Genomic DNA, 57,671 nt, shown 5'->3' with positions numbered 1-57,671 from the left:
TTTCTCTTTGAAGGAAATTTCTCCCAAATTTGCATCCACAACTACTAAAAAATGGAGTTAATAGGAGTGATGTTGCAATGCATTTTGCACCAAAACGCACTGCAATATGCACCAAAACGCGTGGTAAGATAATTCTTAAAATACAACTTGTTGAAAATAAAGAAGTTACCTTGTTGATAAGACTAAACAGGTAACGATCTGGAAACGAGCGAGCTACTTGGCTTCGCTGTTTTCTACCTAGCAAAGAACGCTTGTTATTCTGTTTGCAAAGATAATACTTTGCTGGCGAATAACAAGCGTTCTTGATGAGATATTCTTCTTTCTGCATTTTTTTAGGCGTGAGTTATAATCCTCTTCCACGTTTTTTCTTTCTGTTGGCTTGGTTTCTGAGTTTGCGTTGCCATGCAGTTTCGGCATAGTCATCGCCCTGTACAGTTGGTGTAATCAAATCGCCCAAGCCTTCCATTAGTTCATCGGCTGCACTAACAATGGTGTCTGCCACTGCACCAATGGAGTTCTGCGCTCGTGGAGTGTCGTTGTCTCGTGAAATTGAGGAACGGCTTGGAGGTACGAGTTGATAACCAGTATCAGGTTGTTCTTTCCTTTCTGTCGGCTCTTGTACTGTTAGATGTGGTTTCCTTGATTCTTCCTTGTTGGTTACTTCAAAGTTCTTCTGCAAGGAATGGTAGCCGACCTCCCTGCCGATTTCGGAAGCTTTGAATGTCTGGCCACAGTAGGAGAACTTCAAACCATATACTTTGCCCTGCTTATTCTTCATGCGCTCTATGGTAATGTTGTTCTTATTCAATTCGTAGAGAAACATGGAGTGCCCTGATATGCCACCGCCTTTATTTTTGTCCAACAAGGCATAACAGATTTGCTGTAATTCTTTCTTTGTTTGCTCTCTCGTCAGATTGGATTTAGCTTTCTGATACATCCTTTCAGCCTTTACTTCCTTTGCAATGGTCAAGCCTTTCGAGCGGCTTATTTTCTCCGCCACTCTTGCTGCCCTGTTGCTCACAAAAGTGGTGTCATAGACTTCTCCGTAAAGGCTGATGCGGTTGGCAATGATATGAATGTGTCTGTTGTCGGTGTCCTTGTGCGTTACTGCCACCCATTGGTGGTTGTCAAGTCCCATTCGCTTGGCAAACAAATGGGCTATCCTCATAAGTTCGGACACAGGCAGCTTTTTCTCGTCCTGAGGTGCGATGCCTATTTCGATACGGAGAAACTTGTTCCTGCAACGGCTGTTGTAGTCGCTGACCACTTTCATTTCCTCATAGATTGCCTTTGGCTCCCTGCTGCAAAGATTGTGGAAGGCAAGCCGATAGCCGAGCTTGCCCTCTCTGAAAATATAGCCCAGAGCCGTGCTGCCGTGCGCTATCGCCTTACATTTTCCTATCATTTCTTGTTAGATTTAAGACCTTATATACCTCATCTTCCACACGAAAATGAGGGTCGTAAAACCGCTTAAATGCTTCTTTTGCACATAGTGATAGGTTCTTTGTGATGAGTACCCACCTTTCGTCCTTGACCTTGATGAGATTGGATACCTGTCCATAGAACTTTCCTGTATGATGGAGAATGGCAATGGCTTCCCTCTCATTGTCTGTCATCTTGGGAACGGCTGTTACTTCTCCGTTAAGGAGTATCTCACGGCAGTAATCTGAGAACTTCCGCCCTGCACTTTCCGCTTTTGACTTGATACGCTGCTTCTCTTCTAAGGTGCATCTTACCTTGATGAACTCCGTTTTGTTCATCCGCTGTTCTTCCTTATCCTGTTGCTGCCATCGGGCAGCTTTTCCATTGTATCTGCTCATATAAGTTTCCTTGAAAGTTTATCATTGTAGATGATTCATTGTTTCTTAATTCCTGAATACTGACCGATGAGAACGGAGTGATTACGGTCTTATCTCCCCGACAATCGAACGAGGGGAGCAAGAGCAGTTTGTGGGTACAAACTGACGTCTTGCAATGCTACCGAACAAATTATTTACGCTTAAAACGTTTTATAGCCTAAAAATGAATTCCGTGCATTCTATGACTAACTGCGTTCGTGGCATTCTCACAGAGAACTAAGCCGAAGAAGAAAAGGTAGACCCTTTTAGCAAAAAAGGTAGACCTATTTGCTTGAAAAGGTAGACCTATTTTGAAGAAAGGGGAGACCTTTTCCCAGAAAACCGTCTACCTTTTCCTTGTGGTTTACAATCTTCTCCATTCCTCTATGTCTTCACCATATTCCTCCAGATGCTGACGAACTATGTTCTCAACGAAGCTTGAAAGGTTGCTGCCTTTGTCGCCTAATCTACGCACAATGAAGTCGGCACGTTCCTGTGTTTCCCTACTCAGATAGACCGCCTTCCGGTTGTTCAACTTGGTCGGCACAAGATAGGCTTGCTTGTAGGCTTCGAGTGTTTTCTTTCTCATCTTGGCACTGATGCGTTTCTGAACGGTTACGTTCTCCGTGTTCCGTGTATGCTCGGATTGCTCAGAAGCGATGTCCGCTTCTCCTTGAGTAATACGGTCCTTCTTCATTTCTACGTCCGTTGTTGTTTCCTCCACAGGAACGGGTTGTACTTCCGTCTGTGAGATTACCTCATTGTCCATTTCATCATCTTGGCATTCCAAGAACCATGAAAGGTCTTTGTCGCTCATCATAGTTTTCTTTTCCATTTCTATTTCATTTTAAGTTTGACTTGTTTTGATTCTTTGTTTTGATTTTGATCTGTAATTGACATGTGTGCCTGTATCTGCCCTTTATGCTTCTGTCGCTCACGGACACGGCTGACATGATATTCGTTGAGATCTTTGAAGTCCTTGTAATATTGGGACATATCTTCCACCTTGAAACCAGCCCTTACAAATTCTTGCACGGTTCTCCGCCCAGCATCGTCATTGTCAAGGAAGGCACGGATATGGGTCAGGTGTCGATCGTTCAGATAGCGGACAGTCCTTGCCACATTGCTCACGGAGTTCATCACAAGACAGTGGTTGGTGATTTCTTCTTTCATTGAAAGAAAGGATAGGAAGTCCATAAATCCCTCAAATACACATACAGGCGGTGTCTTGTCTGCTGCGTGTTCTGCCTGTTTGTCCGTGAATATCGGAGTAATGTCTTTCGGGGCTACCGTTCCCTTGAACGAACCATTATCCCGAAGTTCATACCCTCCCGATGGATTGGCAAAGCCGATGGCTTGATATCGCCTATCCCTTACCTCATAGCTGATACATTTGAGAAACGGCATAGCCCTCTCCAAATCAATGCAGCGTACTTTTGTAAGGTACTCCTGTAAATGTGGCGGCAAGGTGTCTGATATACTTATCAGTTTCCTTGCCTCGCTTGCAGCCATTGCTGGTTGGGAATTGTTTGGTGTGAAGTCATTGTGAAGACTATATGCAGTATCATCGGGAGCAGTCTGTCCCAAACGGCGGATGGCTTCCGATAGCGTGCAGTTCTCCAAACGCATAAAGAGGTCGATGATACTTCCACCCCTGCCTTCGGCATAGTCTATCCAAAGATTCTTTTCTGTGTCCACCTTGAAACTCGGATGCGTTTCCTCTCTGAGTGGTGAGCGGTACAGCGCATAGGAAGGTGTCCTACGTACAGGCTTGATACCTTTCCTTTCAAGATACTCCACGATGGGGTATCGCTTGATACGTGATAAATCTTCTTCTTTCATTGTTTTGATACTTTAATAGATTGAATAATAATTATTTATGTTTGTCTGTTTTTATGGTTTTACCTTTTCCAAAGTTTTCCCCCTCCAAACTTTTTCATCTTTCTTCTTACTACATACTATTTTGTGATAAGTGATTGATAATCAGTATTACTTTGTAGTATAAGACAATACTACACATTCTACTACATTTGGCTACTACAAGTTTGAAGGAGCGGGCAGGGCAAGATTTTCCTAATCTTGTAGACATAGATGGGGCTACCACCGTTTCTTCGTTTGCTCACCTTTATATATTCTGCTTTCTTCAAGGCTTCGCCCATCCGCTTGGCAACAAGTGGTTGGTGAGTATAAATACCCAAATAGGTGAGTATCTCCGTAGTGGTCATTAACGAATAACTTTCATCCTCCGTTGGCTTTTCAAAACAACGCAACAAAAGCTCCATCTCTGCAGTCTGTACTTGAAAGTCTTCACTCTCCCTATATAGCTCGGCTATCTCATCATCATCAAACCAATAGCGGAAGCCTGACTTTAACAGGGCTTTGGCTTCCGCATAGACATTGTCCATCGAGATAGCTTTTGCTCTCTCAATATCTATGGAAAGCACTTCAAAGGGTAGGAAGCGTCTGCTGCCCGTGGGGTCTGTCAGAAAGTCGTTGCCGTTTACCGATGCCACGAAACTTGCCAAGTGGGGATGTTCCTCCACATACTTGTCGTAGGGCATACGGTATTTGACCATCGGGCAGGTAATGAGGTTCTTCAGCTCATTCTCATCACGTTTATTTAGAGCTTTGAGCTGGTCATCTATATTTACGATGAGGTTTTGCCCGATATAGGTGAGCGTGTCCTTCTCCTGCGGATATATCTTGCCCGTATAGCTATAACCGTGAAGAGCTGAAGGACAGAGCAAATCAAGGAATGTTGTCTTGAACTTGCCCTGCTCGCCTGTCAGCACGAGGCAGGTGTGGTTTCGGCATTCACGGTCATCCATTGCATTGGCGACCACTGCTACGAGCCACTTGGTAAGGTATTGTAACCACTTGTCAGAGTTGTGAACAACTACGCAACTTGCCAAGTCGGGAATGGCTTTCAGCGCAAAGGGAGAACTACTGCTTATATCCACCGATGGCAACCTTTTGAAATACTCCTGTATGGGATTGATACGTGGAGAGAAGCTACTCTCGATGATAGAGTATAGATTATCCGATGAGGTTATTATCCCGATGTCGTTGTCTATCTCCCTGCGGAGCGTATTGATTTCATAGCGACCCACCTTGGCAAAATCGCTATCAGATTTTCTGCGGTATTCGGTTCGTCCCAATACTGTATTGTATCTGAACTCATAATGCTTGGAGAGGTAGGTCTCTATCTCCGAGTTCTTGGAGGAAGTCTTTCTTGGTCTGGGTGTGCTGTTCCCTCTCTCTGGTTTTCCTTTATCTGCATTACTTTTCATTATATGCCTGTTTTTGTTTCCATGAGTGAAGTTAGGAAGAGAACGGGAAAATTCCAAGCATTCGGAGAGTGCTTGCATAATGTTGCGTACATTGGCTATGAAATTCTCATGGATTTTTATGGAGAGATAGGGGGAGAAAGACTGATTTAAGCCAAAACTAAGGCAAAGCTGAGGATAAAATAACAAGAAAAGGCAGAGGTAGAAGTATGCCTTTTGCATACGTTTGCGGGATCCTGCACTGATATTCCAAACAATAGAATCAGTACAGGAATATGGTAGCGTTTGTCCAAATCGAAAGTGCCACAAGCTGCCACTTGAACAAACACCGATTGAACAGGATATGCACCAACATCAAACAGGTGGTGAAAGGAGAAAACAGGGCAAAAAGGTGCAAATATCAGACGAAGAAAAGCGTGGCCTTTTCCTTCAAGTACCCGATACTTCCCCGCTGTTCCCTGTTGCTTTGAGATATGGAAAATGCGCCATACTTTTGCAGGCAGAAACGTGCGATGGAGCGCAGAACAGGAAACGGAATTACAAATAAAACAATAATAGAACTATGGGATACTTTATCATTACGGACTCAAACTGGACAAGGCTGAGGGATGAGATACTCAGCCTTGCCGAGACCTGCCACAAGGCATTCGGGGAACAGAGCAGGCATACGGACTGGCAGCACAACGGTGATGTGTGTAGGTTGCTTAATATCAGCAAGCGTACCTTGCAGCACTACCGTGATACGGGTGTGCTGCCATTCTCCCAAATCGGGTATAAGTGCTACTACAAGCGTGAGGACGTGGAACGATTATTGGAAACCAAATCGGAGAAATCAAAAACAGACAGAGCTAAGAACAACAAATAAGACGAGTGTATGATGGAATCAGTGAAAGACTTGAACATGGATGCGGACGACATGCAGGTGGTGCTGTCCGCCCTCAGTAGCGTGAACAAACGTATAAAGGAAGTGGCACAGACACATAAGCCGCTGTTTGGCGGTGAGCATTTCCTGACAGGCAAGGAGGTGTGCGAGCAGCTATACATCAGCCCTCGCACCTTGCTGGATTATAGGAACAGGAGGATTATCCCCTACACGCAGTTCGCGGGGAAAGATACTTTATAAGGCTTCGGACTTGGAAAAGATGTTGGAGGAAGATTACAAGAACTTTTGAACGAAATAAAGGCAGAAGCAGATTGAATAAATTGGCTTAGATAATATATTTCCAAGCCAAGTACACCCCTAATTACTGACCTTGCATTAACAAAATAAAAGCGATGTCTTGTGGAAATAAACATATATAGCAAACGCTGTATTATCGAAATAAAATGTTATCTTTGCACTGTAAATATATAGCGCATTCTAAAAGACATATTATGAGTAGAATAAAGATCAAGAATTTCGGTCCGCTTAACACTTCCACAGAAACCGATGATGGTTGGATACAAATTAGGAAGATTACCGTGTTTGTAGGTAATCAAGGAAGTGGAAAGAGTACAATAGCTAAACTCATATCCACATGTGTTTGGATAGAGAAAGTTTTGACAAGAGGTGATTTCAAGGAAAAGGAATTCACCGCTTCTAAATTCAGGAACAAGTATTGCGGTTATCATCGGATTTCAAACTATTTTAAAAAAGGGCTTACTGAAATATTTTACGAAGGAGACTCCTATAATTTTACTTATACAAAGGAGGGAGACTTTATCATCAAGAAAAATACGGACGCGCTCAGCATATACCCATTGCCACAGATAATGTATGTACCGGCTGAACGCAATTTCATCAGCATAGTAAACAATCCAAGTCTGATAAAAGAACTACCAGATTCTTTGCTTACTTTTCTGTCTGAATATGATAAAGCAAAAAGCATTATAAAGGGAGATTTTATTCTCCCTATCAATGAAGCGTCTTTGGAATACAGCAAATCAAACGACACTATTTCAGTCAAGGGCAATGATTACAAGGTAAAATTGCAAGAAGCATCAAGTGGCTTCCAATCTATTGTACCTCTGTATCTCGTTTCTCGTTATCTGTCAGATTCTGTAAGCGAACAAGCCAAACATTCGCACAAAATGAGTAATGATGAAGCGAAACGCTTTGAAGAAGAGGTTTCGAGGATATGGTCGGACAACAACTTTACGGACACACAGAGACGGATAGCACTTTCTGCTCTATCTGCAAAATTTAATAAATCAGCATTTATAAACATTGTAGAAGAACCTGAGCAAAATCTGTTTCCAAAGTCACAAAGTCTGTTGATGCAGAGTTTGTTGTTGTTTAATAACAAGTTGGATGCCAATAAACTTATCATTACAACACATAGCCCATATCTGATAAATGACTTGACAGTGGCGATTAAGGTTGGGCAATTGAAGGAGGATGAAAGAATCAATGATAAAATGAAGGACAATATTAACAGTATTTATCCCCTTGCTTCTTCTTTTTCCACAGAGGACATATTCATCTACGAGCATAATGAAAATAAGGCTTGTTTTTCTTTATTAGATACTTATAATGGACTTCCGTCAGATGAAAATTTCCTGAACAGTCAACTTGAAGACAGCAACAATCGTTTCGCCGACCTATTGGAAATAGAGCAACAGCTATGATAGATTTCTTTCCCAAAGAACATATCCATATCTCCAAAAAGAAAGTATTTGGATTATGTGACTCTTCCACCTCTTCAGAAAAACCTGCTTTTCTTTCCGAGAATAACGGAAAGGAGTGGATTGCTGTCGTACATAATTACAGGCAGGAATCTATTAGCTTTGTCCCCATCGACCATTGCGTTGAACTGCTGAAGGAAGATGGCAGTATGGATAATCGTTGTGATTGTTGCCTATTTCATCATACAACTATCATTTTTGTTGAACTTAAACAGAGAGGGATGAAAGGTAGCGAATGGATAAAGCAAGGGGAGAAGCAATTGCGCTCTACCATATCTCATTTTGAGCGAGAAGAGCAGGCTCAATTATTTGATCTTAAAAAAGCATACATAGCCAATAGTAGCAAGCCTTTATTTAGAAGTGGCCAAGCTGTTAGGATGCAAAGATTTTTTAATGAAACAGGATATTCTTTACGCATCGAAAATCACATTAAAGATTTATAAAGCAAAGACGCAAGCTCTGTTTCCCAACAAGACTTGCGCAAACTTATAGAGTTATAAGCCATTTCTTATGGGGTCAAGCCCGCATCTATGGGTGTTGCGCCTGATGTGTCAGAGGCGACTTCGCCTTTCCACTCCTCCCACTCGATGTCCACATCCGTCAGTCCACGCACGACACGGCGACCGCCGCCACTGGCTCTCGTGCCGCCTCCACGGAATCGGGTCTTGGGAATGAAGCGCACACGCACACCGTTGATGAGCGCTGCGGTTACTTCCTTTTCCGTATCGACGTTGTTATTTGTTCGTTGCTGCCGTGAAGTAGAACGAGCCGATGCCGTCGAGCTTCACCGAGCGGCCCTGCGCCATGTAGTCGCCCATCACGCCTCCCAATGCCGTCAGCACGGCACGCACATCGGCAGGGCTAACCGTCGATTCGGCTGCCACACGCTTTGCCACCTGCTCCGTGGTAATGGCGGAGCCTACGAGAACGGACTTGGGATACCACTTGCCGTTCACTTTCATCTGCATTTTCTTGTAGAATGCCATAGGTTTGATTGTTTTGCGCCGGAAGGCGGCGAAATGTTAACAACGACTAAAGTATAAGTAGTGCCCCACTGAAGTATATTTAGTCAGGGTCTATGCCTACGCCGCTTCCCGACTGGTTAATAACTGCTGCTTGGAAGACCTATCTTGCATGAAGCAGAAAAGCCATGCTCCACCGTCAGTGAGGCGGAGCGTATCCATCGTATTGCATCAGTCTTCCCAAGGATTGTAGCTTGGCCAATCCTCGTTGTCGTTGAATGCGCCTTGCTTGGCGCCGATGTCGTCGTCCTCGATCTCCTCGTTGGGATCGACATGTACGCTCCACCATTCGCCTTCCATCAGTGTGTCGCCATTCAAGAGTACCACTTCGGTTTGTGGCTGTATATATTCTTTTTTCATTGTCAGTGCCTCCATTATTTAATGATTACTTTCTTGCCGTTGTGGATATACACGCCCTTGGTAGGCTTGCTCACGCGCACGCCACTAAGATTATAGTAAGGCGCATTGTCATCGCTTTCGGTGTTCTCTACGCTCTCGATTCCCGTGGTCGTCAAGGCGAAGTTGTCCTCGGCGAAGACGAAATGGAATTCCTTGGCCTGGTTGGCACTATTGAGTTTCATGTAGGCACTGAAGTGAGGCATGGTGTTGCCCGTCTCCTTGATCTTGAGGAACTTGCCCTTGCTCTTGCTGAAGGCATAGAGGTTGTTCGACGCGTCGCTCTTTACCGGAGTGTCCTCGACAACGCCTACCATCTTGTAGTCGGCAGCGGAGTACATACCTGATGGGGCAGTTACGGCATGACCATCCTGCTCCTCGGTCGTCTCGCAATAAGAGTTGGCGCTTGCGGCGTTCAGACTGTGCAGCAATACTCCGAGGAATGCTCGCACATAGCCGTAATGAGTTCTTTTTCGTAATCTCGTAGGTAATGCCGTCAATGGTGAACTGTGTTCCCACCGTCTGGGCATACGCCCCTGTCGCCGACATAAATAATACCAACAACAGCAAAAATAAAAGTTTTGTTTGTCTCATAATAAAAAAATAAAATTTGTTCTTTCTTGATTTATAACTCTTTTTTGTGTTAAGCAGCCATAGAATTGCCCTTAAACCAGTGATAAAGACTTGGCCAACGGACACGACAATTCAGGAAGAGGAATTCCTTGGAATCCCTTTTCCTACCGGAGTTACGCGCGGTGTCGCGCGCGTACAATAAATATGTTTTTGTGAAGTATAAGCGGCGGTGCGCCTATGAGAGAGAGTAACAAATTATTTGGAACTACCAAATAATCCAACGGTAAATTCACGGCATTTTTCACGCCGTAATCCACAACGGATACCATACGGGAATCCGCAGAAAACCTCCGTTTCCCTGCGCCGTGCATACACCTTTATTGTATAAAGAAAGATGCCGCATTTCCTGCTGTCTCTCTAATCCGTTCACTGATTGAGTGTTATAATTTGGTATAAAGATAGTTAAAGCTTCCGAAACTTGCAAGGAAAAACAGAAATAGATGTGGAAACGGCGTGCAAACGAATGCACATTTGTCATTTTGTTGTAGGGTTTGCCATTATGTCATCTTTAATAAAAAAATACTGATTGTTGAAATTGGCATAACGTTTGCATAGTATTAATAACAAATAAAATGTATATGACTAAAAAACCTTTCAAGATCTTATGTATTGATGGAGGTGGTATAAAGGGAATCTATTCCGCTGAACTTTTAGCAAAATTCGAAGAGGTTTTCGATTGTATAGTTTCCGAATGCTTTGACATGCTATGTGGTACTTCTACTGGAGGCATCATTGCTCTTGCTGCATCGCTTAAGATTCCCATGAGCGATGTAGTAAAATTTTATCAAAAGAATGGCCCATCCATTTTCAATGAAAGTGTCAAACATAGACTAGGCGGTTGTGCATACCTGCGTTCGAAACAGATTGCATTTGGCGGAAAATACTCCGCAAAGCCTTTACGCTTAGCTCTTGAATGCGTATTTAAGGACAAAAAGATAGTGGAGAGTAATAATTTCCTGTGCATACCATCCTATAACACATTAACAGCCAATCCGAGAGTCTTCAAAAAGGACTTTGACAAATTCACAGAGGATGATCGTAAAAGTTATGTTGATGTTGCATTGGCTACTTCTGCAGCCCCTACATACTTGCCCGTTATGGAAATCGAAGATGATCAATTTGTTGACGGAGGTTTATGGGCAAATAATCCGATTCTTGTTGCTCTGACAGAATACTTGTATAAGTTCGCGCAAGATAAGCGATTTGATGGACTCGAAATCCTTTCAATAAGTAGTTGTCAGAAAACTAAAGGAGAGAAACATCATAAATTGGACAGGGCCTTTATTGATTGGTCTGATACGCTATTTGATGCATATTCTATTGGTCAGTCGAAATCAACAATGGTTTTGTTGTCCAAATTGAAAGGATATTTGTCATTTCCCTTCGACTTTCAGCGAATTGAGCATATACCTTTATCTCCAGAACAGGATAAAATAATTGACATGGACAATGCAAGTGAGGCATCCATGAAACTTCTGGTGAAGATTGCAGACAATACGGCTATGAACGAGAAAATGCGTCCAGAAATAGCCCATTACTTCCAAACGAAAAAAACATTAAATCCAAAAGATTATTAATATGGCAAACAATCATGAACAATTTATGGCGTTTCACGATGCAATAAAAGCAACTTCAACACGACGCAAGACCCTCAAAACAAACCGAGATGCACTGAGATCCAAAATAAAAAAGTATTTCAAAGATACTCATAGCGATTATATCCAGCCGACTTTCTATTGGCAGGGGTCATATGCTATGTGCACCCTACTTAATCCTATTAAGGATGAAAGTGGTTTAGGAGCATACGACCTCGATGATGGAATATATTTTGAAAGTGATGACATAAATGATCGCAAGTCTATCGACTGGTATCATCAGGAAGTATATAAAGCTGTAAAAGACCATACAGAGAATGGTGCTGATGATCTTGATCCTTGCGTAAGAGTACAATATGCTGATGGTCATCATATAGATCTCGCGATATACTTTTTGCATACTACAGAAGACAAAACGATGCTTGCGCATAGGGCAGAGCCGTGGCATGAATCCAATCCTGATGAAATGATAGATTGGTTCAAAGACGAGTGTAATAATAAGACAAAAATGCGGGAGCTTGTTCGTTTTATGAAGGCATGGTGCGAATACAAGCGTAATGAAGGCATTAAAATGCCGAGTGGTTGTATCATGTCGATGCTTACATCTAAGTATTATCAATGGAATGATGAAAATCGTTATGATATTGCTATGAGGGATATACTGAAGAATATGTATGATGACCTCAGTATAGAAGACTACTTCCATTGCTGGAGACCAGTCAGTCCTTACGAGGACTTGTTTGACAATTATACTAAAGGCAGGAAAGTCTCTTTCTTAAAAGAACTGAAATCATTTAAGGAGGATGCCGAGAGGGCAATAGCCAGCAAGAATCAACATGACGGATGTGTTAGATGGCAGAAACATTTTGGTGACAGATTCAGTTGTTCAACGGCGAAAGACATTGACGAGGATGCCTCACAACAGAGATTCTCAGGTACAATAAATAAAAATAGCCAGTATGCCTGATGTTGAAGCAGCATTGAAGACCTGTTTTCTCGTAATTTCAAAAGAATACGCCATAGAAGAGGTTAATAGCATTCCACAATTGGAACATTTGCCCCAAACACATATTTGGAAAATACAGATACCTGCGTTGGTATCGGGTAAGGCTGAAGACATAGAGACCTATATCCTGTTTCCAAAAACTTTCCCTTATTCAATGCCATATGTGATTATACCAGATGACAGGTTCAGATATCTGCCTCATATATCTGTAAAAACGCGCAAATTATGTTTATATGAGGATGATGAGGTTTATGATACAGAAAATATCGAAGGACTAATACGTGACAATATTGACAGAACGAGAAGGTGGATTGAGAACTATTACGGTCGAGATAATTCCGATGAATATTCCAAAGAAATCAGGAGTTATTGGAATGAACAATACGACGGAGAAAATAATGTAGATGACCATTGGATTTTGTTAGGCGATATACCGACAGAAACCTGTAAAATGGCAGGTGTGGCTTATACTAATAAATACCTACATAATAGTAGTCCATATGTGATGAGTGTTATTGCATCTGACGAGAACGATAAAACATTAGCAAGCATCAAACGCCAGCATAAGACAAGAGACATCCCTGTTCTCTATATTGCTTCTTTAAAAACACCTAATGTGCCACCATTTTGCATGACGGGCCAAGAAGTAATAGATAGGATAAGTGATAATGAAGACCGAAAGATTTTCAAAAAAAACCTCAACAACTTCAAGAATATTAATGTACTTTTTCCGATAGGATTAAAGTATGCCGTAGGTGGCATCTGTACACACGGTCTAAGAGTGAATAGGAACGGCTATCGGGAAGGAGCACTGACTTCATTCAAAGTGCTGACATCTTTTGAAAATAAGAACAAAAAACTTGAGAGGCTTCATCTTTCGGTTTATTCTAATCAGCGAATAGCCGAACGGACTGCTGGGGCAATGATGATGGAGAGACGTTTCTTGGTAGCTGGGCTTGGTAGCGTAGGTAGTAACCTGTGCTACTATCTTAATGGTTACAATAATGTAGTGTTTGATCTAATAGATAGGGATTCGTTAACCATTGATAACATAGGACGGCATCTGCTCGGTTTTGAGTATATCAATCAACAAAAGTCATATGCTGTTGCGCACTATCTACAGCAATATAGACCAGACAGGGAAGTATATGCATCACAAAAGCAGTTGCAGCAACAAAAGAAAGAGGAAATCGATAAAGCCAGTGCGATATTTGTTTGTACGGGCGATGTTATGTCAGAGAAATGGCTACTTAGCGAGATGATTGAAGGGTCTGTAAGAAAACCTGCTTTTATACTTTGGCTTGAACCTTACGGAATATCAGGCATTATGATATATGTCAACCCAAAAGATAAGGAGTCTATTAAGCGGTTGAGAGAAAAGGCAAATGGCTGCTTTATGGATTTTTGCTTGATAAAACGAGAAGAGTATAAAGATGGAGAGAAACTTACGAAGCATGATGCTGGGTGCAATGGTAGTTATTCGCTGTATTCAGCCAATGATGTAACTCTGTTTCTTTCATCAATGTTCCCCATGATTGACCAATTATTAGAAAAACCATCAGAATCAAGATGTTACCAATGGGTAGGAAACACAAATATAGCAGCAGAAAAAGGAATAAGCCTCGTGTCATCGTCGGGATTGTCAAAAAACACTTTGCAAGAACTGATAGTGTAAATATTGATGATTATCACTTCGAGATAAAACAAGAAGTAGTTGATGAATTGAAAAGCAATGCTCAGCGTGAGGGCAACGAGCTTTGCGGAGTACTGATGGGGGCACAGGTTGATGATAATCGTTACAGAATCAGTAAGATTTCGCCACCATGTGTTAAAAGCCATACCCGTTGTGGATGTGAACGAGATGCAGCAATGGCAAATCAATTTATTAAAGAAGACTACGAACAGTCTGAACATACTCGTTTTTATATTGGAGAGTGGCATACACATCCAGAGGACAACCCCACGCCATCGGCGGTCGATTATAGTTCTATTGAGGACAATTATCAAACGGCATCGCTTGTGGTGCCATTTATGATTATGATTGTAGTTGGAACTAAGGCGTTTCATATTAGTGTATTCAATGGGAAAAAATTTGTAGTAGCAGAACTGGAGATTGTATGATAAACCTTTATAAAGTATGAAGGCTATTGTTTCTATACTGCCCCTAATAAACAGACATTTTCAAAGGTTGAGTTTTTCATAGATAGACATTGAGTTATGCTAAAGTTATCGTGAGAGATGATAAGATCAATGAAAAGTGCCACAAATTATGATATTATAAGCATTTTATTTCTATTTCCACCAAGATTCTTGAAAAATCATATCTTTATACCCAAAATAAGTAAATATTCGATATGAATACGAAAGATTATAACCGTATTAAAGTTGTTTTAGTGGAAAAGAAACACACTAGTAAATGGCTGGAAGAGCAACTAGGAAAAGACCAGTCTACAGTGTCAAAGTGGTGTGCCAATACTGCCCAGCCTGGGTTTGAAATGTTCTTCCAGATTGCAAAGTGTTTTGGTGTGGAAGTTAAAGACTTAATCAGGGAAGACATAAATAACAATTAATCATAATGGCGATATGGGTATTATTCAACATACAGGCAATATGATTTCTGAGAACTACGGATGATGGGGAATCTGAATAGTATCTGACGAACCGTCTTGGACAAAAGATGCTATAACTTGTGACAAATGGGAATAATTTTACATCACAGATACCTATAAAGGAGTACAGGTATAAATAATAATGCGCGAAATGTCAGGTACTGATTCTTTGCCTACAAACAATGAAAACATTCTTCAAAGAAGTGTCTATCAAATAACTATAAATCAGTAAAAGAAGAATAGCAAATGTAGTTACTACATAATACCATTGTTTTGAGCACTTAACTATACGTTAATCCTTTCTCTTTCACCGTATTACCCCTTGTTGTAGTTATGTAGTAGGATAACATCGGTGAAAGAGAAGGGAAATCCAATAATCAGTTGTCCGCATTATCAAATAAGAGAATTGAAGTTATGACGGATGTTGGTTGCCTCAACTTCTGACAGATGTACTTTCTGAACAGATACGCTTCTGTACTGTCCAACAGAAAGGACAGGGCAATGATGATTGGAAGCGGAAAGAGCGGGGCATAGTCCTGCAACTATCCATTGGCAAGAACTTCTTCTTCACCCGCACCCCTTTCATCGGGATGCAGGTTGGAAGATTTCATAATCGTCTGAAGCCTATAATTGAGTTTTCTCCACGTCACACCGAAGAACCTCACAAGTTCGCTCTCCGTCATGGCAATCTCTCCGTTTCCTTTGCGAATAACTTGCATATTGCTGCCCCAATCAAAATAACTACGATGATTGGCTGCGCTGGCTTTTATTCTTGGTTTATAGTTCGTATTCATGCCGTTTCCTCCAATTTATAAGTTACAATATCTGAAAGTTCACAAGCCTCTCTCTCCACAGTTCCCTTTTCCTTTGCCACTTGCTTGGCTATGAGCCTGTCCATATCCTCCGAAATTTTCCTGTCCGTCACCTGCGCGTAAATCTGCGTGCTGGATATGGAAGCGTGCCCCATCATCTTCGCAATGCTCTCTATTGGTATTCCTGCGCTAAGGCACATCGTGCCGAAGGTATGGCGTGCCATGTGATAGGAAAGTCTTTGACTGATACCGCAAGCCTTGCCTACAATGCACAAGTTCTTGCCCATTACACTGCGGCTGCAACCACGGTGGAAGACAAGGCTGTCGCCTTTTTCTTTTACCGTCTGCCATTCTTCATTATTCTCTTGTTCCTTCCTGCAATGGTTGATGATGGCTTCCGCTATGGGATGCAGCGGTACGACAAACTCAACCTTTGTCTTTTGTCGCTCCTTGCGGATATATCTCTGTCCGTCCGCTGACGTTTGGATATGCTTATATTGCAGACGTTCCATGTCAGCGATTGCCATACCTGTAAAGCAGGCAAAGACGAACATCAGCCTTGCCTGTTCCGATTCCCTGTCGTTCATCTTCATTTCCACAAGTTTGGCGACCTCGCTCTTTTGCAGGAAGCGTATCTTCCTGTCCTCTTTCTCATACTTGGCGTTATCAAAGGGATTGCAGCGTATTATCCTTTGGCTGACCGCACGGTACATCAGCCGACTCAGCCAGCAGAGATAGTTGTTGATGGTCGTTCCTTTCAGTCCACGCTTTTTGAGGTAGAAACGGTATTCCTCAAACAAGTCCTCCGTGATTGCCCCAATAAGGATGTCCTGCACTCCTTTGTCTTTGACAAACTCATGGAGATTCCTGTCTGCATGAGATAGGTTCAGGTACGTTCCCTCTGTCCTTGACTTGCCTACGCTCTCTCTGACCATTTGCAGTTCCGCCCTGCTCATGGCAAGGAGGGTTGTCGGATGGGTGGCTATGCCTTGTAAATGGTTCTTGATGAGTTCCACGCTTACCACTCCGTCACTTACGAGAATATCCCGATAGGTCTTTTCCACAAGTTCCCTGAACTCATGGAGCCTTTGGCTGGTCTTCCTGTCGGTTGTCAAGCCCTGCTTAGAGTTCCACTCGGAGGGATTGCATTCCTCGCCTGTGGTAATGGCGGTACTCTTTCCGTCTATGGTGATACGGCAGAGGATGACTGTCCGCCCGTCTGCCTTTGTCTTCTGTCTGTTGATATAGAACAGTATCTTGAATGTACTTCTCATTGTCTTGATGTTTTGAAAGAAAGGATAATAAATAAAAATAATTGTGATAAGGATTAGATAGCCAGCTGCATGTCTTCGGTGAAAGAAAGGAAACAGTCAAATTCCTCAAAGAGTTTCTGGGGTGTTACCTTTGCGTAGCGTTCCGTCATGCTTATGTTGGAATGTCCAAGCATCTTGCTCACCGTCTCGATGGGTACTCCCTGTTCAAGCGTGATGAGCGTGGCAAAGGTGTGTCTTGCGGTATGCGTGGTAAAGGGAAAGGATATGCCTGCACGCAGCCTGAGGGCTTTCAGGCAACTCTGATAGTTCTTGTACTTGATGAAGGGAAGCAGCGTTTCCCTTTCATCGCTGTGAAACCTTTCTATCAGCCGTATGGCTTCGGGCAGTAGCTTGACGCGACAGAGAACTCCTGTCTTCTGACGGTTGAACTTCAGCCAGAGGCTGCCCTCGTCATCACGGACAAGATGGGACTTGCTCAGTTCCATCAGGTCGCAATAGGCTGCACCGACATAACAGGCAAAAAGGAAAATGTCCCTTGCCGTTTCCATTTCCTCCTCCAAGTCCTCGAAGCGGAGGACCTTCAACTTGTCCAATGCTTCCCTGTCAAGAGCCTTTGGCAGTTTGTTGTCTCCCTTTGATATTTTCGCCTTGTCAAAAAGGAGCGTGTCTGCCAACCCCTCACGGTATGCCAGCCTGCATACCGTTTTCAAGAAGGTGGCGGCATTATAGAACGTACATTCCTGAAAGCCACACTCACCCACAAAGTACTGTCTGAAATCGTAGATAAACTGCTCCGTGAGTTGTGAGAAAGCCAAGTCCGATACCTTGTACTTCCTTTGTATAAATCTCTGCAAATGGATTCGGGTGGAATGGTAGCCGTGTATGGCTCCTTCCTTGATGTCTATACCTATATGGCTTTCCTTCTCCTTGATGAGCATGTCCAGTCTTTCGGTGAGCATGCAGCGTGCCTGTACGCTGCCTTGAAACAGCCTCTTCACATTGGTTGCATCAAATGGGCAACCTTTGGATAGCAGGGACTGATAAGCAGCTTGAATGGAAAGAAGCAGGTTCTCCAGCCTGCCGTTCACCTCCACCGCCTCACGGCTCTTGCCGTCCATTCTACTTTCACGGGGATTCCACAAATCGGGGTTACAGGACAGCTTGCAGCTGAACTGCGCAATGGAACGACCGATAGTAATGCGCCCCATAATCGGAGCCTTACCCGACTTGTCCAGACCGCTCTTTTTGAGGTAGAGCAGCACCTTCATTTTCTCTGTTTTCATACGCCTTAATTTTTATGGGCAAAGTTACCCGAATTAAAGCGTTCTTCACTTATGCAGAAAACTGCCGACCGAAGCAACAGCCACACGGGGCGAAAATAATTCAGTTACCTGACATTGCTCCGTCGTTACCTATGGCAAAATAGGGTAACGGTTTAGTAACTGAACTTTTGCCTGAATCTGCATATTGCTGCCCTTTGCGAACAGGGCAATTTTATGCAAATCATTCTGTTTCCTGCTCATTATCAGTCAGTTTACACCAGCTTCGATTTCTCTTCATTTTCGTTGATTAGTTGCACTGCATTTTGCACCAAAACGCACTGCATTTTGCACCAAAACGCATTGCAATATGCACCAAAACGCATTGCATTTTGCACCAAAACGCGAGGCCAAATGCAGCAAAACCCACCCAAAATCCATGTAAAGTAGTATTTTAGGTGCTATTTATGGGTGTTTTGACCATTTTGGACGATAAAGGCTTGTTGGTTCTTGCCAGTGCATTTATTGACGTTCTATAGCCATAAAGTGTGCTAAACAACATGTTTTTGTGCATTATTTGTCGTAATTTACAATAAACCAAACAGTTACAAACTTGAAAAATACGCGCGAAAATCCAACCACTGCTCGGAAATTTTGCGGCGAAGCCACTCACAATGTTAAAAGTTGGTACAAATATTTTACAGCCTTACGGCTCTTGTTCAGTATCTCTGTGCGACTGTGTTCTGAGTTGTTATAGTCAAACAGAATTGCTTTTGGAAAATAGCTGATAGAAGAATGCAACGTGAATACAGCATGGCATTAACAAGGCTTTACGCGGTGTAAAAGTTGGTGTGTTGTTTGCCTACGCTTCATTTGTGTGGCTTTCTAAATCCAATTCTGTTTGACTATTGAAAGATTATCCCATAAAGATTTATACCGCCAACAATCGGCTGCTTAATGTTGATAGGGGGAGTTCGGGCTGTGTAGGGTGTGTAATTGCAGGTAAGAGCAAAGGCATTTGCGACAGTTGTTGGGGCGGATGGGGTGGAAACGTCCCTTATTTCACTTGTTTCGGGTTGATGTAGTCGAAACATTCGATATTAACAAGGCCTAGTTTTTTCAGTTCTTCAATGCTGTATTCGATGTTTGCGGGCGTGTTGTGGTTAGGTATGCTAGGAACGCGCACAAAGATATTCTCCTTCGCCACATGCGCTGCAAGCCATTGCAGGTTTTCTTTTAGTAAGCCGATGTCTTTGCGGGTATATTCTTGGTAGATGTCGGGGTTAAGGTCTTTAATGTCTACAATGTATGTGTTCACCACGTTTAGCAATCGGCGTAAGTGGCTTTGTGGAACGTATAGGCTTGTTTCCACAGTGATGTTCCATGTTGCTCCGCAGATGTTTCTAAATGCTCTGATGAAACGACTTTGCAAGCATGGTTCGCCACCGCCAAAGGTTACGCCGCCACCTGTGGCAAGAAAATACAATTCGTCTTGCTTTAACTCGTCGTATAACGCTTGTGGCGACATGCGTTGCCAACGTCTGCGCGAGTCGTGACATTGGTCGTTTAAGCAGAACTTGCAGTGTAACGGACAACCGAAGAAACCGACGAGCGTGGTAACTCCATGCCCGTCGGTTGCTATGCGATGCCTGTCAATCCCTATGAGGGGAACTTTGGCGTCGTTGGTTCTGTTTGCCATCCAGTGGTTTATTTTTGTGGAACTTCTTCCAAAATCTTCTTCAACAAGTTCCAGAAAGGCACAACGGTTTCGTGTAGGCAGCGTTCGCTGGTGCTGTGGGGCGAACGGATGGTTGGCCCAAAGGAAACAACATCCATGTGCGGATACTTATTAAGAATGATGGAACACTCCAAACCTGCATGGTCTACCTTAACGATGGCATCCTCGTTAAATAGTTGCTTGTGCAAGCGTTGCATCAGGTTAAGTATCTCGCTGTCGGTGTTCGGGTCCCAACCTGGATAGTCTGCGCTGAGTTTCACATCAAAGCCACCTAATGTGAGCGTGCCTTTCAATGTGTCGCAGATGTACGCCTTCATTGTTTCGCTTGAGCTCCTAGCTAACATTAGGAACCTGGCTTTCCCGTCTTCGATGTCGATGATGGCCAAGTTGGACGATGTTTCAACAACCGTCGGTATGGCAGGTATCATGCGCAAAACGCCGTTGTGACATCCGAAAATGGCTCTTATCACGATGTCTCTGTCGGTGGCATCCATTTGTTTCTCAGGTAGAGGAGCCTTTTCAGCAAATAGTTCTACTTGATTTTCAACGAAACGATATTCTGTTTCGAACATTGTCTTCATCTCGTTGAGAAGTGCGCAGGCCTTATCCTCATTGTTTGCGGGGAGCGTAACTAGGGTTTCAGCCTTATAGGGAATGGCGTTGCGCATGTTTCCGCCATGCCAAGTGGCAAGTTCGGCACCGCATTCGGCAACCAACTTGGCCACAACGCGTGCCATTAGCTTGTTGGCATTGGCTCTGCCTTCGTGTATTTCCAATCCTGAGTGTCCCCCTTTCAAACCCTTGATGGTAACTTTTAAGGCCACCCTGTCTTTGTTTACGGGCACTTCTTTGTAGTTGCGCGTAGCGGTAACATCCACACCGCCGGCACTGCCCACTACAAAACAACCCCATGTTTCGGAGTCGAGATTAAGTAGGATGTCGCCTTGCAGCTCGTTGGCGGGCAGGTCGTTGGCACCATACATGCCTGTTTCCTCATCGGCCGTGATAAGCCCTTCAATGGAGCCATGCTTCAAACTCTTGTCTTCCATAACGGCCATGATGGCAGCAACGCCAATTCCGTTATCGGCACCTAGTGTGGTGTTCTTCGCCCGAACCCATTCGTTGTCAATCCACGTTTCTATGGGATCGGTCTCGAAATTGTGCTTGCTGTCGGGCGATTTCTGCGGAACCATGTCCATGTGTGCTTGCAGAGTTATGGTTTTTCGATTTTCCATGCCAGGCGATGCCGGCTTTCTCATCACCACGTTGTTGGCAGCGTCGACGAATGCCTCTACGCCTACTTCCTTTGCGAAGTTCAATAGAAAGGCCTTAACTTTCTCTAAATGTCCCGAAGGACGTGGTACTTGCGTAAGATTGTGGAAGTTACGCCAAATGCTTTCAGGCTTTAAGTTTTTAATTTCACTCATAACACAGTTGTTTAAAAGTTAGTAAAATATATGTGTGATTTGGTTATTCAGTTGTCGTTGCACGTTTTGAGTGCGAGAATGCCAATGCCATCCAGCCGTAAACGCCAAGGAGTATAACCAAGAGCGTTTGAACCGAATGCACGATGAGCACAAAGTTGAGTGCGGCAGTGCTTTCTACGGCATATAATATGAGCATGGTTTTCACGGCGAAGTGCCAAGGGCCAGCCCCATTGGGCGTAGGCACCACCACTGCCATGCTGCCAACCACAAACGTAACCATTGCACAAGCCATGCCCAAGCCTGCTGTCGCCTCGAAACAGAAGAAGGTTAGGTAATAGTGCAGAAAGTAACTGCCCCATATAGCCAATGTGAAAAAGGCGAAGAGCCATTTGTTGCGCACCTTCCTTATCGAGTTAATGCCTTGCCAAATGCCTTTAACCGTTTCTTTCACCTTATTATATATGGCCATTCTTTTTAGTAAGAAGTGCAGCAATACGCCGACTGCGATGGCGCAAATGCCCGTAACGATGTAGCCTGTGGTTGAGAATTGGCCGACAATGGCATGGAGACTCGTCCCCGTTTTGGAGAAAAAGCTGTCGAAAATGCTCACTTGTGCCAGCAGGGTAATGGCTGCTATGGCCAAAACCAACAGCGAATCGATGGCACGTTCGGTAACAACGGTTCCCAGTGCCTTAGCAAAGTCTACCTTATCGTATCGCCTAAGCACTGCGCAACGCGCAAACTCGCCAATTCGAGGGATAACCAAACTTACGGCATACGAAACGAAAATGGCATGTATGGCAGTGGATGCTCTGGGCTTTTCGCCCATTGGCTCGAGTGTTTGTCGCCATCTCCAACCCCTAAACACTTGCGCCATGATGCCAAAGGGGAATGAAAGCAGCATCCAAGTCCAGTTCATTTCGTGGAGCATAACGCGCTCAACCTGCTTGAAATCAAAGCCACGATACATCCAATACAATATCGCTCCGCCGAGGAAGAGCGATAGGGCAACCTTGAATGTGTCGTTTATAATTCGTTTGATTTTCAATTTTTCTTGTATTTATACCCTGCAAAAATAATGCAAATCGTTGAAAGTGCAAAACGAAACAGGGCGTTTTTGTGGCCTTTATGCTGATAAAATGCTTTTATTGTGTTTCTGTGGCCATGAGATAAGCCGTGTTTGACTTACAATTAGTTGCGAGAACGCGCTTAAAAAAGGCAACAGAAGAAAGCGGTTTAGGGGGCGCCGAGGACGAAAAGTGGCGTTTTGCCATTGTCTATCCACTCTGCAAATTTAAACCCTTCGTATTCGAAAGCGAGCAAGTCGTCGGTGTTGGTTATCTTGTTTGTGATGATGTAGTTGGCCATTGCCCCGCGACACATCTTTGTGTACACCACAATTGTTTTCCTGCCACGGGCATTCTCGACCACAAATTGGGGCTCGAAGATTTTTACTTTCTTCTTTACCTCATTCCAATCGAAGAGCGATTTCATCTCTTCGCTTGCAAGATAGGCAAGCATGCCGTTGTCGTTGCTGATTGATTGGATGAAAAATTGGGTAAGGCGAGGTTTCCAATAGTCGAAAAGTCGTATGTCGTCGTGGTTTTGTAAGCGCACATAGCCTTCCAAGCGATGTGGCTTTATGGCATCGAGTGGCCGTAAAAGTCCGTATAGAAAGGAGGTTATCCAAAGGTGTTGATTGGCAAAACTAATGTCTTCTTGGTTGAAACTGCTCGCTTTCAGATGTTTGTAGGCCATACCTGTGAATGCCAATGCCGCGTGCGAAGTGTCGCCTGCTTGCAGAAAATGCTGATACCTGAGCCAATTTTGGTTGGCTAGCTTGCTGTTAATTTTGAGCATTTCTTCCAATTCTTCCGATGAGAAGTTCATCATTTCGGCCGCAATCTCCTGGGCAGCTGCGATGAAATGCGGTTCGTTTGCATGTTCGTTAGGGAATGTTATGGGCTTTGTGGCCATGTCTTTGGCGCACGATAGAAGTATTTGCATGCTTTAAAGTGGGTTGTGTATATTGCTTTTTTATGTGTTGAGAAAGCCTATGGCATAGTAATATTGCCGTGGCTTATCTTCGCTTACCTTTCGACTTATTTGGTTTTCCGCTGTGGGAATTTGGGTTGAACGATTTTCTTTCAGCCGTTTTAGGCGAAGGTTTGGGCTCGTAAGCCTTTTCCGTGCGGCTGTTTTTATGCTCACGATGGTTCTTATCATCTTTCTTGCCTTTGCCCGAACTTTGCTGTCTGCCCCAATCGTTTGACGAATAAAGTTCGTTAATCAGTTCAGGGCGACCTATTTTCCTAAGTTCGTGCTCAATGTTTTGCCTTTCTTCCTTCTTATACCAAAAGAAAAATAGCCTTTGGTTGTTTTTGTCTTTGGGCGTTTTAGCACTGAAAACGGGTTCTAGCGTATAAGGGTCGTAGCCCGTGTACCATGCCTCGGTGCTCACGGTCATGGGCGTTGGGGTGAAGTCTTGTATCTGTTCGAGATGGAAATCGAGTTTTTTGGTGCGCACAGCTAAGTCGGCCATGTCTGCCTCCTTACATGCAGGATGGCTGCTCATGAAGTAAGGAATGATTTGTTGCCTAAGGTTTTCCTCCTTATTTATCTTGTCGAAGATGCGCTTAAACTCTTCAAACTGCGAGAAACTAGGCTTTCTCATGCTACGCAACACCTCGTCGCTGGTGTGTTCGGGAGCCACTTTAAGACGCCCACTCACGTGATTTCGTATCAATTCCTTGGTATATTCCATCGCTGCATCATTCACTTTCTTGTCTTTGCTCTTATGGAGCAGCAAGTCGTAGCGTACACCACTGCCGATAAAACTTTTCTTTATCTCGGGCAAAGCGTCTACGGCACGATATATTTCGATGAGTTTCGAGTGGTCGGTATTGAGGTTTGGGCATATTTCGGGATTGATACACGACGGCCGCTTGCACACTTCGCACGCCTTTTTGTTGCGCCCAGCCATGCCATACATGTTGGCCGAGGGGCCGCCTAGGTCTGAAAGGTAGCCTTTGAAGTCGGGCATTTGCGCCACTTTCTTCACTTCGTTTAGTATGCTTTCTTTCGAACGGCACACCACGAACTTGCCTTGGTGGGCCGAAATGGTGCAGAACGAGCACCCGCCGAAACATCCTTGGTGCATGTTTACCGAGAATTTTATCATCTCGTAGGCTGGAATGCGCTTGTTTTTGTACTTGGGGTGGGGCAAGCGTGTATAAGGCAGGTCGAAAGTAGCGTCTAATTCTTGGGTCGTAAGTGTGGGGTAGGGTGGGTTAACCACGGCATACATGCCGTCTACTTCTTGCAAAAGTCGTTGTGCATGCACCTTGTTGGCCTCTTCTTCAATGTGCTTGAAGTTCTCGGCTTGCTTGCGTTTGTCTTTCAGGCAGGCCTCGTGGCTGTTCAAAATGATGTCTTTGTCGGTTATTCCGCCAGGAACGCTGTTCTTGTCGACCATGAAAACGGTTTGCGGAATATGGTGAATGGTGCTAATGTGCTGCCCGTTTTCGAGACTAGCACACAGCTCTAAAATCGACTTTTCGCCCATACCATAGAGTATGATGTCGGCTTTCGAGTCGCATAGAATGCACTTTCTCACCTTGTCTTGCCAATAGTCGTAGTGCGTAAGTCGGCGCATAGAGGCCTCAATGCCCCCTAAAACCACAGGCACGTCGGGGTAAAGCTCTTTGAGTATTTGCGTATATACCACCGTAGGATAGTCTGGTCGGCAGTCGTGTCGGCCGTCTGGACTATACGCATCTTCTGAACGGAGCCGCTTATTGGCCGTGTATTTATTTACCATCGAGTCCATGCAGCCTGGCGAAATGCCGAAGAACAGGCGCGGAACGCCTAGTTTCTTGAAGTCGCGATAGTCGCCGTGCCAGTCGGGTTGCGGCACAATGGCCACCTTATAGCCTGCCGCTTCAAGGCAACGGCCAATAACGGCCACGCCAAAAGAGGGGTGATCGACGTACGCGTCACCCGAAAAAAGGATGACGTCTAGCTGTTCCCATCCCCTTAGTTCGCATTCTTTCTTTGTGGTGGGTAAGAAGTCTGTTAACCTGTAATTGTTCAATGCAGTTCTTAATCTGTTGACAAGTTAGCGGGGTTACGAGTTAACGAGCCGTAATCCTTGCCTTTACATTAGAATTTGTTTTAACGAAAAACGTACTTTATTCTGTTACCGAAGACTTGTTTGCGTTGGTCTTCCACTCGATATAGAGCAACACTAGCTGGTGTAAGCCAAAGGCTTTCATGTTGTTGTTATAGATAACGTCGAGACAGAGGTCTAACAGCGACTTGTCCTTTCCTGTTTCCGACTCCAACAACGACCTAACGTTATACTTCAACTTGTCTAAAACCTCCTCGTCAATGATGCCATTGCTGTCTACAAGGTTTTTGAGTAAGGCGTACTTGTCTATCGTTTCCAAGTGCAGGTCGCTCACGTCGATGGTTCGCGTTCCCGAATTATTGGCTTGAATTTTATACATATCTGTTTAGTTTAATTATTACTTCATTATCGTGTCGATGGTTTCGGCCATTATCCGCCTGCGGTCCTCGCGGTCTTTGATGCACTCTAACGGAAAGCCGAAAAGATGACTTCGCCGACTGCCTGCCACATAAGCCACTGATGCAGGCCACCATCCAGCGTAGCGATAGCCCGTTGTAGCATCGTCTAATGGGGTTAACACGTCTACCATTTGGGACGCATAGTGCACGGCGTTGGGCGATTTGTAGAGCAAAGCCACAACGCTGTCGCGCGGAATAGAATCTGTATCGCTCGCCAAAGGCCTGATGGCAGCTAGCAGTGTGTCTGTTCGCACCGTGCCTTCGAACGATGCCTTGAATACATCGGCCAAGAAAACTTGCTCTAACGAGTCGCTCATGTCGGTGCCAACGTATGCTCCGCTCACAATCAACCGGCCGTTATTGCTGCTGTATTCGCGTATAATTTTTTGTATGGCGGGCGTGAATGTCTTGTATTTCACGAGCGAATGGCCGTCGTTGCGCTGTAAACCCAATGCGAAGTCTATGCACTGATAGCGCGAAAGGTTGCATAATCCTTTCTCAACGGCCTTCATAGATGCCGATACCACATTATATTTCTTTATTGCAGCAATGTCTTCAACGTGTGTTCGGGCGGTGTTTTGGTCATTGCCTGCAACCAATTGCCCTTGCAAACTTGTGTCGCTGTATCCTAATCCCTGCCATCCGTCAACGCCAGCAGCCCTTTTGTTGAAGTTCTGTTGGTAGCCAACCCATGCCGCTTGCGTGCCCAAGCTCACTCCGAAGTCTTCGTTTAGGTCGAAGCCTTGTTGTAGTGGCGTGCTGATTACAGCTGGGGAGGAAAGTCTATCGAACCCATCGACCACCAAAATGGTGCTGGTGGCCTCTGGTTGGTAATAGGCCGAGAGAGTTTCTGATGTGAAACTCTCGCCCCCTTGGTTAACTGCCGCCACCTTAAAGCTATATGTTGAGTGGGGCCGCAGGGCGAGTTCAATCTCATTTTGCTTAATCATTCGGCCGTTGTCAAAGCCAGCCGAGTCGATAGCCGTATATAAAATGTACCCCATTGGCTTGGCCGTGGGTTCCAATTCGTCTTCCGTTTCGCTCCATCCCAGCTTTATTCGGCCGTTGTAGAGGTAGTTGATGTGGAAGTTTGAGGGCGCAAGTGGACTGACAATGGCCGTTGTTGCATGTTGGTTGCACATAAAACGGAGGATGCTTTTGTACACGGCACGCGCCAAAGTGAACTTAAAGTTGGGGTCGTGACCTAGCCGCATGTCGGGGAAATTCTGGTGCGACAGTGTCTCCAAGATAGCCGAAGGGATGTCGGGCATTCGTGTTTCCGAGTAGTTCTTGTCGATAAGCTCGCGAATTTCCCATCGTCCAAACTTTTGCACTAAGTCGTTGTGGATTGTTTCGAGCATGCTTTCGGCGAAGTTCAACGAAAGGTTTCGTGTCATGCCAGTGGACAATCGCCCATCGTTAAAGTACGAAGTACAGATGGCCAGTGAGCCAACGAGGTTCCTACTCTGCCTATCTGCCCCTGCATCGCTGTGTATTCCCAAGCATAACTCGATGGGAATGCCCAGCCCTGGCTTTGTTGGCAAGAACACAGAACCACCTGCCCACCAATTGCTTATTAGGCCGCGAGCGTTTACATCGTCGCCATAGTCGTCGCGACCTTCTTTCGAACTGTACACTTCTTGTGGCGCGCCATACCATTGTGCGGCGTATCTAGCTCCTTCCAAAGCTCTTGGCACACCGCTAATGTTTCCTCCGCGATGGATGTTTCCCATGCCTCCACCGAAACGAACGGCATCAGCCGTTACCATTCCATCCTTTGTACAGAGGTTGTTCAGCACCACACAATTGCTTTCAGAGCACCCTTTTCCAAAGTCGAACGTGCCTAAATACACCCACGTTCCGCCTCCCATGCGTTGGTTTACGCTAAAAGTAGTGGCTTGTCCTTTGTGATACACGGTGTATTGTGCATTATCTGTACTTTCGGGTAGTGTTTGGTAACAAACATAAACGGCCTTTTCCCCATCGTTTTTAATTTTGGGGATGAAGGCAATTTCACTTCGTTTGTCTTCTCGTTGAACGGTTCGTGCCATTCGTGCCGTTCCCATTAAAAACGGATTCTCGCCGTCGGCATAGGTTGTTCTTGGGTTGGCAAAGCCGCTTGCTGTTGTGTTTCGCCAATGGTGCAGTCCGTTCTTCTCCTTATATATATGATTATATATATGATTGTTGTTGGCATCGTTGTCCACTATCACCTCTTCTGTTTGTAGGTCGCGCTCTCTTGGCGACAACACTATTGCCCCTGCCTTTTCTAGCATGGGAATGAGATAAGGCAACACGATGGTGGGTGTGAAGAGGTCTTCGTTGGTGCCAAAAAGTGGTGGGCGTTGCCATTGCCACGAGTTACGTTTGGTTTCGTAGTACAATCCATGGCTGGCCCAGATGGATAAATGCCTGCCCCCCAGCCCTGCCGTTATGTTAAATGGCTTAGATAGGTTGGTGGTTAAGGGACGCCCTTGATAGTCTAAGTCAACTAAGAGGGCATTGGGTTGCGCCAAAGCGTTGGTAAAGCATGCGCATACGAGCAGGTTACACCACAAAAGAAACTTATTCATCTCTGTGTGTTACACGTCACCAATGGTGAACAGTTCAGGATTTTTGCCTTTGAAGTTTTTGAAATACAGTTTAATCTCTTTCATGTCGGCCTCTACATCGCCCGTTGGTTCTATCATCCGTGTACATTCAATCAGCTTGCGTTCGTAGTCAACGCCATATAGCAAGATAGGTATGCCGGCCTTTTGTGCGATGAAGTAAAAGCCTTTCTTCCAATCGGGGTTTAGCGAACGCGTTCCTTCGGGCGTGACACAAAGGCTAAACGTGTCGGCCTTTCTTGCCAATTCTGCAAGGTTGTCCGTCATGCTCGATTTCTTATCGCGCCATACAGGAATGCCGCCTAGCTTTCTCCATATCGGCCCGAGTGGCCAAAAGAACCATTCTCTTTTCATGAGAAAGCCGCTGGACATGTTTTCTGCCCTAGAGAAAAGCAGACCAATAAGGAAGTCCATGTTGCTTGTGTGGGGTGCCAAACAGATGATATACTTCTTCGGATGTGCCACCGTGATGTTGGTTTTCCATCCCATACGTCGGTATAGTAACCACGCACAGATATTCTTTAACATTATTTGTTGTTTGCTAGCTGTAATTTCTTACTTTGTTTTTCAGCATATCGAACTGCCGCCACGGCAATCGTTAGCCATTGCAGCGAGGCCTTGTTCTCTCGAACGCTTGTCCTTCGCAGCTTATACTGTTATCTTCATTTCTTCTTTTCGGCTCTTAATCTTTCACCTTCGGCCTGATGTCGGGCTATTGCAGGTGTGCTATTTGGTCAATAACTTCCGAAACGGTGTTGTTGAAATCCTTTATCAGCTGTTTGTAAAACACCTTTGCAGGCATGCCTGGCTCGGGATGCGAAATTCTCCTTACAAAGTCGTTCTGTATGTTGATAATAGATGCCAACAACGCGTTGATGTTGTCCTTATCGGCATTTTGGGAGTAGAGCGAAGCGGCCACGCCCTCCGCAAACAGCTCGGAACAAATATAGTTCACGCTTTTTTTCAATTCTCTTTTGTTCATACTGCATTAAATTTTAGGGGTGTCCCTGCCCCGTTAAAACAATGATTGTTGCAGTTGATTGCACAATGGGCCTTCAACCAAAAGCCAAAGATAACAAAAAATATGATACCAAACACTATTTGGGCAAAAAAATATGCCTTAATTTTCATTTGTTGCGTTTTTCTGTTTGAGTGTGCAACAATTTTGGTACTTTTGCAGTAGAAGAAGTAAATGGGTTTGCTGCAAACGTGTCTTGTTTGGTGGCAAATTGCCGTTAATCACTGTTTACAGTTTGTACATACGTTTTAATTTTATCATATTTAAGTAATTCAAATAAGAGAATGGAAAAAAGTGCATTGCAGAAAGCGAGAGCTTCTTACCAGCCCAAATTGCCAAAGGCACTTCAAGGTGCAGTGAAAGTGAGCGAGGGCGCTCCTACAAAGAGTGTAGACAATCAGGATGAGATTAAGAAATTGTTCCCCAACACATACGGAATGCCCTTGGTTGAGTTCGTACAAGGCGACAAAATGCCTTCGAAAGAAATAAACGTGGGCATTATACTTAGCGGCGGACAAGCACCTGGCGGTCACAACGTGATTTCGGGATTGTTCGACGAGGTGAAACGCCTGAACCCCAATAACCGCCTTTACGGTTTCCTTATGGGTCCTGGCGGACTTGTAGACCACAATTACATTGAAATAACGGCCGACTTCATTGACGAGTATCGCAACACCGGCGGTTTCGACATGATTGGTAGCGGACGTACGAAACTGGAAACAACCGAGCAGTTTGAAAAGGGCTTGGAGATTATCCGCAAGTTGGACATTAAGGCCATCGTTATTATCGGCGGCGACGACTCGAACACCAACGCATGCGTATTGGCCGAATATTATGCAGCCAAGAATTACGGCGTACAAGTTATCGGTTGCCCCAAAACTATCGACGGCGACTTGAAGAACGAGCAGATTGAGACTTCTTTCGGTTTCGATACTGCTACAAAGACTTACAGCGAGCTTATCGGAAACATCGAACGCGACTGCAATTCGGCCCGTAAGTATTGGCATTTCATTAAGCTGATGGGACGTTCGGCATCGCATATCGCCTTGGAATGTGCCTTGCAAACCCAACCTAACATCTGCATCATCTCCGAAGAGGTGGAGGCCAAAGACCTAACGCTTAACGATATCATCGAAGAGATTGCCTCGGCAGTGGCACATCGCGCGGCTAACGGACAAAACTATGGTGTTGTGCTCATCCCCGAAGGGCTTATTGAGTTCGTTCCAGCCATCGGCAGGCTTATCCATGAGCTGAACGACCTGCTGGCAGCACATGGTGCCGACTATAAAGACCTCGACAAAGATGCTCAACGCGCTTACATCATGTCCCACCTTTCGGCCGAGAACAAGGCAACATTCGAAACGTTGCCCTATAGTGTTGCCCGCCAATTGTCGCTCGACCGCGACCCACACGGCAACGTACAGGTATCGCTCATCGAGACTGAGAAACTTATTTCTGAAATGGTTGAGGCCAAATTGGATGAATGGGCTAAGGAAGGCAAATACCACGGCCATTTCGCTGCTTTGCACCACTTCATGGGTTACGAAGGCCGTTGCGCCGCTCCCTCTAACTTCGATGCCGACTACTGTTACGCCTTAGGTACAAGTGCTGCGTTGCTCATTGCCTGCGGCAAAACGGGCTACATGGCCGTAGTGAAGAACACCACGGCCCAGGCAGATGAATGGAAAGCAGGCGGAGTGCCCATCACGATGATGATGAACATGGAAAGACGTAGCGGCGAGATGAAACCTGTTATCCGCAAGGCTCTGGTTGAACTCGACGGCAAACCTTTCAAAGCTTTTGCAGCCAAACGCGACGAATGGGCCAAAAACACTTGCTACATTTATCCTGGTCCTATTCAATATTGGGGGCCAAGCGAGGTTTGCGATGTTCCCACACGTACATTGCTTCTCGAGCAAGCGTAACATTACACAGTGAAGACAAGAACCCACATCTTTACGGGGTGGGTTCTTGCCCTCTTCCATCTTATACCATCAAGTTATAGCCCTAACCAAAGGCTTTGTTGGGGCTTTGTTTTCAATCCCATTCAGATACTGGTGAATTCTCATACGGCCACAAGGCGGTATAAGCGCAACGCTATTGATATATGGCAAGAAAATCTTCAACAAAGGTTCGCAATAAAAGAAACACAAGGAGAAGTGGTGGTCGCGGCAGACGTCGTGCCCGTTTCTTCTACTGGCTCATTCCCGGCTTTCTTCGTTCGTCGCACCGTTGGGCGTGGTGGCTAGGCGGTGTGGGCGTGGTGTGCCTTTATGTATGGGTGTTTTATTACTTCTTTGTAGGCCCTACGGGGTTTCGTTGGCGTGCTTTGTATGGCGATGCAAACTATCCAGACGGTTTTGCCATTCACGGCATAGACATATCTCACTATCAAGGTGAAATTAATTGGGACAAGTTGAGCGACGCAACCATCGACGGCTTTCCGCTTAAATTCGTCATTGTGAAGTCGACAGAGGGTTCGTCGGGTATCGACGAGAACTTCAACGACAACTTTTACCAAGCCCGCGAATACGGTTTTATTCGTGGCGCTTACCATTTTTGGAGCAACAAGTCGTCGGCAAGGGCGCAAGCCAACTTCTTTTTAAAACAAGTGCACCTTGAAGAAGGCGACCTGCCGCCGGTACTTGATGTAGAGCACAAGCCCAAGAACCGCTCGGTGGAAGATTTTCAGCGTGATGTGCTGACTTGGCTGCACATTGTTGAAGACAAGTACCACGTTAAACCAATCATCTATACCTATTATAAGTTCAAGGAACAATACCTTAGCGCACCTGTGTTTGACGACTATCCTTATTGGATTGCCCATTATTACGTGGAGAAAGTGGAGTATAAGGGCAAATGGAAGTTTTGGCAACACACCGATGCTGGCCGTTTAGACGGTATTCGCGGATATGTGGACTTGAATATCTTTAACGGCTCCTTTTACGAACTGAAACGCCTAACTATCGGTTCGGAACGAATCTTTGGCGAATAAAATAGGTATTGCCATGTTGTTATGCCCACAATTCGGCCAACCTTGTTTCTTTAAGCCTGAAATACGCCGCAAGTAAAGTTTTTAATTTGTTGATTTATAGCTGTTTGTAATAAATGGCTTGCAGACGTTGTTCAGGTAGGCATCTATTATGCGTTACTTGATGCAACGATTGTATTTAGTTGACTGTGAACACTGCTTAAGCTTAAAAACTTAACAAACTTATAAACTCAAAAAATCTCGAACTTTTACACTCACACACAAGTGGTCTTGGCTTTTAATGTTTCTATACAATGCGAGGAAGTTTATTACCTTTTTGCTGTAAAACAAGATAAACACGCCTCTTTCTGTACGAAGTACCGTGCTAAGATACGATAAGAACTGAAATTCTATCCCCTTCGTCTGTGGCAAAGCGTGGTTATGCCTTGAAAAAGGAATAAACTCATAAACTAACGGCATAACGCCCTGTCCAACTCGTTAGCTTGTCAACTAATCATCTCGTCAACTTTCCTGCTTGTTAACACGTCACCCGAATTACCCATCAGCTCGTCAATTTGAAGTTCTGTCAACTTTTCAGTCTGTTTTTTAACATTCTGAGTGCCCTTTCTGGTCACCAATCGCCCACCTTGCCGCAAAAAATCGATTCTCGCTAAGGTTGGTTTTGATGCAAAATGCGGTTAGTATGTGAATGCAGCGAAATGAATATTTATTTGGATAGGCCGCCATTTTCACCCTTGTTTTGGTTGTTTGCTGCTAAATGCAGTGCGTTTTGGTGCTAAATGCAGTGCATTTTGGTGCTAAATGCACTGCGTTTTGGTGCTAAATGCAGTGCGTTTTGGTGCTAAACGCAAGGTGAAATGCTGCAAAACGTAGTGCAAAATGCTGCTGAATGCAAGGTGAAAAGCATAAAAATACACAGTAAACGGTATAAACAAAACCTTTTTCGCCATTAAAAATAGGACTAAAAAGGACAAAATGGGCATTAAAAAGTGGGGTTTTAGGGTCTAAAAGCGTGTGAATGGGCTGGGTAAATTACGAGCTGACAACCAAACTAGACAGGCTAAATGGTGCAAAATGCAGGTCGTTTTCTTAAATGTGAACAATTTTAAGGGTGTGAAAGGTTAGAAATAGTAGCAATTTTACTACTTTATAACCAGTTTTCTCGCTAGAACGGAATGAAAATTAGAGGCGTATTGTAAGATAAAAACAATAAAATTAAGTCTTTGAGTTGATGTGCTTGTGAGTTGGTGAGCTTGTGAATTGATAAACTTGTGAATTGACAAGTTTGTGAGTTGATGAGTTGATGAACTTTTGAGTTGATGAGTTTGTGAGTTTGATGAGTTTGTGAGTTTTTGAGTTGATGAGTTTTTGAGTTGATGAGTTGGTAAGTTTGTGAGTTGTTGGGCTTGTAAGTTGATGAGTTTTTGAGTTGATGAGTTGGTAAGTTTGTGAGTTGTTGGGCTTGTAAGTTGATGAGTTGATGAGTTGATGTATTCGTGTGTTTATAAACCAGAGAGTTGGTTTGCTCTGCATTCCTCCTCTATTCTAGAAACATTAAAAGTCTAGGCAACTTCGATATGTTTTGGAACTAAAACGGCATAAGTTAGTGGTATTTTGTTGGCTGTTATCCCTCAACAGGCATTGCCATAGCAACAAATCTCCTCATGGTATGCAATTTTTATGGCCGCATTACGTTATACTTGCGATGAACCGTTACGTTATATTGATTTGTGCGACTGTGTTGTCGCTGTTGTCTACGAGCCTGAACGCCCAGACGTTTACGCTGCAAGGGCGCATCACCGACGAGAAGATGTCGCCCATTGAGCTGGCCACTGTCTCGGTGTTGAGCCAGGGCAAGGTGGCGCTTACCTCCTTGAAAGGCGAGTTTAGCCTTACTTTGCACTCGGCCGACTCGGTGGTGGTGAAGTTTTCCATGATTGGCTACAAAACCAAAACACGTGTTTTGAGAAATCCGCGGGGCAAACAGACGTTGCAAGTGGTGTTGCACGAGGGCGACAACACGTTGGGAGAGGTGAGCATTACCGAGATGCGCCGACAGACGGGACAGACACAAGAACTGAAAAAGGATGTAAACAAGCTTGCCCCAACTGCGAGCGGCAATGCCGTGGAAGAGTTGATACAGGCACAGGCAGGCGTATCAACGCATAACGAGCTTTCTTCTCAATACAATGTTCGTGGAGGAGCGTTCGACGAAAACAGCGTATATATTAATAATGTAGAGGTTTATCGCCCGTTCTTGGTGCGCAGCGGACAACAAGAAGGCCTATCGGTTATCAATCCCGACTTGGTGGAAAAGATTGGATTTTCAACGGGAGGCTACGCTGCTAAGTACGGCGACAAGATGTCGTCGGCATTGGATATTACCTACAAACGCCCCACACGGTTTGAAGGCTCCTTGTCGTTGAGCCTGCTAGGCGGGTCGGCTTACGTGGCATTAGGCAGTAAAACGTTTTCGTGGAGCAATGCCGTGAGGTACAAAACAACCAAATATCTGCTTGGTTCGCTTGAAACAAAGGGCGAGTATAGTCCCAATTTCTTAGACTATCAAACCTATCTTAGCTATATTCCCAATAAGCGGTGGCAGATAGATTTCATAGGCAACATATCCAACAACCAATTTAACTTTACGCCGGCCGACCGCGAAACAAAGTTCGGCACGATGCAAAACGTTCGCTCATTCAAGGTTTATTTTGATGGGCAAGAGAAAGACTTGTTTCGTACTTACTTCGGTTCGTTAAGTGTTAAGCGCAACTTTGGCGATGCCACATCGCTTGCATTGGTGGCGTCGGCCTTTCAAACCAAAGAGAAAGAAACCTACGACATACAAGGACAATATTGGTTAACGCAGACCGAAACGAGCGAAAACCTTGGTGTGGGAACGTATTTTCAGCATGCACGTAACTTTTTGCAGGCACGAGTAACAAGCTTAAAGTTGGTGTTTGCCCACAAGTCGAAACAGCATGAGGTGGAAAGCGGCGTGACATTAAAGCGCGAACATATTGAGGAACGCAGTCATGAGTACGAAATGCGCGATTCTAGCGGATATAGCATACCACATACAGGTACCGACTTACACCTTATCTATTCGCTTAGGGCTAGAAACCAGCTCGATGCAAATAGGGTAGAGGCCTATGCGCAAGACACTTATCGGTTTGGTGGTAAAAACGAGAACACACGTTACAACCTTAACTACGGCATCAGAATGAGCCATTGGGACTTTAATAAGGAAACAATCGTTAGTCCGCGCGTGTCTTTGGGCATCGTTCCAGCCTTTAACTCCAATCTTACATTGCGTTTTGCGGCAGGCCTTTATTATCAAGCCCCATTCTTTAAGGAATTGCGCGACACTTCGACCGTGAACCACGAAACGCGCGTAACACTTAACAAAAAGATAAAGAGCCAACGTTCGTTGCATCTCATTGCAGGCATGGACTACAGGTTTAACGTGTCGGGACGTCCTTTTAAACTTACGGGCGAGTTGTATTATAAGGCTTTGGCCAACCTTGTTCCTTACAGTGTGAACAACGTGAAGGTGGTTTATTATGGAGATAACCTCAGCAACGGGCATGCGGCAGGTATCGACTTAAAACTTTATGGCGAATTTGTTCCAGGCACAGACTCGTGGATTAGTCTTTCGTTGATGGATACGCGCATGAAACTGAATGGCAAGTCATTACCACTTCCAACCGATCAACGCTACTCGATAAACATGTTTTTCACCGACTATTTTCCGGGAACCGACCGTTGGAAGATGTCGTTGAAGTTGGCTTTTGCCGATGGGCTGCCATTCTCTGCGCCGCATAGGCAAATGGAAAGCCACTCGTTTAGGGCACCGGCCTATAAGCGCGCCGACATCGGTATGAGTTATCGACTGCTAAATAATGAGCAAAGAGAAAAGAAATCGCCGTTTAAGAACATTTGGTTGGGCGTGGATTGCCTGAACCTCTTTGGCATAAACAACGTAAACAGCTACTTTTGGATTACCGATGTAACCAACCAGCAGTATGCCGTGCCCAACTATCTTACTGGTAGATTGGTGAATGTGCGTGCACTTCTTGAGTTCTAACGAGGTATCAGAAAACCGCTAATGCTTGTCCGACAAGCAGAAAAATATACCCAGTAAAACATGTAAAGGACAACAAAAGGGACATAAAATTAGATTATTACGTTCCTTTTGTCTAACTTTGCAGATATTTTGAGAATAAGGAAACAATTAAATAACTTATGAGCAAACAAATAGAAAAAATCAAGGAGCTTATCGCAAAGCGCGAACAAGCCCGTCTTGGTGGTGGCGAAAAAGCTATCGAAAAACAACACGCACGTGGCAAATACACAGCTCGCGAGCGCATAGACATGCTTGTAGACGAAGGTAGTTTCGAAGAATACGACATGTTTAAGTTGCACCGTTGCCACAACTTCGGTATGGAAAAGAAACAATACCTTGGCGACGGCGTGGTTGCTGGCTCGGCAACTGTTGATGGAAGGCTCGTGTATGTGTATGCGCAAGACTTCACGGTGAACGGTGGTTCGCTATCGGAAACGATGTCGCAGAAGATATGTAAGATAATGGACATGGCCATGACGATGGGCGCACCCGTTATTTGCATGAACGACTCAGGAGGCGCACGCATACAAGAAGGTATCAACGCACTTGCTGGCTATGGCGAAATATTTGAGCGCAACATCCTTGCAAGTGGTGTAATACCCCAAATATCAGGCATCTTTGGTCCGTGTGCAGGCGGCGCAGTTTACTCGCCAGCGCTTACCGACTTCACCCTGATGATGGAAAACACATCGTATATGTTCCTTACTGGCCCCAAAGTGGTTAAGTCGGTAACGGGCGAAGACGTGGACTCGGAGAACCTTGGTGGCGCATCGGTACACGCAACGAAGAGTGGTGTAACCCACTTTACGGCCAAAACCGAAGAAGAGGCTATGGACATGATAAAGAAGTTGCTAAGCTATATTCCCTCGAACAACACCGAGGAGGCTCCACGTGTGGCTTGCGACGACCCCATCAACCGCATGGATGACAGCCTGAACGACATTCTTCCCGACGACCCCAACAAGGCTTACGATATGTATAAGGTGATTACGGCCATCACCGACAACGGCGAATTCTTTGAGGTTCAGCCTAAGTTTGCCAAAAATATCATCACGGGTTTTGCACGTTTCAACGGGCAAAGCGTGGGCATCGTGGCCAACCAGCCCTCAGCTTACGCGGGTGTGCTAGACGTAAACGCATCTAGAAAGGGTGCACGTTTCGTGAGATATTGCGACGCTTTCAACATTCCTATCGTTAGTTTGGTAGACGTTCCAGGTTTCCTTCCCGGTACAGGACAGGAGTACAACGCTGTTATCTTGCACGGTGCACAGCTGCTTTACGCCTACGGAGAGGCTACTGTACCTAAGATAACCATCAACTTGCGTAAGAGTTACGGTGGTAGCCACATCGTTATGGGCTGCAAGCAACTTCGCGCCGACCTTAACTTTGCCTGGCCAACGGCCGAAATCGCCGTTATGGGTGCATCTGGTGCCGTGGCCGTTCTTTGTGCTAAGGAGGCAAAGGAGAAAAAAGATGCAGGCGAAGACGTTAAGGCATTCTTAGCTGAAAAGGAAGAAGAGTACACAGAGATGTTTGCAAATCCTTACCAAGCTGCTCAGTATGGCTATATCGACGATGTTATCGAACCGCGCAACACGCGTTTCCGCATTTGCCGCGGCTTAGCCCAACTCGCAACCAAACGTCAGAGTCTGCCAGCCAAGAAACATGGCTGCATGCCCATGTAATAGGCATAGGTAAGTTGCAATAATTATTTATCATTATCAATTATGGCTACGAAAGACAAGAACATCTATGCTGCCATCGCATTGGCACTTCACGAGTTCAAGGGCAATAACGTGCACGACAAAGAGCCTGGTTTCATTACTATCAAGAAACGAGACACCCTTTGGAATGCCAAATTCCTTTCAATGACACAAAAACCATAAAGAAAGTATGAAAGAATACAAATATACCATCGATGGAAAAGAATATAAAGTGTCCATCGGTGACATCGAAGAGAACGTTGCAGAGGTAACGGTTAACGGCGAAAGTTTCAAGGTTGAGATGGAGACTGAGGCCGAACCTGAAAAGAAAAAGGTGGTTTTGGGCGCACCCGCAGCATCGGCTGCCGCTGAAGAAAGTGCTGCTCCTGCCACTAATGTCAACACAGCCAATGCCATTAAGGCTCCTCTGCCTGGCGTAATCACCGAGATTAAGGTGGCCGTTGGCGACACCGTTGCTGCTGGCGACACGCTCGTTGTGCTCGAAGCCATGAAGATGGCCAACAACATCGAGGCCGAAAAGGCTGGTAAAGTTACGGCTGTTTGCGTTAAGCAAGGCGAAAGCGTGCTTGAAGATACTCCACTTGTAGTGGTGGAATAAACGGCTAACCCTTATTCTCGCGTTGTTAAACGCAGAAGGTGGAACATAAAAATGAGCTTGCAAAAGGTTTAAATTTAACCTTATTTGCAAGCTCATCTTTTTTTATGTAGTCAGAAAAGGCGGACACTTCCCCAGTAATGGGCGTTGGTTTATATCGTCATTATTCTGCTATTTGGGTACCTTATTGTTTTCAGGAAACACCACGGTGGGCTTAAATTGTTTGGCCTCTTCAAAGTCCATGAGGGCATAAGACATGATGATAACCGTGTCGCCCACCAACACTTTGCGTGCCGCTGCGCCGTTAAGGCATATTTCGCCACTGCCGCGTTGGCCCTTAATGATGTAGGTTTCAAACCTCTCACCATTATTGTTGTCTACAATCTGCACCTTTTCGCCCGCAATCATATTGGCCGCATCCAGCAAATCCTCGTCAATGGTGATGCTGCCCATATAATTGATGTTGGCCTCGGTAACCGTCACACAGTGCAGTTTAGATTTCAACACTTCGATAAGCATACTCTTTTATCCTTTATATTTAATGTGGTCGATGAGGCGAATTGGAGTTTCACCACAATAGACGGTGATGCAGCCAACCACGTACGGGCTGGCATTCCAATCGTCGAGGTCGGTCAGTGTTAGTCCGTCAACGATAGAAAAGTATTCAACTTCCAATCCCTCGTGCGCGTTAATCTCATTAATAACCCACTTTCGCGTTTCTTCAAGCGTAAGGGTTTTGGCCTTGTCAAGGCTTTCCTTTAAGGTTTTGTAAATGTTGGCGGCCAGCTTTCGCTCATTAGGCGTAAGCCTTTCGTTCCTCGAACTCATCGCCAAACCGCTCTCTTCTCTTACGATGGGGCATTCAACAATCTCAATGTTGCTGCCCATAAATTCCACTAAACGTTTCACTACGGCAATCTGTTGCCAATCTTTCTCACCGAAATAAGCCTTGTCGGGCTGCACGATGTCGAACAAACGGCTCACAACTTGACACACACCGTTGAAGTGTCCTGGGCGTTTAGCGCCTTCCATCACCGTTGTTACGGGTGGAAAATCGAACACGCGCGTATCGGGAGTGGGGTAAATCTCGTTCACCGAAGGTGCGAATACGTAGTCGGCTCCCACCTTTTCGAGCAGTTTACAGTCGGCCTCCAATGTTTGTGGATAATGTTCAAGGTCGCTTTTGTCGTTAAACTGTGTGGGGTTTAGGAATATGCTAACAACAGTAACGTCGTTATCTTTTACCGAACGCTCCACCAACGAGGCGTGTCCAGCATGCAAAGCACCCATCGTTGGCACGAAACCGATGGCGGAATGTTGTTTCCTATGGCAAGATAATGCATCTTGCAGGTCTACAATCTTTGTAAAAACTTTCATTGCTATGTATCTTCTAAGCGCATGCAAAATAACTGCTTTTTTCTTAAATAAGAAAGAATATCATTAAAAATATACCAAAAAGCAATGGCCCGAACTTCAAATAGCAAGCGTTTCGCCCTGTTTCTCAATGTTTTTTTGTACCTTTGTAGTCGGTTTTAAGAAGTGGGATGCAAGTTGTCCCAGCAAAACAAAGTCAAGTATGTCAAAAAAAATCTTATTCATTAATCAAGAGATAACCCCGTATGTTCCCGAAACGGAAATGTCTCTAATGGGCTACAATGTGCCGCTTAACATCCAAGAAACTGGGTACGAGATACGTACGTTCATGCCTAAGTGGGGAAACATCAACGAACGACGCGGACAATTGCACGAGGTGATACGCCTATCGGGTGTCAATCTCATTATCGACGAAACAGACCACCCACTGATTATCAAGGTGGCGTCTATTCCTTCGACAAGAATTCAGGTGTATTTCATTGACAACGACGACTATTTCATGAAACGCCAAATGGCTCTCGACGAAAATGGGGCACTCTATTCCGACAACGGACAGCGCGCAATATTCTTCGCAAGAGGCGTTTTGGAGACCGTTAAGAAACTGCGTTGGAACCCCGACATCATTCATTGCCAAGGCTGGATGGCCGCATATATCCCCGTGCTTATCAAGAAAGCGTTCAAAGACGAACCCACTTTCGCCAACACAAAGGTGGTAACCTCGCTATTTAACCACGGCTTGGAAGGACAGCTTGGCCATAACTTCAAGAAGACTTTGGAGTATAAGTCGATAAAGGCCGCGACACTTTCCGAGTTCAACGCCGAGTTCGATTACAACGAACTGGAAAAGTTGGCCATTGCTTTTAGCGACGGTGTGATTGAAGGCGGTGAGGGAATAAAACAACAACTGCTGGATTATGCAGACAAGAAGGGCGTGCCCGTGTTGAAATATCCAGGTCAAGACTTTACCGAGTCTTATAAAAAGTTTTACGACACCGTATATCCCGAAAAGTAATGTAGGCCTATCCCATTCTATACACTGAACGAACATGAAGTTAAAAGCAATTATCCCTATCGCCTGCATGGCACTAGCCATTGTAGGTTGCGACGATAACACCGACACGTTGGGCGGCTCGCTCATCAAGGAAGGCAGCTTTGTAGTGGCCACCGACTCGTTTCCGGTAGCCAGTAACACCGTGGCCGTAGACTCGTTGTTGTCTAAAAACACCATCGCTTACCTTGGAAAAGTGCGCGACCCAGAAACAGGTTCGTACATTACGGGCGACGCAATGATTCAGTTGCACAGCTTGGCCAACCTTGGTTTGCCAGTTAAAGACAGCATCGTTAGCAAGCAAGGCAATGAGATTTACGCCGACTCGTGCGAATTGTTCTTGCCTTTTGACAAGTCGTACGGCGACTCTACTGTGGTGACTACCCTCAACATGCGCGAGATGGAGAAACCCATGTTGGAGAAAAGAGCCTTTTATACCAACTTCGACGTCGAGGCTGGTGGCTACCTACGCACCTCAAACGCCATCAACAAGGATGTGAGCTACACACTTACCTCAGCTGCTGGTAAAACAAAAGGCATTCTTATCCGCATGAACGAACAATATGTGGCTAAAGACGGGACGCCTTATAAGAACTTCGGTACGTACTTGTTGCAAACCTACGACAAACATCCCGAATACTTCAAAAACACGTACACCTTCCTCAATAAGGTTCTCCCTGGCTTCTACTTCAAGTATAAAAGTGGACTAGGTGCAATGGCGCATGTAGAAGGTTGTTTGCTCAATGTGTTCTATCGTTCGAAGATAAAGGGCAAGGATTCTACCACTTGGGTGTCGTTTGCAGGGACAGAAGAGGTTCTGCAATATACGAAGATAACCAATACGGCAGACAACGCCGCATTGCTTAGCGACAGCAAGTACACTTATCTGAAAACGCCAGCAGGCTTTTTCACGCAACTTACTATCCCCGTAGACAAGCTGACGCAAGGGCACGACGGCGAGAACATCAACCAAGTGAAGTTAATGATGCCTCGTGCCAATAACTCCACGCAGAGCAAGAACGCACTTGATGCCGCCACAAACGTGCTACTGTTGCCCGTAGATAGTGTAGATAGTTTCTTTAAGCAAGACATATTGATGGACAACAAGACGTCGTTCTTGGCTTCGCTTGTGGCAAATACCTACACGTTCGACAATATTGCCAACGTAATAAACGTGATGAGGAAAGCCGATCGCACCAAACCCAATTGGGATAAACTGGTGATTGTGCCTGTAACGGTAACCACAGTTACCCGTCAAAACCAATCGGGTGGCAAGGAAACGGTAATCACGAAAATTGTGCACAACATGTCGCTAACCAGCACCAAATTGCTTAAAGGCACTGGTGTGCAGGGTAGTCCCATCAAGCTTAGCGTGATTTACACCAAGGTGCAATAACCCAAAGCTGCTAAGCGATGGCCGACAATTATATTGAGAACAAGAACCAAGAGTACGAGGAGCGGAAAAAGAAATGGTTGAAAAGCCAACAACGCTACCCCGTAAACTTGCCTGGCAACAGGAAGAAAACATAAACAGAGGCTAACATTTCAAAAACAGGGCGCGCAACATAACACCCGCTTAGGAAACATGCCTACGTAAAAAGGAGGACCGAAATAAGCGTTTCCTCCTTTTTACGTTTATCATTTAATACAAGAAACCCTCATGGCAGTATCGTCTGTACAACTAGACTTGATGGAGTTTGTAGAACGAAACATACTTCCACGTTACAATCAGTTCGACCGCGCCCATAACATGGCACATGTTATCCGCGTAATTAAGCGTGCGTTGGTGTTGGCCGAGAAGATTGGAGCCGATGTTAACATGGCTTATGTGGCTGCTGCCTATCACGATTTAGGGCTCGAAGGTCCACGGGCCATACACCATATTACTAGCGGAAAGATACTAATGGCCGACCAACGCCTCCGAAAGTGGTTCAGCAAGGACCAAATAGTAACGCTGAAAGAGGCCGTTGAAGACCATCGCGCATCTAGTTCGCGCTCGCCACGAAGTGTGTATGGCAAGATTACTGCCGAGGCCGATAGAGATTTAGAGCCTGAAATGGTGTTCAGGCGTACGGTGCAATACGGGCTAACCAATTATCCAGAGTTGAGCAGGGAAGAACAATGGGAACGCTTTCAGCGGCATCTCACCGACAAATATTCAACTTCGGGTTATATCAAGTTGTGGATTCCTGGTTCGATAAACGAACAATATCTCAACGATATACGAAATATACTGCCCAGCAAAGTATTGTTGCGGCAATGGTTCGACCGCCTATTTGAAGAAGAAACACATTGAGAAATGATGTTAAGGCTAGTTCTAAAAACAGCCTAAAATGTTATTCCTTGTTTGCTATACGCCAATGTGCTGTGGTCGATGTAATAATGAATTACCTGTGAAAAGCAATGGTGGGCTTACATCGTTAAGGTTTCTAACACACAGGTTTCATATGTTTTCTAACCCTATTTTTCATACTTTGTTAGGGCGAATTTCTTCAAGTTGTTTCGCTACAAAATGGCTTGTAGTCACACTACAAGTAAGTTGTACCAACGCTACAAGTAAGTTGTACCAACGCTACAAGCAAGTTGTACTGACACTACGAGCCAGTTGTAGCGACACTACAAAAGGGTTTGTAGCCAACCTACCAACTCTTTGCTAGGTAACGCTATGTATATTTTGCCATTTTTTAGGTGGTAAATTGCCCAACGATTATTTGGTAATATCGCTGAAAACGCTTACCTTTGCACAGCAAAAAGAGACAGATATGGGGGTTGTATCGATTTGATTGGGGTACTCTTCAAAATAAAATCGAAAACCGAGAAGAATTCTTTTGCTAATGGCGGGCCACGACCTTCGGGTTAGCTGTAAAGCCGGTGGATTACAAAGGCGGGGAACTCTCAAATCATGTATAGCTCAGAGTTTTCATCACATCATCGGTACGACCCTTTTTTATATTAGGCAGGAGTTTCTTCCTGCCTATTTTTTTAGAAGTTCGTGATTTGCATTATACAATTACAAATTAAAGATGTTGCATTATGTTTTCAGGCATTGTAGAAGAGATGGCCACGCTTGTGGCCATGAAACGATATGAAGAGAATATCGACTTTACGTTTAAGTCTACCTTCACCAACGAGTTGAAGATAGACCAAAGCGTTGCGCATAATGGTGTTTGCCTAACGGTTGTTGAACTTGATGGCGACAACTACACAGTTACGGCTATGAAAGAAACCTTGATTAAGTCGAACCTCGGACTGTTGCAGGTGGGCGACAAGGTGAACATTGAACGCTCAATGAAAATGAACGGCCGACTAGACGGACACATTGTGCAGGGACATGTGGACACGACTGCAACATGTATAGCGATGGAAGACGCGGAAGGCTCAACCTATTTTACGTTCGAATATGCTTTCAATCCCGAACAAGTGGGGCGCGGATATTTCACGGTAGACAAAGGTTCGGTTACTGTTAATGGCGTGTCGCTTACGGTGGTTAGTCCCACCGAATGCACGTTTAAGGTGGCCATCATACCTTACACGCGAGAAAACACCAACTTTTGCGACATTAAAGTTGGGGCGGTGGTGAACTTAGAGTTTGACATCTTGGGCAAATACATCGCCCGCATGCAAAGCCTTTCAAACAAATAAGCTTGCATTTACGGCTCACATTGAGCCGTTATCGTACATCACTTCACGATTTATGCCCGTGTTCAAGCCCTGAAACAGCTATTGTTATTTTTTGTTTCGGGGCTTGGGTTCGGGCAATTCTTTGTACGTTTCCCTTACAATTTCTGCTAAAACCTCGTGATCTTCAAGGTCGGCAATGTAAAAGTAGTCTTTTGCTCCTGGATATGGAGGGCGTAAATCAATGGATTTAAGTTTCTTTTTGCCTGCCTCGGTGGGCTTGATGTAAAGGCAATCATCGCACAATAGACCGAAGATTTTGCCGTTGCAATAGATACCATATTCGCCAAACATCTTCTTAACCGTTATTTCTCCTGCCGTAGCGCATTGGTCTACAACGTACTGAACAAAGTCTGTGGTACAAGCCATGTGTGGTTTTGTTTTTAGTTATTGTGAGTGATGATGCCTTATATACCAGCTGACGTGTTGACAAGTTAAAGAGAGGATGCCCCTAATTAAGAACTCAGAGTACTCCGCTTTATATTGTAGTCACTTGTCAACACGTCAATCTGAACGTTTTCTCCGCTGTATTGTTCGTCAGTTTTGCCTTTCACCGTTGAGATATACCTCGCGAATAACGGGCGTGGTATAGGCGTAGGGAATGAAGGCAATAGCGGGAATGGGGTGGGTGATGTAGAAGTTTGCCACCTTGCCAATGGCTATTGAGCCATAATCGGCACTTAGCCCCATAGCGTATGCACCGTTGATGGTGGCCGCATTGAGCGCCTCTTCGGGTAGTAGTCGCATCTTGATGCAAGCCAAAGACACAACAAACTTCATGTCGCCCGATGGTGTTGACCCCGGATTATAGTCGCTTGCGATGGCAGGACCAAGGCCGGCACTAATCATTTTGCGCACGGGTGCGAAGGGAATGTTAAGGAAGAATGAAGTGCCAGGCAACGCCGTAGGCGACGTTTCTGTGCCAATCATCATGGCAATGTCTTCGTCGGTCATGCTCTCCAAATGGTCAACGGATAGGGCATTGTGTTTAAGTGCCACCTCTACACCGCCACTTGGTGCCAGTTCTTGTCCGTGTATCTTGCCACGCATGCCATGTTCGGCACCGGCTTGCAGTATGCGCCCCGTCTCTTCGGGCGTGAAAAAGCCCTCGTCGCAGAACACGTCTACAAAGTCCGCAAGCCCTTCTGCTGCCACGGCGGGTATCATTTCGTTCACCACGAGGTCTACATAAGCACTTTGTCGGCCTGCATACGCCCTGCCCACAGCATGTGCACCAAGGAAATTCGATACCACTTTAAGTGGCGAGGTTTGTTTGATACGGCGTATAACGCGGAGCATTTTCAGTTCGTCTTCGGTGTTTAGGCCGTATCCGCTCTTTATTTCCACACAGCCCGTGCCTTTGAGCATCACTTCGCGAACACGTTTCATCGATTGTTCAAACAGCTCGTCTTCGCTCATTTCGTGCAGTTTGTCGGCACTGTTGAGTATGCCACCGCCACGTTTGGCAATTTCGGCATACGACAAGCCGTTGATTTTGTCGACAAATTCATTTTCTCTGCTGCCTGCATTGACAATGTGCGTATGCGAATCGCAGAACGATGGCATCACCGTTCCACCCTCGGCGTCTACTCTTTTCACGTCGGCTGCAAGCTGTGGTAAGCTTTCCATCGAACCGAAGTCGGCTATTCTGCCATCTTTTATTAGCAAATAGGCGTTGTCTAACGCTTCGAACTGCGCCATTTCGCTGCCTTGCAGGCGCAAGCGACCCTTGCGGTCGATGCCGCCAAGGGTCGCTATGTTATAGATTAACGTGGTTGCCATCGGCTTTTATTTGCGTAAGAACTGGATGGACTCTTCGATGTGGGGGTACATCACCACGTCTACATCAATGAATGGAACAACCTTTCGATAGGCCTCGTGTACCTTCATCAGTTCGGGAGAAGACACAAGCGGGCGACGGAAGTCGAGCGCTTGGGCTGCATTGAACAGTTCGATAGCCAGCACGCGCTCGGTATTGGCCACCACCTTGCGTAGCTTAATGGCTGCATTGGCACCCATACTAACAAGGTCCTCTTGGTCTTGGCACGAGGGAATGTTGTCGATAGACGACGGAACTGCGTACGACTTGTTAAGACTTACCACCGAGGCGGCCGTGTATTGGGCAATCATAAAGCCGCTGCTAAGGCCTGGTTTGGCCACAAGGAAACTAGGTAAGTCGCGCAAACCCGATACCAAACGATAAATGCGGCGTTCGCTGATGTTGGCCAATTCGCTCATGGCAATGGAGAGATAGTCCATAGGCAGGGCGATGGGTTCGCCGTGGAAATTGCCGGCCGAGATAATAAGGTCTTCGTCGGGACAAACAGTGGGGTTGTCGGTAGCCGAATTTATCTCGGTGTCTATCACCGAATAGACGTAGCGCAAGGTGTCTTTCACTGTGCCATGAACTTGTGGCACGCAACGGAAAGAGTAGGGGTCTTGCACGTGTTGCTTGGGGCGCGCGATGAGTTGGCTGCCTTCGAGCAGTTGGCGGAAACGTGCAGCCGTTTCAATTTGTCCCTGATGGGGACGTACTGCGTGCACCGCGTGGGTGAAAGGCTCGATGCGACCATCGAAAGCATCGAGCGACATGGCGGCGATAACGTCGGCCCATTCGCTCAAACGCTGTGCGTTAAGCAAGGCCCAAACAGCTTGTGCGCTCATGTTCTGCGTACCGTTGAGCAGTGCAAGTCCTTCTTTGCTGGCTAACTCGATGGGTTTCCAATTCATTCGGCGGTTCATTTCTTCTCCCGAAACAACTTCGCCGTTCATCTCCACTTCGCCTAGGCCTACCAAAGGAAGGCTCATGTGGGCTAGGGGAACGAGGTCGCCCGATGCACCTAGCGAACCTTGTTCGAGTATTACGGGGTAGATGTTGTTGTTGAACATGTCGACGAGTCGTTCAACGGTATCGAGTTTGCAGCCAGAGAAACCATAGCTTAACGACTGAACTTTAAGCAAAAGCATCATCTTAATAATGTCGTTGGGCAGACGTTCGCCCACTCCGCATGCGTGCGACTTGATAAGATTGACTTGCAATTGCGACAATTGGTCTTTGCTAATCGACACGTTGCACAGCGAACCGAAACCGGTTGTTACGCCATAGATGGGATTTTCTTCCTTGGCAATGCGTGCATCGAGGTATTCGCGACTTTTAATGATGCGCTTGCGTGCATCGTCGCTTAGTTCTATTTTGTAGTTGTTATAAATAATTTCGCCGATTTTCTCAATCGTTAGATGGTCGGCAGAGATTTGATGTGTCATGATGTTGGTCGTGATATGGGGTTTAAAAATGAATGTTGTCAATCAATTCGTCGTCAACGAGGTTGGGCAACGTTACCTTGAAGTGGGGGGTGCGCTCCATTTCGCGGCTGATAGCGTCCATCGAGCCTTTGTTTCTTGCCCACGAACGACGGCTTATGCCATTGTTGACATCCCAGAAAAGCATCTGCCTGATGCGTTGGTCGCAGGCCTCGCTACCATCAAGTACCATGCCGAAACCGCCATTGATAACTTCGCCCCAGCCAACGCCGCCACCATTGTGAAGGCTTACCCATGTGGCACCGCGGAACGAGTCGCCGATAACATTCTGTACGGCCATGTCGGCACAGAATTGTGACCCGTCGTAGATGTTACTTGTTTCGCGGAATGGCGAGTCGGTTCCCGAAACGTCATGATGGTCGCGCCCCAATACGATGGGTGCGCTAATGCGTCCTTCGCGTATGGCCTTGTTGAACGCCAAGGCTATGCGTATGCGTCCTTCGGAGTCGGCATAGAGGATGCGCGCTTGAGAACCAACAACCAATTTGTTGCGTCCGGCCTCACGAATCCAATGTAGGTTGTCGGCCAACTGTCCGTGTATGTCGTCGGTTGCCTTGTCCATCAGTTCGGTTAACACCTCGGTTGCAAGTTGGTCGGTTAGTTCGAGGTCGGCGGGCAAGCACGAAGTGCAGGCCCATCTGAATGGTCCAAAGCCGTAATCGAAGAACATTGGTCCCATGATGTCTTGCACGTACGAGGGATAGCGGAAGTGTTGGGCATCTTTCATGATGTCGGCTCCTGCACGGCTAGACATCAATAGGAAGGCATTACCATAGTCGAAGAAGTACATGCCTTGCGCCGTTAGCTTGTTAATGGCTGCCACTTGTCGGCGGAGCGAGTCGAAAACGCGCTCTTTAAATGTATCTGGGTCTTCGGCCATCATTCTGTTCGACTCTTCAAGCGACATGCCAACGGGATAGTATCCGCCAGCATAGGGATTGTGCAAAGAAGTTTGATCGCTACCTAAGTCTACCTGCACGTTATCTTTTGCAAGGCGTTCCCAAAGGTCAACCACGTTGCCAACGTATGCCATAGAAACCACGCGGCGTTCTTCCACAGCTTTCTTAACGGCAGAAATCAGTTCGTCGAGGTTGTCATGCAGTTCGTCTACCCATCCTTGCGCATGGCGTTTCTCTGCCGCATGAGGATTAATCTCGGCCACAACACTTACTACGCCGGCGATGTTTCCTGCCTTTGGTTGAGCACCAGACATGCCACCAAGACCTGATGACACAAAGAGTGGCATCTTGTGGTCTTTCTCTTTGCCGAACACTTTGCGGGCTGCGTTAAGCACGGTGATGGTTGTTCCGTGCACGATACCCTGCGGACCGATGTACATGTAACTGCCAGCGGTCATTTGTCCGTATTGACTTACGCCCAGCGCATTGAACCTTTCCCAATCGTCGGGCTTAGAATAGTTGGGGATAACCATGCCGTTTGTTACCACAACGCGTGGTGCGTTAGGGTGCGAGGGGAACAAACCTAAGGGATGTCCGCTATACATTACGAGCGTTTGCTCGTCGGTCATCTCGCTAAGATACTGCATGGTGAGTCGATATTGCGCCCAGTTTTGGAATACGGCGCCATTACCTCCGTAAGTGATAAGCTCGTGTGGATGTTGCGCCACGGCAGGGTCGAGGTTGTTTTGTATCATCATCATGATAGCTGCTGCCTGCGTGCTATGGTGTGGATAATCGCTTATGGGGCGAGCGTGCATGGCATAACGCGGACGTAGCCTATACATGTAAATGCGGCCATAGTCTTTCAACTCTTGCGTAAATTCGGGCAAAAGCTGTGCATGTAGTTCTTTGGGGAAGTAGCGCAATGCGTTTCTTAGTGCCAGTTTCTTTTCTTCTGCCGAAAGGATGTCCTTTCTTTTGGGGGCATGACTTACGCTATTGTCGTAAGCTTGTGGTTCGGGCAGCACGTGGGGAATACCTCCACAGAGGTCTGCTTGAAATTCTTGAAGGGTCATAGTGGTTGGTTAGTTTTATTCTTACCTATTTATATATAAGGTGTAGCGGTTACACCTTGCGCACTGTTTAGCGCATAAAGGCGAAATGCAGGCAGGCAAAAAGCCCACCTGCAAACGCATTATAGTTTTGATTCTACGATGGCAACAATCTCCGTTTCGGCAGCATTGGCCTTTGCAATAAGGTTGTTTGCCTCGGCAATCAGTTTGTTGCTCACTTCTTTGTCGATAAGCGAACTGGCATTAATCTTCACGTTCATGCCAGCTCCCAGTACGGCAGCGCGAGCTGCCAAGGCACCAACACCAGCGTCGGACACGCTGTTGGGGTTGCCCGTTTCGGCCATAGCCTTGCACAACTCGAACACGTGGAACGACTCTTTCATCGTTTGCAACGGCACTTGTGCGGCATAAAGCGTGGCGGCTTGTATGGCATCGGTACGCGCTTGCTTGTCGGCATCGGTCTTCTTGGGTAGTCCGAAGGCTGCCATAATGCGGTTGAAGGCCTCCGTGTCTTCGTCTACAAGGTGCAACAAGTTGCGCATCATCTCCTGTCCTTTGTCTGCCCAATGGCTAAACTCTTCCCAGCGATCGTCCCATCCGGGCTTATGACTAGAAAGGTTGGCAACCATTGCACCCAAAGCAGCACCCAAAACGCCCATGTAAGCAGAGATGGTACCGCCGCCAGGAGCAGGCGATTCGCGCGAGGTTTCTTTGGCAAAGCCCTCAACGGTGAGGTCTACCAGCTTTTTATTGCCTTCTTCTTCGCAAAGGTACTCAATCACTTTTTCGTGCGGATTGAAGGGTTTGAGGTCGTCAAGTCCCATTGACTTAACGGCAATCTTGATAACATCTTCTTCGGGAATGCCCGTAGAACGATTTTGTTTTTCCAAGAAATAACGGCCAGCCTCGATAAGCGTACGTTTGGGAATAAGGCCAACAATCTCTGTTCCTGTAACCCTTACTCCACGATTTTGTGCGCAACGGCACACTTCATCGAAAGCAACGTGGAGTGGGGTAACATCGATATTGGTAATGTTCATCGACACTTGGGCGATGCCGTACTCGTCTATAAACCACCCAATTGCCTTTGTTGCTTTAAGCGTTCCTGGCTGATTGATGGTTTTTCCGTTCTCGTCTTTCTTGATTTTTCCTGTTATAGGGTTTCCTTCACGAACGGGTCTACCTTTCTCTCGCACGTCGAAAGCGATGGCATTGGCGCGACGTGTGGAGGTGGTGTTCAGGTTAAAGTTGGTTGCGATGAGGAAATTACGTGCACCAACAGCGGTAATGCCTGTACGTTGAACACGTTCGTCAACAGGGCGTGCGCCAAAGTCGGGTTGCTTTCCTTCGGTAGTAAGTTTCTCGGCGAGTGCTTCGTATTCGCCTTGTCGACATACGGCAAGATTTTGTCTTTCAGGTGTGAAGGCAGCAGCCTCGTAGCAATAGCAAGGAATTTGCAGTTCGTCGGCGATGCGTTTGGCCAACTTGCGTGCCAATTCGGCACATTCTTCGAGCGTTATTCCAGCCACGGGGATGAGTGGCAGCACGTCTGTGGCACCCATTCGTGGGTGTGCGCCGTGATGTTGGCGCATGTCAATCAGTTCACCTGCTTTCTTCACGGCCAAGAATGCGGCCTCAACCACCACGTCGGGGCAACCCACAAAGGTTACCACCGTTCTGTTGGTGGCCTCTCCTGGGTCGACATCGAGCAGTTTAACACCTTTAACCTCTTTGATAACACTGGTTATCTGGTTAATGATTTCCATGTTGCGGCCTTCGCTGAAATTAGGCACACACTCTACAAGTTGCTTTACATTGTTCATGTTAGAATGTATCTGTTAAACGTTAGTATCAATATCGGTATTTTGTAAGACTAGCACAAATATATGAATTAATTTACTAATGCGTGCCTTTTTCGGGCATTTATTTGCCTAAAAAAAGTGCGACTGCATGCAGCCGCACTTTTCTAATTGTTGTTATGTTAGCCTAAGGCGTGTCGTTCTGCCTTGTATTTTGTCTTCAGCTAATCGTTTTGTTTCGCAATACGCAGTGACATATTCAAATTGATATGTGTTGAAAAGCGTTAATCAGGCGACCATTCTTTGTTTGGTTGTTACTTATTTGGGTTCGTTTATGCGTTCAAGTGTAACGAGCATCAATTCTAATTTATTGGCATTGCCGTTTTTCCTTATACGGAATGTAACGCTGTTGGTTTGTCGTGTAAGGTCTATGTCGCCAACGTGTACTTCACGTTTCTCTTCATTCTTGTCACCTTTTGTTGAGAACCAATCGGCAATAAGGTTTTGTCTCTGCCATATCTGTACGTCAGCTCCATGACTGTTCGACTTGTAGTTGAGCAGTAATCTGTATTTGCCTTCTGGCACATCGTCTAACGACAGCTTAACAATACCATCGCTAGGTGTGTCAATGGCCAAGCCTTTTCCGAACACGCAAACAACACCCTGTCCCAACGTGATGTTGAATTGTTGGGGGAAATAAATGTGCTTCGTAGGTGAGTAAACTGTTCGGGCTTCTTCTGTGGGTACCATGCGTTTGCTAGTCGGGGTGTTGGAATAGTAGAAAGCCAACGAAGTGTAGTTTACGGGGAAGTCGTTGTTTTGCGGGCCGTGCTCCATGCCATGATAAATATGACGTTCGAAAGGCATCTTATCGTTGAGGAACCATCGGTATCCGCCCGTTCGGGCCATCGGTAGCGAGTAGTCGAGCGAACCATGTAAGGGCAGACTAACGCCTCGGTCCCACCGGTCTAGTTGGGCGTACCATCCTCCATTAAAGTAATCTTCTGACCCTGTCCCATGTATTCTCATCTTTCCGTCTACGTAAGTGCTGTCGTCTCCTTCAAAGAATAGCGTCATTCCTGGTCGAAGTCCTTGTGCCGAGAGAATCGTGCCTACGTAATGACCCTTGCCCTCTGTTTCAAGGAGAGTATGATATTTGCCTAGTGGCGTTATCTCGTTCCGCCACGTGCAGTAGAGCTTTCCTTCCTTTTGAGGATTACGTTTGTTACTAGTAAAGTGTACCTTTATGCGCGCTGTGATGGGCGATTGTTGGCTGTTACGTTTTTTATAAACTAAACTTAGCTTGGCAGAGTTGTCGTATGGCATGGGTAGATAGCAGTAGTTGGCGGTTTGCTGTCTGCCAGCTAATAGGCTACGCATGGCAGGCTTACCGAAAGCGTAACCGAAGAAGTCGGCTAGTGGTGCATAGATGGCTTCTAATACCTCGTCGTCCCATTTCGCCGACAAGATAACGTCTTTGTTCTCGCCTTCGAAAGCGGTCCCAGCATCAATCTCAAAGCCAACTATTCTACCTCCTTGGTTGCTCTCGAAGAAGGGTTTTGTCTCACCGGGTTGAATGGTGACGGTACGTTCTTCTGTTTTAAAATCCGCCGAAGCACCCATGGCAAAGAGGTTGGGAGAGTAGGAAGAGGCCGTCCAGAGGTTTTCAACAGAGCGAATCTGTTCCAATTCTGCTTTTGAATTTGCTTGTGGATTGAAGGTTTCCACCTTCATTCCATCTAGTTTGCGGTATTCCACTTGAATGAATTCCAACTTTTGACCATCGTATAATATCTTGCACGACTTGGCATAGGTGATGGGTATATAGCAGTAATAACCACCTATTTCGTTACCGCAGATGGGCTTGATAAAAGGAAAAACCTTTCCAGAAAATAAGTCGGAGAACTTTATTGATAAGCTTGGCTTCTTTTGTCCATCAAAATAAAAGTACAGCATATTGTCGTTAGGAGTGGGTGTCCAAATGCGTTCGATAACGCCAGGACCATTCATTTCTGCGATGACAAGTTTCCCGTTTTCCTTGCGGAGATAGGAATATGTACCATCAAACCCGTCATCGTTGCCGTGCTTTCGGTCATAACTCGAAAAGCTTTCTATATAAGTACCCGTCCGATACTCAGGAAGGAGGTCTATTCGTTTGAGCGAATGTAACTCGTCCGTCCACTGGTAGGGTCTTTGCGACCATGCTTCAAGTGTGGGGATAATTGCCACTAAGGCCAGTATTGCTGTTCTTATCTTTATCATGAAGTGTTGCTTTTGTTTTTAATGATTTAACTTGTTGATGGCTATTTCTCGCAAAGTGTGTTTGCGAACGAACATCCCCCATCGCCCTTTCTTATAAATAGGAAGGAGCGATGGAGTAATGTTTGCTAAAAGGGTTCTTATCTTAGGCGATACCCTTCGGGAGTGATAATCATGGCATTTATTCCGAAGAACCCAGCCCAATGCGTGTTGGTTGAGCCCATTGAAAGTTCGATGTCTATTGTTCCGTCGTCTTTGGGTTCTATTCCAGAAACAACGGCCATCTTGTCTGTGTTGAAATCGTTCACTAGTTCGGCTTCCCCCTCGTTCTTTCCGATTACCTTATATTTCGTGCAAGTTTTGCGGTCGTTGATCGAGCCATAGAAGTAGAAGGTGTATTTCATGCCCTTGTTGAGATAGGATAGCTTGAAAGCACCTTTTGGAAGCTTTTTGCCGTCGCACCAGAACATGTCAATACATGCCGTTTTGGGCAGTCCTAGGTTGTTGGTCAACTCTCGGCGAACCATATTTTCCTCTGGTTTAGAGAAGTGTGTGGTAACCGCAAAGTTGAAATACGTGCTGTTTCCTGCCGAGTCTAGCAAGTTGGCTAGGGGTGCATCGTAGTTATGTTTGTAGTTGTTAAAGGGGGCGGGTGTCTCAATAGGCCCGAAATCGATATAGATTGGGCACTTCAACACGAACTCGTTAGGTCCTTTCTCTTTGAACTCGGAAAGCTCCGTCACCTCTTGTAAGTTGGTTGCCGCAGCGTGGGCCGCTGTCTTAGCTAGCTTGTTATCGTATTGTGAGAGTGAGGGGTTGAGGTAGCTCAATGCAGAAACATCTGTAGAGAATAGCGTTTCGTACCAAGACAAGGCAGCGATATAACGTCCTGTGATGGGGTCAAGGTCGATATCGTCTTTTAATACTTTATCGCCAAGGTAGGAAGTTCGCCCGTTTTGTATGGCAGTTCCTGTTGGTATCACCATGTCGACATGCGGTTTCCCCTGCATTACGGCATTGGTTATGCTGTCAAACATTTTCTTTTGGTCGTTGCCATAAGATGCAAAGGTGGGATTACGTGCAGTTTTGGCGTAGGCCCAGGTTTGATGTAACAATACCTTGACGTTAGGATTGGTAGCCAAAGATTTGATTGCTTGTGCCAATTGGGGCAGAAACGTCTGGTATCCATTGGCCATTCCCGCCATTTCGGTAGCCTCTTCCAGTGCGATGAAGTCCCAATTCTCTTCTTCAATTACCTTTCGTAGGTCTTGGTCCTTTTGTGTGTTGGAGTTTCCGTCTACTGAAACACGTTGATAAGCATAGCTGTTTGTTTCTTGCTTAATATTGTTTAAGTGTGTTTTGAAGCTGGCTTGTGGAATGGAGAGGTTGCAAATCACGAGTTTCTTGCCTGTGGTTGTTGCCATTTGGCTAAGTAATTGTGAGTTAGCATCAATTGCTCGTCCGCATCCAATGGTTAACAAGCGCATTGGAGCTTCGCCTTCGGCCACATTTACGTCTGCGTAATATTTTAGTCGATGGTCGCTTGTTTCAACTTTTACGACGGTTTTACCTGGTGCTAACGCTTTAATCAGCCCCTCATGTCCTGCTCGTTGTTCCACTTGGGCCACCTGGGTGTTTTCCACTTCCCACGTTAAGTTGTAGTTTTGCCCATCGTTTGCATCAACCAATGCCCTTATAATAGTTGTTTCTCCTACATTCAAGTTGAATGATGGCTGGCTAATGCGCACATAGTGGCTTACGTCCGGGCGCACCTCTTCTTTGTCTGCGCAGCCCGCAAACAAGGTTACCGCAAGGCACAATGCCTGCAATAAAATGGTTTTATGTCGTTTCATCATTTCTTGTTTTTAATATCCTGTGGGTTGTCTTAGCTTCACATTGATGTCCATTTGCTTTTGGGGAATAGGCATCAAGTACATCTTTTTAGTAAAGGTACGAGGTTTCCAAAGCGTTCGCTTATAGTAGGCGTTAGGGTTATTGGCATCGTCGCTGGCCATTGTGCCATTCCTATTCATGCCCCAATAGCTGTGGTTGAGATACTTCTCTGCCAATTTCCAGCGGCGAAGGTCGTTTAGGCGAATGCCTTCACAGTTAAACTCCACACGTCGCTCTTGTTGGATAGCCGACCGCATCTGCTCTTTGCTTAGTCCTTGGGGTAAGTTGGGAAGTCCAGCCCTTTCTCTGATGAGGTTCACATAGTGGTATACGTTTTCGTTAGGACCGTCTTGCGACTCGTTCAAAGCCTCTGCATACCCAAGGTATGCTTCTGCAAGGCGATACAAGATGCCTGGTTGATAACTATATTTGTTATCTCGTGGAAATACGTCGAGCGACACTTGCTTGCGAACGTTGTAGCCCGTCCAGGGTGCATCGAACGATTTGCTGGCGTCTTCGCCCACTCCTTGCAGGTTGTTTACGCGCCTGTTGGCAACGTTGAGCCATTCGTTGTTGAAGATAACCGAGACATAGAAGCGAGGTTCTCGGTTGCAATACATCTTATAGGTGCCAGGAAGGGTTACGGGGCGGTTGCCGTTGGTGTTGTCGTAAGTAGACGAAGGTCCGCCACCTGGCCATTTGGTGTGTCGCATTTCGTTTTCCGACGAAAAGCCTTTCTCCGTATATCCGGAGTTTTCGTTAATGATTGGTGTCCCATCTTGGCCGTAGCCACTGATGGGCATCTCTCCGTTAGCCATGAAGAATGCGTCTACCAGTTCTTGCGTGATGCCAAGTGCACCGTTTCCGCCTATGCCTTTGGGCAAATGATGCCGTTGCCAATTTTCTAGATCCTTATTATGCGCACGGCCAAAGATGATTTCTTTGTTGCCGTCTGAGAACCTTTTGAGCGACATGTTGTAGTAAGACATAAAGGGATCTATCGTTCCGTCGTCGTTATACTCGTAATAAAGCTTATGTCCTGCTGCTTCGGCGGCCTTAATCAGTTCGGCATGTGCAGCGGCTGCACGTTCCCATTTTTCTTTTGAGAAGTTCTGA

48 protein-coding genes and 3 pseudogenes (1 of these 51 only partly in view) are annotated in these 57,671 nt (G+C 45.7%); 20 read left to right on the top strand and 31 right to left on the bottom strand.

Features of this window, described 5'->3' with window-relative positions:
• The 6 genes from HMPREF0670_RS16650 to HMPREF0670_RS03725 all read right to left on the bottom strand — a co-directional run.
• Positions 1-328: the 5' portion of a hypothetical protein gene (locus HMPREF0670_RS16650; protein WP_083786787.1), read on the bottom strand. The gene continues 20 nt to the left of window position 1, outside the view; 328 of the gene's 348 nt are visible here — the first part of the coding sequence; the start codon lies at positions 326-328; the stop codon falls past the left edge of the window.
• 15 nt (positions 329-343) lie between these two features.
• Positions 344-1,405 carry a relaxase/mobilization nuclease domain-containing protein gene (locus HMPREF0670_RS03745; protein ID WP_009229839.1) on the bottom strand — a complete coding sequence of 354 codons (1,062 nt, stop codon included), beginning with the start codon at positions 1,403-1,405 and terminating at the stop codon, positions 344-346.
• On the bottom strand, positions 1,389-1,820 hold the full coding sequence (locus HMPREF0670_RS03740; RefSeq protein WP_009229838.1) for a plasmid mobilization protein: 432 nt from the start codon (positions 1,818-1,820) through the stop codon (positions 1,389-1,391). Before HMPREF0670_RS03740 ends, HMPREF0670_RS03745 begins: the two co-directional genes overlap by 17 nt.
• Before the next feature lie 382 nt (positions 1,821-2,202).
• A complete protein-coding gene (locus HMPREF0670_RS03735) occupies positions 2,203-2,673 on the bottom strand; it encodes a DUF3408 domain-containing protein (protein ID WP_009229837.1) in 471 nt (156 codons plus the stop codon).
• 2 nt (positions 2,674-2,675) lie between these two features.
• Positions 2,676-3,680, bottom strand: a complete 1,005-nt coding sequence (locus HMPREF0670_RS03730; protein WP_044077670.1) for a toprim domain-containing protein — start codon at positions 3,678-3,680, stop codon at positions 2,676-2,678.
• A gap of 182 nt (positions 3,681-3,862) precedes the next feature.
• Positions 3,863-5,206 carry a VapE domain-containing protein gene (locus HMPREF0670_RS03725; protein WP_083786799.1) on the bottom strand — a complete coding sequence of 448 codons (1,344 nt, stop codon included), beginning with the start codon at positions 5,204-5,206 and terminating at the stop codon, positions 3,863-3,865.
• 481 nt (positions 5,207-5,687) lie between these two features.
• On the opposite strand from HMPREF0670_RS03725, the gene HMPREF0670_RS03715 reads away from it, so the two are divergent.
• From HMPREF0670_RS03715 to HMPREF0670_RS03700, 4 genes and pseudogenes are all read left to right on the top strand, one after another.
• Entirely contained in the window at positions 5,688-5,990 is a 303-nt protein-coding gene (locus HMPREF0670_RS03715; protein WP_009229834.1) for a helix-turn-helix domain-containing protein, read from the top strand.
• A gap of 9 nt (positions 5,991-5,999) precedes the next feature.
• Positions 6,000-6,297, top strand: a pseudogene (locus HMPREF0670_RS03710) (helix-turn-helix domain-containing protein).
• A 202-nt stretch (positions 6,298-6,499) separates the two neighbouring features.
• The gene (locus HMPREF0670_RS03705; protein ID WP_009229832.1) at positions 6,500-7,732 is read left to right on the top strand and encodes an AAA family ATPase; all 1,233 of its coding nucleotides are present in this window, start codon (positions 6,500-6,502) and stop codon (positions 7,730-7,732) included.
• On the top strand, positions 7,729-8,232 hold the full coding sequence (locus tag HMPREF0670_RS03700) for a hypothetical protein (protein WP_009229831.1): 504 nt from the start codon (positions 7,729-7,731) through the stop codon (positions 8,230-8,232). Before HMPREF0670_RS03705 ends, HMPREF0670_RS03700 begins: the two co-directional genes overlap by 4 nt.
• Before the next feature lie 65 nt (positions 8,233-8,297).
• On the opposite strand, the pseudogene HMPREF0670_RS03695 reads toward HMPREF0670_RS03700, so the two are convergent.
• From HMPREF0670_RS03695 to HMPREF0670_RS03685, 3 genes and pseudogenes are all read right to left on the bottom strand, one after another.
• Positions 8,298-8,775, bottom strand: a pseudogene (locus HMPREF0670_RS03695) (HU family DNA-binding protein).
• Between the two features lie 207 nt (positions 8,776-8,982).
• Positions 8,983-9,171: an HAD family hydrolase gene (locus tag HMPREF0670_RS03690; RefSeq protein ID WP_157579537.1), complete on the bottom strand. Its 189-nt coding sequence runs from the start codon at positions 9,169-9,171 to the stop codon at positions 8,983-8,985.
• Between the two features lie 14 nt (positions 9,172-9,185).
• Positions 9,186-9,659 (bottom strand): hypothetical protein, encoded by a 474-nt coding sequence (locus HMPREF0670_RS03685; RefSeq protein ID WP_157579536.1) that lies wholly within the window; start codon positions 9,657-9,659, stop codon positions 9,186-9,188.
• Positions 9,660-10,418: 759 nt separating this feature from the next.
• Between HMPREF0670_RS03685 and HMPREF0670_RS03680 the strand changes: the two genes are divergently transcribed.
• The 5 genes from HMPREF0670_RS03680 to HMPREF0670_RS03660 all read left to right on the top strand — a co-directional run bounded on the left by HMPREF0670_RS03680 (position 10,419) and on the right by HMPREF0670_RS03660 (position 15,011).
• Positions 10,419-11,417 (top strand): CBASS cGAMP-activated phospholipase, encoded by a 999-nt coding sequence (locus HMPREF0670_RS03680; RefSeq protein ID WP_044077866.1) that lies wholly within the window; start codon positions 10,419-10,421, stop codon positions 11,415-11,417.
• 1 nt (position 11,418) lies between these two features.
• Complete coding sequence (locus HMPREF0670_RS03675) at positions 11,419-12,402, top strand: cyclic GMP-AMP synthase DncV-like nucleotidyltransferase (protein WP_009229826.1); 984 nt, start codon at positions 11,419-11,421, stop codon at positions 12,400-12,402.
• The gene (locus tag HMPREF0670_RS03670; RefSeq protein WP_009229825.1) at positions 12,395-14,116 is read left to right on the top strand and encodes a ThiF family adenylyltransferase; all 1,722 of its coding nucleotides are present in this window, start codon (positions 12,395-12,397) and stop codon (positions 14,114-14,116) included. Before HMPREF0670_RS03675 ends, HMPREF0670_RS03670 begins: the two co-directional genes overlap by 8 nt.
• The gene (locus tag HMPREF0670_RS03665) at positions 14,020-14,562 is read left to right on the top strand and encodes a Mov34/MPN/PAD-1 family protein (RefSeq protein ID WP_198009270.1); all 543 of its coding nucleotides are present in this window, start codon (positions 14,020-14,022) and stop codon (positions 14,560-14,562) included. The genes HMPREF0670_RS03670 and HMPREF0670_RS03665 overlap by 97 nt, the downstream gene beginning before the upstream one ends.
• Positions 14,563-14,795: 233 nt before the next feature.
• Positions 14,796-15,011: a helix-turn-helix transcriptional regulator gene (locus tag HMPREF0670_RS03660; protein WP_009229823.1), complete on the top strand. Its 216-nt coding sequence runs from the start codon at positions 14,796-14,798 to the stop codon at positions 15,009-15,011.
• 416 nt (positions 15,012-15,427) lie between these two features.
• On the opposite strand, the pseudogene HMPREF0670_RS16190 reads toward HMPREF0670_RS03660, so the two are convergent.
• From HMPREF0670_RS16190 to HMPREF0670_RS03600, 12 genes and pseudogenes are all read right to left on the bottom strand, one after another.
• A pseudogene (locus HMPREF0670_RS16190) lies at positions 15,428-15,844 on the bottom strand (hypothetical protein).
• Complete coding sequence (locus HMPREF0670_RS03650) at positions 15,841-17,136, bottom strand: site-specific integrase (RefSeq protein ID WP_009229821.1); 1,296 nt, start codon at positions 17,134-17,136, stop codon at positions 15,841-15,843. The pseudogene HMPREF0670_RS16190 and the gene HMPREF0670_RS03650 overlap by 4 nt, the downstream one beginning before the upstream one ends.
• Before the next feature lie 53 nt (positions 17,137-17,189).
• Positions 17,190-18,419 carry a site-specific integrase gene (locus tag HMPREF0670_RS03645; protein WP_009229820.1) on the bottom strand — a complete coding sequence of 410 codons (1,230 nt, stop codon included), beginning with the start codon at positions 18,417-18,419 and terminating at the stop codon, positions 17,190-17,192.
• A gap of 1,033 nt (positions 18,420-19,452) precedes the next feature.
• Complete coding sequence (locus tag HMPREF0670_RS03640) at positions 19,453-20,094, bottom strand: radical SAM protein (RefSeq protein WP_009229819.1); 642 nt, start codon at positions 20,092-20,094, stop codon at positions 19,453-19,455.
• An 8-nt stretch (positions 20,095-20,102) separates the two neighbouring features.
• The gene (locus HMPREF0670_RS03635) at positions 20,103-21,560 is read right to left on the bottom strand and encodes an aminoacyl-histidine dipeptidase (RefSeq protein WP_009229818.1); all 1,458 of its coding nucleotides are present in this window, start codon (positions 21,558-21,560) and stop codon (positions 20,103-20,105) included.
• 43 nt (positions 21,561-21,603) lie between these two features.
• A complete protein-coding gene (locus tag HMPREF0670_RS03630) occupies positions 21,604-22,608 on the bottom strand; it encodes a lysylphosphatidylglycerol synthase transmembrane domain-containing protein (RefSeq protein ID WP_009229817.1) in 1,005 nt (334 codons plus the stop codon).
• A gap of 188 nt (positions 22,609-22,796) precedes the next feature.
• The gene (locus tag HMPREF0670_RS03625) at positions 22,797-23,567 is read right to left on the bottom strand and encodes a YaaA family protein (RefSeq protein WP_044077666.1); all 771 of its coding nucleotides are present in this window, start codon (positions 23,565-23,567) and stop codon (positions 22,797-22,799) included.
• Between the two features lie 73 nt (positions 23,568-23,640).
• Positions 23,641-25,653: a YgiQ family radical SAM protein gene (locus HMPREF0670_RS03620; RefSeq protein WP_044077664.1), complete on the bottom strand. Its 2,013-nt coding sequence runs from the start codon at positions 25,651-25,653 to the stop codon at positions 23,641-23,643.
• 97 nt (positions 25,654-25,750) lie between these two features.
• Positions 25,751-26,068, bottom strand: coding sequence for a hypothetical protein (locus HMPREF0670_RS03615; RefSeq protein ID WP_009229813.1), 318 nt, complete (start codon positions 26,066-26,068; stop codon positions 25,751-25,753).
• 18 nt (positions 26,069-26,086) lie between these two features.
• On the bottom strand, positions 26,087-28,720 hold the full coding sequence (locus tag HMPREF0670_RS03610) for a hypothetical protein (RefSeq protein ID WP_009229812.1): 2,634 nt from the start codon (positions 28,718-28,720) through the stop codon (positions 26,087-26,089).
• 9 nt (positions 28,721-28,729) lie between these two features.
• On the bottom strand, positions 28,730-29,284 hold the full coding sequence (locus tag HMPREF0670_RS03605; RefSeq protein ID WP_009229811.1) for a 1-acyl-sn-glycerol-3-phosphate acyltransferase: 555 nt from the start codon (positions 29,282-29,284) through the stop codon (positions 28,730-28,732).
• 184 nt (positions 29,285-29,468) lie between these two features.
• A complete protein-coding gene (locus tag HMPREF0670_RS03600; RefSeq protein WP_009229810.1) occupies positions 29,469-29,738 on the bottom strand; it encodes a hypothetical protein in 270 nt (89 codons plus the stop codon).
• 320 nt (positions 29,739-30,058) lie between these two features.
• Here HMPREF0670_RS03600 and HMPREF0670_RS03595 point away from each other — a divergent pair, with 320 nt between their 5' ends.
• The 6 genes from HMPREF0670_RS03595 (at position 30,059) to HMPREF0670_RS03575 (ending at position 39,214) form a co-directional block, all read left to right on the top strand.
• A complete protein-coding gene (locus HMPREF0670_RS03595; RefSeq protein ID WP_009229809.1) occupies positions 30,059-31,699 on the top strand; it encodes a diphosphate--fructose-6-phosphate 1-phosphotransferase in 1,641 nt (546 codons plus the stop codon).
• Positions 31,700-31,881: 182 nt separating this feature from the next.
• On the top strand, positions 31,882-32,769 hold the full coding sequence (locus tag HMPREF0670_RS03590; protein WP_009229808.1) for a glycoside hydrolase family 25 protein: 888 nt from the start codon (positions 31,882-31,884) through the stop codon (positions 32,767-32,769).
• Between the two features lie 1,702 nt (positions 32,770-34,471).
• Entirely contained in the window at positions 34,472-36,853 is a 2,382-nt protein-coding gene (locus HMPREF0670_RS03585) for a carboxypeptidase-like regulatory domain-containing protein (protein ID WP_044077863.1), read from the top strand.
• 158 nt (positions 36,854-37,011) lie between these two features.
• Positions 37,012-38,577 (top strand): acyl-CoA carboxylase subunit beta, encoded by a 1,566-nt coding sequence (locus HMPREF0670_RS03580; protein WP_009229806.1) that lies wholly within the window; start codon positions 37,012-37,014, stop codon positions 38,575-38,577.
• Positions 38,578-38,619: 42 nt separating this feature from the next.
• On the top strand, positions 38,620-38,778 hold the full coding sequence (locus HMPREF0670_RS16645; RefSeq protein ID WP_009229805.1) for a hypothetical protein: 159 nt from the start codon (positions 38,620-38,622) through the stop codon (positions 38,776-38,778).
• A 7-nt stretch (positions 38,779-38,785) separates the two neighbouring features.
• On the top strand, positions 38,786-39,214 hold the full coding sequence (locus tag HMPREF0670_RS03575) for a biotin/lipoyl-containing protein (RefSeq protein ID WP_009229804.1): 429 nt from the start codon (positions 38,786-38,788) through the stop codon (positions 39,212-39,214).
• Between the two features lie 168 nt (positions 39,215-39,382).
• Here the strand turns inward: HMPREF0670_RS03575 and panD are convergent, their stop codons facing one another.
• Together panD and panC are read right to left on the bottom strand one after the other, a co-directional pair.
• Complete coding sequence (gene panD / locus HMPREF0670_RS03570) at positions 39,383-39,730, bottom strand: aspartate 1-decarboxylase (protein ID WP_009229803.1); 348 nt, start codon at positions 39,728-39,730, stop codon at positions 39,383-39,385.
• Positions 39,731-39,736: 6 nt separating this feature from the next.
• Positions 39,737-40,588 carry a pantoate--beta-alanine ligase gene (panC, locus tag HMPREF0670_RS03565; protein WP_009229802.1) on the bottom strand — a complete coding sequence of 284 codons (852 nt, stop codon included), beginning with the start codon at positions 40,586-40,588 and terminating at the stop codon, positions 39,737-39,739.
• A gap of 199 nt (positions 40,589-40,787) precedes the next feature.
• On the opposite strand from panC, the gene HMPREF0670_RS03560 reads away from it, so the two are divergent.
• From HMPREF0670_RS03560 to HMPREF0670_RS03545, 5 genes are all read left to right on the top strand, one after another.
• Complete coding sequence (locus tag HMPREF0670_RS03560) at positions 40,788-41,597, top strand: glycogen/starch synthase (RefSeq protein WP_009229801.1); 810 nt, start codon at positions 40,788-40,790, stop codon at positions 41,595-41,597.
• Between the two features lie 34 nt (positions 41,598-41,631).
• Positions 41,632-43,029: a DUF4270 domain-containing protein gene (locus tag HMPREF0670_RS03555; protein WP_009229800.1), complete on the top strand. Its 1,398-nt coding sequence runs from the start codon at positions 41,632-41,634 to the stop codon at positions 43,027-43,029.
• 17 nt (positions 43,030-43,046) lie between these two features.
• Entirely contained in the window at positions 43,047-43,163 is a 117-nt protein-coding gene (locus tag HMPREF0670_RS16640; RefSeq protein WP_198009269.1) for a dehydrogenase, read from the top strand.
• Positions 43,164-43,293: 130 nt separating this feature from the next.
• Positions 43,294-43,929 carry an HD domain-containing protein gene (locus HMPREF0670_RS03550; RefSeq protein ID WP_009229799.1) on the top strand — a complete coding sequence of 212 codons (636 nt, stop codon included), beginning with the start codon at positions 43,294-43,296 and terminating at the stop codon, positions 43,927-43,929.
• A 737-nt stretch (positions 43,930-44,666) separates the two neighbouring features.
• Complete coding sequence (locus HMPREF0670_RS03545) at positions 44,667-45,275, top strand: riboflavin synthase (protein ID WP_009229798.1); 609 nt, start codon at positions 44,667-44,669, stop codon at positions 45,273-45,275.
• Positions 45,276-45,359: 84 nt separating this feature from the next.
• On the opposite strand, the gene HMPREF0670_RS03540 is transcribed toward HMPREF0670_RS03545, so the two are convergent.
• The 8 genes from HMPREF0670_RS03540 to HMPREF0670_RS03505 all read right to left on the bottom strand — a co-directional run.
• Positions 45,360-45,680 carry a TfoX/Sxy family protein gene (locus HMPREF0670_RS03540; protein WP_009229797.1) on the bottom strand — a complete coding sequence of 107 codons (321 nt, stop codon included), beginning with the start codon at positions 45,678-45,680 and terminating at the stop codon, positions 45,360-45,362.
• A gap of 168 nt (positions 45,681-45,848) precedes the next feature.
• On the bottom strand, positions 45,849-47,093 hold the full coding sequence (gene hutI, locus HMPREF0670_RS03535; protein WP_009229796.1) for an imidazolonepropionase: 1,245 nt from the start codon (positions 47,091-47,093) through the stop codon (positions 45,849-45,851).
• Between the two features lie 6 nt (positions 47,094-47,099).
• Positions 47,100-48,575 carry a histidine ammonia-lyase gene (gene hutH, locus HMPREF0670_RS03530; protein WP_044077663.1) on the bottom strand — a complete coding sequence of 492 codons (1,476 nt, stop codon included), beginning with the start codon at positions 48,573-48,575 and terminating at the stop codon, positions 47,100-47,102.
• 22 nt (positions 48,576-48,597) lie between these two features.
• Positions 48,598-50,607: a urocanate hydratase gene (locus HMPREF0670_RS03525; protein WP_009229794.1), complete on the bottom strand. Its 2,010-nt coding sequence runs from the start codon at positions 50,605-50,607 to the stop codon at positions 48,598-48,600.
• Between the two features lie 119 nt (positions 50,608-50,726).
• Positions 50,727-52,427 (bottom strand): glutamate formimidoyltransferase, encoded by a 1,701-nt coding sequence (gene ftcD / locus HMPREF0670_RS03520; RefSeq protein WP_009229793.1) that lies wholly within the window; start codon positions 52,425-52,427, stop codon positions 50,727-50,729.
• A gap of 294 nt (positions 52,428-52,721) precedes the next feature.
• Positions 52,722-54,665, bottom strand: coding sequence for a glycoside hydrolase family 172 protein (locus HMPREF0670_RS03515; RefSeq protein WP_009229792.1), 1,944 nt, complete (start codon positions 54,663-54,665; stop codon positions 52,722-52,724).
• Positions 54,666-54,802: 137 nt separating this feature from the next.
• Entirely contained in the window at positions 54,803-56,518 is a 1,716-nt protein-coding gene (locus HMPREF0670_RS03510; protein WP_009229791.1) for a DUF4886 domain-containing protein, read from the bottom strand.
• A 9-nt stretch (positions 56,519-56,527) separates the two neighbouring features.
• A partial coding sequence (locus HMPREF0670_RS03505) for a RagB/SusD family nutrient uptake outer membrane protein (protein ID WP_009229790.1) occupies positions 56,528-57,671 on the bottom strand: 1,144 nt, incomplete at its 5' end.

The sequence above is a fragment of the Prevotella sp. oral taxon 317 str. F0108 genome, from assembly GCF_000162415.1.
Classification (GTDB): Bacteria; Bacteroidota; Bacteroidia; order Bacteroidales; family Bacteroidaceae; genus Prevotella; species Prevotella conceptionensis.
The sequence above is the reverse complement of the archived record's forward strand: the minus strand, read 5'-3'. Positions and strand labels throughout refer to the sequence as shown.

Coding starts and splice junctions, on each gene's coding strand:
- HMPREF0670_RS03745 (WP_009229839.1), bottom strand. CDS start 1,405: ATGATAGGAAAATGTAAGGCGATAGCGCACGGCAGCACGGCTCTGGGC.
- HMPREF0670_RS03740 (WP_009229838.1), bottom strand. CDS start 1,820: ATGAGCAGATACAATGGAAAAGCTGCCCGATGGCAGCAACAGGATAAG.
- HMPREF0670_RS03735 (WP_009229837.1), bottom strand. CDS start 2,673: ATGGAAAAGAAAACTATGATGAGCGACAAAGACCTTTCATGGTTCTTG.
- HMPREF0670_RS03730 (WP_044077670.1), bottom strand. CDS start 3,680: ATGAAAGAAGAAGATTTATCACGTATCAAGCGATACCCCATCGTGGAG.
- HMPREF0670_RS03725 (WP_083786799.1), bottom strand. CDS start 5,206: ATGCAAGCACTCTCCGAATGCTTGGAATTTTCCCGTTCTCTTCCTAAC.
- HMPREF0670_RS03715 (WP_009229834.1), top strand. CDS start 5,688: ATGGGATACTTTATCATTACGGACTCAAACTGGACAAGGCTGAGGGAT.
- HMPREF0670_RS03705 (WP_009229832.1), top strand. CDS start 6,500: ATGAGTAGAATAAAGATCAAGAATTTCGGTCCGCTTAACACTTCCACA.
- HMPREF0670_RS03700 (WP_009229831.1), top strand. CDS start 7,729: ATGATAGATTTCTTTCCCAAAGAACATATCCATATCTCCAAAAAGAAA.
- HMPREF0670_RS03690 (WP_157579537.1), bottom strand. CDS start 9,171: ATGAAAAAAGAATATATACAGCCACAAACCGAAGTGGTACTCTTGAAT.
- HMPREF0670_RS03680 (WP_044077866.1), top strand. CDS start 10,419: ATGACTAAAAAACCTTTCAAGATCTTATGTATTGATGGAGGTGGTATA.
- HMPREF0670_RS03675 (WP_009229826.1), top strand. CDS start 11,419: ATGGCAAACAATCATGAACAATTTATGGCGTTTCACGATGCAATAAAA.
- HMPREF0670_RS03670 (WP_009229825.1), top strand. CDS start 12,395: ATGCCTGATGTTGAAGCAGCATTGAAGACCTGTTTTCTCGTAATTTCA.
- HMPREF0670_RS03665 (WP_198009270.1), top strand. CDS start 14,020: ATGGGTAGGAAACACAAATATAGCAGCAGAAAAAGGAATAAGCCTCGT.
- HMPREF0670_RS03660 (WP_009229823.1), top strand. CDS start 14,796: ATGAATACGAAAGATTATAACCGTATTAAAGTTGTTTTAGTGGAAAAG.
- HMPREF0670_RS03650 (WP_009229821.1), bottom strand. CDS start 17,136: ATGAGAAGTACATTCAAGATACTGTTCTATATCAACAGACAGAAGACA.
- HMPREF0670_RS03645 (WP_009229820.1), bottom strand. CDS start 18,419: ATGAAAACAGAGAAAATGAAGGTGCTGCTCTACCTCAAAAAGAGCGGT.
- HMPREF0670_RS03640 (WP_009229819.1), bottom strand. CDS start 20,094: ATGGCAAACAGAACCAACGACGCCAAAGTTCCCCTCATAGGGATTGAC.
- HMPREF0670_RS03635 (WP_009229818.1), bottom strand. CDS start 21,560: ATGAGTGAAATTAAAAACTTAAAGCCTGAAAGCATTTGGCGTAACTTC.
- HMPREF0670_RS03625 (WP_044077666.1), bottom strand. CDS start 23,567: ATGCAAATACTTCTATCGTGCGCCAAAGACATGGCCACAAAGCCCATA.
- HMPREF0670_RS03615 (WP_009229813.1), bottom strand. CDS start 26,068: ATGTATAAAATTCAAGCCAATAATTCGGGAACGCGAACCATCGACGTG.
- HMPREF0670_RS03610 (WP_009229812.1), bottom strand. CDS start 28,720: ATGAATAAGTTTCTTTTGTGGTGTAACCTGCTCGTATGCGCATGCTTT.
- HMPREF0670_RS03605 (WP_009229811.1), bottom strand. CDS start 29,284: ATGTTAAAGAATATCTGTGCGTGGTTACTATACCGACGTATGGGATGG.
- HMPREF0670_RS03600 (WP_009229810.1), bottom strand. CDS start 29,738: ATGAACAAAAGAGAATTGAAAAAAAGCGTGAACTATATTTGTTCCGAG.
- HMPREF0670_RS03595 (WP_009229809.1), top strand. CDS start 30,059: ATGGAAAAAAGTGCATTGCAGAAAGCGAGAGCTTCTTACCAGCCCAAA.
- HMPREF0670_RS03590 (WP_009229808.1), top strand. CDS start 31,882: ATGGCAAGAAAATCTTCAACAAAGGTTCGCAATAAAAGAAACACAAGG.
- HMPREF0670_RS03585 (WP_044077863.1), top strand. CDS start 34,472: ATGAACCGTTACGTTATATTGATTTGTGCGACTGTGTTGTCGCTGTTG.
- HMPREF0670_RS03580 (WP_009229806.1), top strand. CDS start 37,012: ATGAGCAAACAAATAGAAAAAATCAAGGAGCTTATCGCAAAGCGCGAA.
- HMPREF0670_RS16645 (WP_009229805.1), top strand. CDS start 38,620: ATGGCTACGAAAGACAAGAACATCTATGCTGCCATCGCATTGGCACTT.
- HMPREF0670_RS03575 (WP_009229804.1), top strand. CDS start 38,786: ATGAAAGAATACAAATATACCATCGATGGAAAAGAATATAAAGTGTCC.
- panD (WP_009229803.1), bottom strand. CDS start 39,730: ATGCTTATCGAAGTGTTGAAATCTAAACTGCACTGTGTGACGGTTACC.
- panC (WP_009229802.1), bottom strand. CDS start 40,588: ATGAAAGTTTTTACAAAGATTGTAGACCTGCAAGATGCATTATCTTGC.
- HMPREF0670_RS03560 (WP_009229801.1), top strand. CDS start 40,788: ATGTCAAAAAAAATCTTATTCATTAATCAAGAGATAACCCCGTATGTT.
- HMPREF0670_RS03555 (WP_009229800.1), top strand. CDS start 41,632: ATGAAGTTAAAAGCAATTATCCCTATCGCCTGCATGGCACTAGCCATT.
- HMPREF0670_RS16640 (WP_198009269.1), top strand. CDS start 43,047: ATGGCCGACAATTATATTGAGAACAAGAACCAAGAGTACGAGGAGCGG.
- HMPREF0670_RS03550 (WP_009229799.1), top strand. CDS start 43,294: ATGGCAGTATCGTCTGTACAACTAGACTTGATGGAGTTTGTAGAACGA.
- HMPREF0670_RS03545 (WP_009229798.1), top strand. CDS start 44,667: ATGTTTTCAGGCATTGTAGAAGAGATGGCCACGCTTGTGGCCATGAAA.
- HMPREF0670_RS03540 (WP_009229797.1), bottom strand. CDS start 45,680: ATGGCTTGTACCACAGACTTTGTTCAGTACGTTGTAGACCAATGCGCT.
- hutI (WP_009229796.1), bottom strand. CDS start 47,093: ATGGCAACCACGTTAATCTATAACATAGCGACCCTTGGCGGCATCGAC.
- hutH (WP_044077663.1), bottom strand. CDS start 48,575: ATGACACATCAAATCTCTGCCGACCATCTAACGATTGAGAAAATCGGC.
- HMPREF0670_RS03525 (WP_009229794.1), bottom strand. CDS start 50,607: ATGACCCTTCAAGAATTTCAAGCAGACCTCTGTGGAGGTATTCCCCAC.
- ftcD (WP_009229793.1), bottom strand. CDS start 52,427: ATGAACAATGTAAAGCAACTTGTAGAGTGTGTGCCTAATTTCAGCGAA.
- HMPREF0670_RS03515 (WP_009229792.1), bottom strand. CDS start 54,665: ATGATAAAGATAAGAACAGCAATACTGGCCTTAGTGGCAATTATCCCC.
- HMPREF0670_RS03510 (WP_009229791.1), bottom strand. CDS start 56,518: ATGATGAAACGACATAAAACCATTTTATTGCAGGCATTGTGCCTTGCG.